Genomic DNA, 57,671 nt, shown 5'->3' with positions numbered 1-57,671 from the left:
CGCCGGCGTCCAAGGCCACCTCCATGACCTTGTCCTCGCTGGTGCCGGGCGCGAACACGAACTGCCCACAATGCTTGAACTGGAAGGCCACCGAGCCTTCGGTGCCCAAATTGCCGCCATGCTTGCTGAAGGCATGACGCACCTCGGCCACCGTGCGCACGCGGTTGTCGGTCATGCAATCGACGATGACGGCTGCACCGCCAATGCCATAGCCCTCGTAGCGGACCTCCTCGTAATGCACGCCTTCGAGGTTGCCCGTGGCCTTGTCGATGTTGCGCTTGATCGTATCGGCCGGCATGTTGGCCGCCTTGGCCTTCTCGACGGCCAAGCGCAAGCGCGGATTGGCCGAGAGGTCGCCGCCCCCTTGACGGGCAGCCACCATGATCTCGCGGATGACACGCGTCCAGATCTTGCCGCGCTTTTCGTCCTGGCGGCTTTTACGATGCTGAATGTTGGCCCATTTGGAATGTCCGGCCATGGTCGGAAAGCTCCTGGCAGGCCGCACCGGCACGCAAAACCACCGGCGCAGCGCTTGGAAAACGGATTTGTTGGATAGACTGCGATTTTACTTGTGCCACCCACACCAGCTGCTGCCATGGCCGACCCTCTCTTGATCGCCCAGCGCGGCGACATCCAATGCCACCTGCTGCCCGCCCTGGCCAACCGCCATGGCCTGATCACCGGAGCCACGGGCACGGGCAAGACCGTCACCCTGCAAACGCTGGCCGAGAATTTCTCCAAAATCGGCGTGCCGGTGTTCATGGCTGACGTCAAAGGCGATCTCACCGGCATCTCGCAGCGCGGCAGCTTGCCCGACAAGGTGGCCAAGGTCCTGGCCGAGCGCGGCCTGAACCCGCCTGAGCCTTGGGCTTGCCCGACCACCCTGTGGGATGTCTTCGGTGAACAGGGTCACCCGGTGCGCGCCACCATCAGCGACATGGGCCCACTGCTGCTGGGCCGCATGCTCGACCTGAACGAAACTCAGCAAGGCGTGCTCACGCTGGTGTTCAAGATCGCCGACGACCACCAATTGCTGCTGCTGGACCTGAAAGACCTGCGGTCCATGCTGCAGTTCGTCGGCGACAACGCCAAGCAGTTCACCACCGACTACGGCCACATCAGCGCCGCCAGCGTGGGGGCCATTCAGCGGGGGTTGCTGCGCATCGAAGAACAAGGCGGTGACCGCTTCTTCGGCGAGCCCATGCTGGACATCGGGGACTTCATGCAAACCGAGGCCGGTCAGGGCGTCGTCAACATCCTGGCGGCCGACCGCTTGATGAACGCACCTCAGCTGTACGCCTCGTTTTTGCTATGGATGCTGTCGGAGCTGTTCGAGACGCTGCCCGAAGTGGGAGACCTCGACAAGCCCAAACTGGTGTTCTTCTTCGACGAAGCGCACCTCTTGTTCAAGGATGCGCCCAAGGCCTTGCTCGAGCGCATCGAGTTGGTGGTACGCCTGGTGCGCTCCAAGGGCGTGGGGGTGTATTTCGTGACTCAAAACCCGCTGGACATCCCCGACAGCGTGCTGGCCCAACTGGGCAATCGGGTACAGCACGCCCTGCGCGCCTTCACCCCGCGCGACCAGAAAGCCGTCAAAGCTGCGGCCAGCACGATGCGCGCCAATCCTTCGCTGGACCTGCAAGCCGCCATCACCGAATTGGCCGTGGGCGAGGCGCTGGTCAGTTTCCTGGATGAAAAAGGACGCCCAGGCGTGACCGAGCGCGTCTACGTGCTGCCGCCAGGCAGCCAGATCGGGCCGATCACGCCCGAGCAACGGCGCGCGCTGTTGCAACGCTCGCTGGTGGCAGGGGTGTACGAGAAGGTCCAAGACCGGGAATCGGCCTACGAGCTGCTCAAAGCACGCGCCCAGGCAGGGGCCGAGCAAGCTGGATCCCGTGCGACCCAGCCCCTGCCGGGTGCCGACGGCGCAGGCATGCTCGGCAACCTGGGCGACGTGCTGTTCGGCTCCACCGGCCCGCGCGGCGGGCGGCGCGAAGGGGTCGTGGATGCCTTGGCCAAGTCGGCCGCTCGCACCATCGGCAGCACCGTGGGCCGAGAAATCATTCGGGGCGTGCTGGGCAGCTTGTTGGGCGGCTCACGCCGAGGCCGCTGATCGGTCATCGAACCCCAACGCGACGCTGGCGCAGGCGCACGGCATGCTGCGCGTGCGGCAACTGCCTGGGCGCAGCCGGCCCGAGAAGCGGGCCGACAGACCAACGCTGCACAGCTCTGCCAGTCGAGGTGAGCGAGAGCACCTCCTCGTCCGCGCCTAGGCCGGCCAGACTTCGATGCCGTTCAATCAGTCGTGGGGGTGGCGCCAATGCTTGCGCGGCTTGCCGTAATACGGATAGGGATAGGCCACCACCGGCGCGGGGTGCACCACCACCGGCGCAGGCCGATACACCACCGCAGGGGCGGGATAGACCACCGCAGGGGCGTGATAGACCACCGGGGGATAGACCACCGCCGGCGGCGGCGCAACATGGTAGATCGGGCGGGCGTTCGACACGGTGGTCGTCACCCCGGGCGAGCTGATGCCGATGGACCAATAAACCTTGTCGGCATAGGCCGGCGCGGCAGCGCCCATGGCGGTTGCCGCAAGGGCCAGGCTGGCAAAGACGGTGCGTCGGTTCATAGCGTTTCTCCTTCGGCCCGACGTAGCGCGGACCTTGCCCCAATTAACGCATCGATCGCCGTCGTGGTGGGCTCGATCCGCCCATTTTTACGTTGCTTTACGTTGCAAGCAAATGCAAACCGCTGGAGTCGGCCCCACATGCCGACCATCGCGGCGTGAACCCCGGGGCCTCGACGAAAGTGTCCACTCACGCTTTACGCCGGAAGCCGCGTCTAGTACCCGATCAGCACCCATCCCAGGATGGCCACCAGCACCAGGCCCACGGCACCGATCCACAGGGCCATCACCTCCCCCCGGGTGTCCGCGAGTTGCTCATCGAAGTCCTGCTCATCCATGGCGCAGCCCCAAGCGTGTGTCCACCCGTGCAGTCTAGGTCGCCTGCACAGGCGGCGCCTCGGCCTAAAGGGGGAGTCGGCCTCCCTCTGAAGGGGGGGAGGCTCGATAGAATGACCGTTCAGTCATCCAGAATCACAGCAGCCTCATGTCGGCCCCTGCTTCCAAAGACGACGCCAAAGTCAGCAACTTCCTGCGCCAAGTGATCGAGCGCGACCTGCTCCAGGGCCGCTACCATGGCCGCCGCTGGGCTGGCAGCCCCGGCGATGGCAGCCACCACGAAAGCGGTGGCATCGACCCGGCGCGGGTGCGCATGCGCTTTCCCCCGGAGCCCAACGGCTATCTGCACGTGGGCCATGCCAAGAGCATCTGGATCAACTTCAGCCTGGCGCAAGACTACGGCGGCGTGTGCCACATGCGCTTCGACGACACCAACCCCGAGAAGGAGGAGCAGGAGTATGTCGATGCCATTCTCGAGGCGGTGCGCTGGCTCGGTTGGAGCTGGGAAGCCCATGGCAGCACCCACCTCTACTACGCCAGCAACTATTTCGACTTCATGTACCGCGCGGCCGAGTACTTGATCGAGACCGGTCACGCCTATGTGGACGAACAAACGCCGGAACAAATGCGTGCTCACCGCGGCACGCTGACCGAGCCGGGCATCGACAGCCCTTACCGCAACCGTCCTGCCGAAGAAAGCCTGGTGCGCTTTCGAGAGATGCGCGCCGGCCGCCACCCCGATGGTGCCATGGTGCTGCGCGCCAAGATCGACATGGCCTCGCCCAACATCAACCTGCGCGACCCGGCGATCTACCGCATCAAGCATGCCACGCACCACAACACCGGTGATGCGTGGTGCATCTACCCGATGTACACCTTCGCACACCCGATCGAGGACGCGCTGGAAAACATCACCCACAGCATCTGCACGCTGGAGTTCGAAGACCAACGCCCCTTCTACGACTGGGTGCTGGAGCGCATCGTGCCCATCCTGCGTGCGCCGCAGTTCGAACGGGCCAAGCAGTTGATCGAGCGCATCGAGCAGCAAGGCGTGGAAGCGGGCAAGGAATTCGCGCTGCACTGCCACAACCACGCCCACAAGCTGGGCGCCAACAGCCAGCCCGAGCGCCAGATGCGCGCCCTGTTCACGACATGGGAACACGACCGCGATGCGGTGCTGCGCGATCTGCCCACATTCTTCTCGTTGCTCAAGACCCAGGCGCACCAGTTCACGCCCTTGCTCGCATCGGCTCTGGAAGCACACCAGATCGAGCCGTTCAACCTGCCGCATCAGTACGAGTTCGCGCGGCTGAACCTCACCTACGTGGTCACCAGCAAGCGCAAGCTCAAGCAATTGGTGGATGAAGGCATCGTCAGCGGCTGGGACGACCCGCGCATGCCCACCATCGTTGGCCTGCGCCGGCGTGGCTACACGCCCGAGGCCATTCGGCTGTTCTGCGAGCGCACCGGCGTCAGCAAGGCCGGCGGTTGGATCGATTACGCCAACCTCGAGATCGCCTTGCGCGACGACCTGGAAGGCAAAGCCCCGCGGGCGATGGCCGTGCTCGACCCTGTCAAGCTCAAGCTGACCAACTGGGCGCTCGTGTTTGGCAGCGCCGAGCACCTCGAGCCCTGCACGGCCCCGGTGCATCCGCAGCGACCGGAACTCGGCCAGCGGCATTTCAGCCTGGGGCCTGAACTGTGGATCGAGCGCGAGGACTTTGCCGAAACCCCACCCAAAGGCTTTTTCCGCCTCTTTCCCGGCAACAAAGTTCGGCTGAAATACGGCTACGTGATCGAGTGCACCGGCTGCGAAAAAGACGACGCGGGCCGCGTGACGGCCGTGCTGGCCTCCGTACTACCCGATACCAAAAGCGGCACGCCTGGGGCCGATGCCGTCAAAGTCAAAGGCACCATCACCTGGGTGGGCGCGCATGAGGCCCTGCAGGCCGAGGTACGCCTGTACGACCGCCTCTTCACCGACCCCCAGCCCGACGCCGGCGGCAAGGACTTCAAAGCCGTGCTGAACCCCGCCAGCCTGAAGGTCGTGACCGCTTATGTGGAGCCGGTGTTGGCCCAGGCGCAGGCCGAAGACCGGTTTCAATTCGAGCGGCATGGCTACTTTGGCGCCGACCGCAAGGACCATGCCGCCGGCCGGCCGGTGTTCAACCGGATCACCGGGCTGAAGGATGGCTGGGGGAAGTGAGCCTCTCGTCCCTTCGGTTCCTTATCGCATCCGTGCCACCCGACGCAGCACCTCCCGGGCTTGCAGTTCGGTGCCCATCGAGCGTTCCAGCGGCTGCAGGCACAGGCCGGCATGCTCGTAGCGCAGGTTTTCATACACCTCGCCGGCGGCTGGGTAGGCATTCAGCACGGCCTTGAGCGCGTCGTCCACGGGCGTGGTCTGCAGCAAATCCTGTAAGCGCCGCACCACGTCGTGGTACTGCCGAGCATCGACGGGTTCGCGGCTGGTGTCCAGCCGCTGCAACAGCCGCGCCATCATCACGAGGCCCAGCAGGCGGGCCGGCACCTGGATGGTCGTGTCGTTCATGGCTGAATGGCAAACACTGTCTCGGTGGCAAAGCTGGGGTCAGAGACCCGGTTTTCAAGACGGTCTGCCCCGATCGCCGGGCATCCCCCCACCGTCGCAAGGCACGACCGAGGGGTGCGCATACTCCCGGCCCACCACGGCGCGGGCATAGAGGTAGTTTTCTCGTGCGCGATCGCTCAAGGCATCCAGGTCCACCCGCCCCTGGGCATCGCAGGGAAAGCACAGCCCGCGCCCGGGATGGAAAAGCGACTGAAAACGCAACTCATAGCGGGTCGCGCAGGCTTGGGGTTCAAGCACGGCTTCCATATGGAACTCCCCGAAAACGGTACGATGAGAACAATCTAGTGGCCACCCTGCGGGACTTCACTGCTTGCATCCCCATACCATGGGTCAGCGCGTTTCCAAGGCACACCTAGGAACTCGTCTGACAGGCACGGGCCCGATTCGTGACACCCCTCACGCAACGCGCGCTCCTCATGACTGTGTACACCGTGCTCCTCATCCTTCATCTGCTGGCCGCCACCTTCTGGGTCGGGGGCATGGCCTGCATGCACTTTGCCGTGAGGCCAACCGCAATCAGCCACCTCGACCCTGCCCAGCGCCTGCCCTTTCTGACGGCCGCCCTGGGGCGCTTTCTCCATGGAGTGGCGGCCGCCATCGCGGTGCTCTTGCTCACGGGGCTGGCGATGGTCTTCGCGCAAGGGGGCTTCGGTGCGGTCCACTGGAGCGTGCATGCGATGGCCACACTTGGGCTGTTGATGATGGCCGTCTTCGGCCACATTCGCTGGGCGGCCTACCCGCGCTTGCAGCAAGCCGTCCGCAGCGGCCAGTGGCAGGCGGCCGCTTCGGTGCTGCAGGCCATCGGGCGTTGGGTGGCCACCAACCTGGGGCTGGGCGTGGCGGTCTACACCCTCGCGACCCTGGGCCGCATGCTGTGAGCCGAGGTCCGGCCCTTGGGCACGCCCACCGAGTCCCTCAGCCCGCCTCAGGCTTGCGTGTCGAGCAAACTGCCCAGCATGCGTTGATGGGTTTGCAACACCAGCGCATTGGCCATGTAGGCATCGCTGGCCGCCCTCTGCCGAAGCATTTCCTGGGCCAGCGAGACGCCAGGTTGCGATGCCGACACGATGGCGGCCTGCACCCCGCCGGCCGGCTGCGTCTCCAACACCACCTGCTGAGGCCGCAAACCCGGCGTCTGAGCATGGGCGATGTTGTGCGCCGCCACGCCCAGCTGGGTCGAGGCGGCTTGCAAACCGGACGAAGCGATCGCAGGCAGACGGCTCATCGGCTCCCCAGCTTAGCGCCACGCATGGCCGGTGGCTGAGCTCGTCTGGCACGCAAGCCGCCGGGGCCGTGGCATCTTTCACGGCCAGGCCGGCTTTGCCATTCAGCGGTTGCCGTCGGGCAGCTCGATCTTGACCTCCAGCACCTCCAGATGGTCCTGCCGTTCGAGGTGCACTTTGATGTCGTCGGGGTTGACCGACACGTACTTGGAGATCACGGCCATCAGCTCGCGCTGCAACTCGGGCAGATAGTCGGGGCTGCGACTGCGCTGGCCGCGCTCATGGGCCAGGATGAGTTGCAGCCGTTCCTTGGCCGTGCTGGCCGAACTGGGCTTCTTGTCGAGAAAGAATGAAAGAAAGCCCATGGGTCATTTACCCCCGAACAAGCGCTTGAAAAAGCTCGGCTTGGCCGCCTCGACGAAGCGCATGGGTCTGTCTTCACCCAAGAACCGAGCCACCACATCCTTGTACGCCTCGGACACATCGCTGCCTTGCATGTGGATGGCCGGCACCCCCTGATTGGAGGCCGTAAGCACCGTCTCGGACTCGGGAATCACCCCGATCAGCGGGATGCGCAAGATCTCATGGATGTCCTCCAAAGACAGCATCTGCCCACCTTCCACGCGGTGCGGGTTGTAGCGGGTGATGAGCAGATGCTCCTTGACCGGCTCGCGCTTGTCGATGGCGCGCTGGGTCTTGGAATTGAGCATGCCCAGGATGCGGTCTGAATCGCGCACCGAGGACACTTCGGGGTTGGTGACCACCAACGCCTCGTCGGCAAAGTGCATGGCCATCAGCGCGCCAGTCTCGATGCCCGCCGGCGAGTCGCAGACGATGTACTCGAAACCCATCTCCTCCAGCTCGGCCAGCACCCGCTGCACACCGTCCTTGGTCAGCGCGTCCTTGTCGCGGGTTTGCGACGCCGCCAGCACATACAAGTGCTCACAATGCTTGTCCTTGATGAGTGCCTGGTGCAGATGGGCTTCTTGGTGGATGACATTGATCAGGTCGTAAACCACCCGACGCTCGCAGCCCATGATGAGGTCCAGGTTGCGCAGCCCCACGTCGAAGTCGATGACGGCGGTCTTGTGGCCCCGCAATGCGAGGCCCGAGGCGAAGCTGGCGCTGGTGGTGGTCTTGCCCACGCCACCCTTGCCGGAAGTCACCACGATGATTTTGGCCATGGAAGGCAGTCCTTGTGTCTGAGAACGATTCGTCGTTGAACGGGGTCACACTGGCTGGAAGATGAGGCGGTCACCTTCCAGCCGGATCTGGGCCGGCTTGCCCAGCACCTCTGCGGGCAACGGCGTCTCGGTGGTGCGGTAGGTGCCGGCGATGGCCACCAGTTCCGGTTCGAGGCAGGTGCTGAAGATGCGCGCATGGATGTTGCCCCGTGCCCCGGCAATCGCCTTGCCGCGCAGCGGGGCGTAGACATGCACATGGCCATCGGCGATGACCTCGGCACCGAAATTCACGGCCGCCAGCACGATCAAGTCCCCGCCCTTGGCATAGACCTGCTGGCCCGAGCGCAGGGGCCGCTCGATCACCATCGTGGGCACCTCCACCGGGACTTCGACGGGCACTTCCACCCTGACCTCGCGCACGACCTCTTGGATCGGCGCGCGGGGCTCGCGCATGCCCGAGGACTCCGGCGCTTCGATCAGCCCCAACGCACGGGCAGCCTCGCGGTCGGCCGCGGTGCCCCCGCGCACGGCCACAGGCTGCATCCGATAGGCCCGCAGCAGCGCCACCAAGGCGGCCAGGTCCAACGGCGGCGCATCGCCAGCCACCGGCCCCAGGTCCACCAGGACCGGCTCCCCATCGAAAGCTCCGGGGCTGGCGCCCAGCTGCGCCTGCAGTGCGGCCTGCAGGACATCCAGGTCACGGGTGCGCAAAGACACGGTTTCCAGGGTCAGCGAAGCGCTGCGCAGTTCGAACGGAGCACACCCGGGTGCCCCGAGGGATGCGGCCATCGGATCGGTGGTGCGCACAGTCATGCCATGGGGGTTTCAAAGGGCCCGAGTTTACCGGCTGGCCCCGAGCCTGCCGACCGGCCGACACATTCAGACACGCCCTGCCCACCGCGCCCACCCCCTCGGGCGCCAACACAAACTCGTTTTTTACTGGCGCCCCGGATCCCGGGTGGTGATCAGCCGTCGCCATTCGGCCAGGCGCTCTTTGAGCCGCTGGCGTTGGTCTGGGCCCAAGCGCAGCATCAGCTTGTGCCCGGCCGACAGCGTCTGCAAGCGCGCATCCTCGTATTCGTACATCACCCAGGGCCGCGCTGGCTGCACCGGCCCCTGCACCTCGGGAAGGCGCACTGCCACCGGCTCGGTCGGCTCGGGGCAGTCCAGCAGATGGTCGACCACCGCGACCATGCGATCGTTGAAGTAGCGCCCGGGATACCCCAGTTCCTCATACGCCGCCTGGAAGCGCCCATAGTGACGCACGTACAGCGCTGCCGCTGCGGTCAGATCGATCGACTCGATGAAGCGCACGAACGGTTCGTAGCGGTCTGCATTGGCGGCCGCAATCACTGTGCGCCCCTGGCGTGACTCCACTTGGAAGCGCCCCGGTGCCGGGGCCACCGGCCACAGACGTGACGGCGCCTGCGGTCGGGCCAGCTGATCGGTGGTGGCCACCACGCGGCGCACGAAATCATCCGTCAGCAGAAATCGCTGCACGGCCTGGCGCCCCAGCAGCCGGTTCAACGCCTTGAGCACCGTCTCCCCCGAGCGGTCATGCGCGTCGGCGTCGGCCGAGGCCGCCACCGCCAGCCGATCCACCGGATGCTGCAGGGTGGGCGCCGCCTCGACCGGCGGGGCGGGCGCCTCGGACGGCCGAACCTGGGAGGCCGGGCTGGCCACGGCCGCTTCGGAGGCCGCAGGCCGCATCTGGCGCTCCCAGACCAGCCAGGCCGCTGCCGCCAGAAACAGGGTCACCAACACACTGATGATGACGGTGGTCGCTTTGGAGGGCATGCCTCGTCGTCCTCGCAGGATGGGTCTCAGGGATCGCGGCCAGACGCGGGTGAGGGCACGAGCCCATCGCCACACGCGCGGCCGTCGCGCCACACCCATCCTCCGGCGCAACCCCATGCTGTCAAGCCACGGCGCATTAACCCGAGGTCTCTTGGGGGCTTGGCGAACCTTCCGCGCGGTTTTTGATCGAATTCTTTGGAGTGACTCTGCAAGGGCACACACACCCGTCTTTATCGTCTCTACACTCCCGTCCCTCATCCCCCGACGACCTGCAAGGAGCTCGGATTGAAAACATTCCTGTTGACCCTCTCGATGGCCCTGGCCGGCCTGAGCCTGGGCTTGGCCCCCTTGGATGCAGATGCGCGCCGCTTCGGCGGTGGCGGATCGGTGGGAATGCAACGACAGGCTCCGCCGCCCCGCCCGGCCGAAGCCGCACCGGCACCTCCAGCGCAGCACAACGGCTCGACCGCCAGCAATCCTGCCCCGTCCAGTGGGGGGGCCGCTGCGGCCGGTCAGCGTTCATGGATGGGGCCAATCGCTGGCCTGGCCGCCGGTCTGGGTTTGGCCGCATTGGCCAGCCACCTCGGCTTCGGTGAGACCTTGGCGCATGCCATGACCTTGGTCCTGATCGCCTTGCTGGCGTTCGTGCTGGTCCGCTGGCTGCTGCGCCGCTCCATGCCCCAACCCACCCAAGGCGGGCTGCAGTATGCCGGTGCCACGGCCGCAGGCAGCGCCACGCCGTCTTGGGCCGGCGCACAGGGCGCCACAGCGGGTGTCGGCTCGTCGGCCGCCCCGGCGGCCGCGCCTGCCGTGACCGGGGCCTCCCCGTGGCCCGCCGATTTCGATCGGGCCGGTTTCGAACGCATTGCCAAGATGCTCTTCATCCGCATGCAGGCCGCGCATGACGCCGGCGAAGTCGAGGATTTGCGCAAGTTCACCACCCCCGAGCTGTTCGCCGCCGTGCAACTGGACCTGCACGAGCGCCGTGGCGCCCCTCAGCGCACCGATGTGCTGCAGCTCGATGCGCAGGTGGTGGACGTCGCGCAAGAAGAGGGGCAGCAAGTGGTCAGTGTGCGCTTCCACGGCCTGATCCGAGAAGCAGCCGATGCCGCGGCCGAGCCTTTCGACGAGCTGTGGCATTTCGTCAAGCCGCTGGATGGTCATCGGGAGTGGGCCATCGCCGGGATCACCCAGAACACCACGCCGCCGGCCCTGCACTGACCCGGCGCCGAACCGCCCCAGGCGGCCCCCATGGGGGCCGCCTTGTTTGTTGTTTGTTGTGTGTGTGTCCCGCCGTGTGCGTCGCACCGCCCCCGTGGCCAAGGCACAATGATGTGTCCCAGGGCACCGTCTGCTCCTTCCAGGTCTGCACGCAGCATCATGTTCCGTTCCTTGGCCCTGCCCTCAGGCACGACCGGCTCGCTCTGGCTGCATAGCATGCCCGGTCGCTTCGAACCCTGGGGCGAGTTTCTGGCCGAAGCCCAGCGCCGACGCCTCGACCGCATCCTGTGCCTGACCAGCCTGGACGAGGTCAGAGCGCTGTCCCCGGCCTATGCCCAAGCCATCGGGCAAGGCAGCCTGCCATGTCGCTGGGAGCAGTTGGTGATGCGCAACTTCGGTCTGCCGCTGGACGAAGCCGAGTTCCGCACCGCGGTGCAACGGGTGGCCAGCGCCGTGGCCCAGGGTGAATCGGTGCTGATCCATTGCGCCGCAGGCATCGGACGCACAGGCACGATGGCGGCCTGTGTGCTCAAACAGCTGGGGTGGCCGACGACCACGGCCTTGCAGCAGGTGATTGCTGCGGGCTCGAACCCGCAAAACGCCCAGCAATCCGGACTGGTCCACTGGTTTTGAATTTTCTTGCCCACGGTAGAGCATGCACCATCTTTACATCATCACCGGCGCTTCGCGCGGGTTGGGCCTGGCCTTGGCGCGCCAACTGCTTGGGCCGGCCCATCGCTTGCTGTGCTTGTCGCGCCGCACCAACGAAGCGCTGGCCGATGAAGCCCGGGCCGCAGGCGCCTCTTGCGAGCAATGGAGCCAGGATCTGGCCGATGCCCGGACCGCGGCCCAACGCCTGAGTGCCTGGTTGAAGGGCCACGACCCCAAGGCCGTGGCCAGTGCGACACTGATCAACAATGCCGGCGTGATCTCACGCGTGGGCCCGTTGGAGGACAGCGAGGCGACCGACCTGGCCCACGCCTTGCGCGTGGGGCTGGAAGCGCCACTGCTACTGACCAGCGCCTTCTTGCGAGCCACGCAGCACTGGAGCGTTCCGCGCAAAGTGCTCAACGTCTCCTCGGGCCTGGGGCGACGGGCGATGGCCGGGAGTGCCGCCTACTGCGCGGCCAAAGCCGGAATGGACCACTTCAGCCGCTGTGTCGCACTTGAACAAGCCCGGCTTCCCCACGGGGCGCGCATCGTGTCGCTGGCCCCCGGGGTCATCGACACGGACATGCAGGAGCAGCTGCGACACAGCGACCCTGCCGGTTTCCCCGACCATGAGCGCTTCGTGCAATTGCAGGCCCAGGGGCTGCTCAGCACCCCCGAAGACGCTGCACGCCGGCTGCTCGAGTACCTGGAGCGGCCAGACTTCGGTCAGCACCCCGTGGCCGACGTGCGCGAGGCCTGATCCCCCTACTGGGGGTGCGCATCTCCCACTCCAGGGGGACGCGTTGGTGCTGGGATCACTGGCATCGTCGGCCTATCATCGACTCGATGGACTCGCCGGTCTGCGATGCAACCTCCACCCCGCTCCCTCGTCTCCGCGATGGTCGATCCCATGGCGCTGTGGCAACGCATCCCTGGCTTGGTGGTGGTGCTCACGCCACAAGGGCGGGGCCTGTTCATCAGTGCAGACTACGCCGCCTCGACCGGCACCGCGCTCGATCTCGACCAAGGCAGCGGCTGGGACGCCGCGTTGGAGCCGGCCTCCCGCTCGACCCTGTGGGAACGGTTGCCTTCGCGCAGCCACTTCGTCGCGCAAGTGGTGCTGCGCTTCGTCGATGGCAGCGACCACTGGATCGAATGGACGGCCCACTGGCAGCCTGAAGGCGGCCATTATCTTTGCCTGCTGCACGACGTGACGACCCTGATGCGCTCGGCGCGCACGCAGGCCGAACAGCTGCGGCTGCTGGCGGACAATGTGCCCTCGGCCTTGGCGTACTACGATGCTCATGACTTCCGCTGCATCTTTGCCAACCGCACCTACGCCGAGGCATTTGGTTGGGATGAGCATTCCATCGTCGGACACACCTTTGCGGAGGTGATCGGCGAGCAGGCCGCCCGCGAGATCGGGCCTTACGTGCAAGCCCTGCTGACCCAGCGGCGCTCGATCAGTTATGAACGCCAAGCCGTGCGTCCGGATGGATCGACGCAATGGATCAAGGTGAACTTGATGCCGCATCTGGACGCCTCGGGGGCACCACAGGCCGCGCTGGTGCTCATCACCGACGTGACGCAACAGCGCCAAGCCGAGCAGGCCTTGCGCGAATCCGAAGAACGCATGGCCCGCTTCATGCACGCCAGCGCCGAAGGCGTGGTCTTCCACAGCAACGGCATCATCGAGGATGTGAACCAGCCGGTGTGCGACCTCACCGGCTACAGCCGCGAGGCATTGATCGGCCGCAACGCGCTGGACTTCGTGCCGCCAGAGCACCATCCCAAAGTCCTGGCGGTTCTGGCCGCCGCACAAGACGCAACCTACGAAAGAGAGATCATCCATCGAGACGGCCATCGCATTGCCGTGGAGTTCATCGGCCGCACGATGATGCGCGACGGCCAGCGGCTGCGCATGTCCATCGTGCGAGACATCCGCGATCGGCACCTGGCGCAGGCCCGCATCCGCCACTTGGCCCACCATGATGCTCTCACCGGTCTGCCCAACCGCATGTCCTTCATGGAACACCTGGACCAACGCATGGACCAGGCGCGCCGCACCGAAGACGCACTGGCTTTGCTGTTCGTCGATTTGGACGATTTCAAGCGTGTGAACGACTCGCTGGGCCATCTCGTGGGCGACAGGCTGCTACAGACGGTCGCGCAGCGCATCACCGCGAGCCTGCGCCACAGCGACCGTGTGGCCCGCTTCGGCGGCGACGAGTTCATGGTGTTGCTGGGCGCAGTGCGCGATCGCGCCGACGTGGAGGACGTGGCACGCAAGCTGCTCGAAGCCATCGAGCAACCCATCGAGGTCGATGCGCTGCGGCTCAGCGTCACCCCATCGATAGGCATCGCGCTCTTTCCCGCGCATGCCCAATCGCCCGGCGAACTGATCAAGCATGCCGACCGTGCCATGTACCAAGCCAAAGCGCATGGACGGGCCACGTTCCGATTCTTCGACCCCGCGCTGGCCAGCGCCGCCCTGGATGCCCTCGAACTGGAAAGTCAATTGTCCCGTGCCCTGGACGAAGACCAGTTCCGACTGCAGTTCCAGCCCCAGGTGCGGGCCGCCGACCGCGCCATCGTGTGCGTGGAAGCCCTGTTGCGCTGGCAACATCCCGACGACCGCCTGCTCGTGCCGGGCGACTTCCTCGCCGTGGCCGAGCAGCAGCGGCTGATGCTGCCCATCGGCCACTGGGTGATGCGTCAGGCCTTGCTCACCACACGGCGCTGGCGCGAACGGGGCCTCACGGATGCACGCATGGCCCTCAACGTGTCGGCCACCCAATTCCAGGCGCCCGGCTTCGTGGACGAGATCGAACGGATACTCGCCGAGGAAGGCGCTGACGGGCAGTGGCTGGAATTCGAGCTGAACGAGCGGCTGCTGATGAACGATGTGCCGCAGGTCAAGCAACGCTTGTCGCGCCTGAAAGCCCTGGGAGCACACATCGTGGTCGACGACTTCGGCACCGGCCATTTTTCCATGCGCCTCTTGCGCGAGCTGCCCGTGGACAAGATCAAGATCGACCGGTCCTTCGTGCGCGACTTGCCGCATGCGGCCGACTCGGCGGCCATCGCCTGCGCCATCATCCAAATGGCTCGCCATTTCGGCCATGGCATCGTCGCCGAAGGCGTGGAAACCCTGGAGCAGCGCAACTTCCTCCTGGCCCGGGGCTGCGAGGTCTTTCAAGGGGAAGTCATCACCCTGCCGCAGCCGGCGGCCACCTTCGAGGCGTGGGTCCGAGCCCAGACGCACCAGCAGCTGCGGCCATGAGCCCTCAAGGCCCCTGGAAGCCACCAGCGCGCAGAGTCACGACCAGCGTATCGCGGTAACCCGGCCCGTCCAGCGGCTGGATGGGGGTGCTCTCATGGATCACGCGCTCGTCGTCCAGCAGCAGCGCCGACCACGGCTCGGTGAGGGTGAAGCGGATGCCATGGCTGCCGTGCGCCTCGAATACGCGGGTTTCGCCCCCCTTGATCCCTGAACGGGCCACCAACACCACCGCGACGAGATCGACACCGTCGCGGTGCGCACCTTCGGGGGTGGGGCGGCCGATGCCATCGGTCGTGTCGATGCGGAATTGATGCACCTCCACGTACCACGGCTGCTCGCCTTTGAGGCCACTGGCGCAGCGCCCCAAGGCATGCATCAGTTGGACGAACGCCGGCGCCTGCAGCAAGCGATCCGACACCGGCTCGAACCAACGCTCCATGCCTCCATGCAAAGCGTTGTATTCCACGGGCTGCCAGTGCGCACGATGGGGCACCATGCGGAGCTGCCCCTCCTCGAGCACCAGGCTGGTATGTCGGCGGCGGCGATAGCGGCCCCCGTCGCGCAAGTAGGCATCCAGCGGCAGGTCGCCCCACAAGGGCGACAGCTCTGCGAATCCGCCCTGGCCCACACCGCAAAAAGCGGCCAGGCCGGGGGCATCGAGGACGGCGAACCCCCGATCCCGCAGGGCATCATCCACCAAGGTGGGTGGGGTCACAGGAGGAGGCAACAACATACGATCGGGCAACAGTCGGACAGGCTCCAGACTGTAGCGCCGCCACCGCCATCCTGCAGACGCTGACGCGTCTCAGCGAACGGCGACGAAGGCGTCACGCGCCCGCCGGCCCTGCTCAGGGTGGTCGGTGAAAAATCCATCGACCCCTTGCGCCAGCAAGGCGTGAACCCATCCGGCCATGTCTCCCGGGGCGTGCGGATCGCCTCCGACATCGAAGTCATCGGGCAGGAACGCATTCTCGGCGCGCACGGTCCAGGCATGCACCCGCAACCCCGCCGCATGGGCATTGCGTACGAGCGGGGTCGGCTCGCCCAAGCGACCCGCAAGCTGCGGAAAAATCAACGAGGTCTGCACCCCGATGCCCTGGGCATAGGTGGCCACGTCGGTCAGCCCAGCCGGCTGAGCGAGTTCACGATAGCCGCGGGCATCGCCGCTGAGGCTGAAGTCGTAGGGTCGCCCACGCGCTGCCAGCAGCTGCACCAGCGGCGCGCCCGTCATTCGGCGCAACCGTCGCAGGGACTCCACCTCGAAGGACTGGATGAACACCGGCGCATCCTCGGCACCATAGCCGTATCGGTCCAACAACGCGACCAAAGGCTCCTCCAGCGGCAGGCCGATGTGGCGAAAGTAGCTCGGGTGCTTGGTTTCGGGATAGACCCCCACGGGCCGGGCGATCGCAGGCCGGTCGATTGCAGGCCGGTTCGATGCGCGGGCCTCATCACGCGCCTGCGATCGTCGCCGCGCATTGACCTGGTCGATCAGATGCAGCACCTCCTCGAAGGTGGGAACCTCGAACTGGTCGTCCCAACGTGTGTTGGCCGCACGCAACTGGGGCATGCGCTCGCGGGCCCGCAAGGTCTTGAGTTCGGCCAGTGTGAAGTCTTCGGTGAACCATCCGGTCTGGCGCCGGCCATCGATGGTCTTGGTCTTGCAGCGATCGGCGAACCGCGCCCGCTCGGCCACGTCGGTGGTGGCCTCGCGCACCTTGCCATCGGCATCGAGGAGGGCCAGCGCATTCTCGTGACGTGCCACCAACACGCCATCTCGGGTGCTCACCAGGTCGACTTCGATGTGATCGGCCCCCTGCTCGATGGCCAGCGCATAAGCTGCCAGCGTGTGCTCAGGCCGCTGACCGCTGGCCCCACGATGGGCGATCACCAGCGGCCGAGCCTGCGACACGGACGGCCCCTCCTCCGAGCGCTCGTCCCGAGGCCGACCCAGCACCGGCCACGGCCCAATCGCAGCGCCGAGCAGGCCCGCCCATCTCAGCCAGCGGCGCCGCTCCAAGCACGGGGTCGGGTTCAGTCGCGCATCAACCGCCATGTCAGAAACGTGCTCAGGCCCGCATTGACCAAACCCAAAGCCCCGACGAGCCCCCGCCCCAGCGATGTCAGCGGCAGGGCCTGTAGCGCCCACACACATAGCGAGGACAACACCCCGAAGATCAGCATCAGCCAAAACATCGGATGCCTGGGCTGGAACCACCGTGAAAGCTTCATGCAGTCAATGATGCAGCAAACGCGCACGATCGGCGCAAGTGGTGTATAGTGCGCAGCAGGTACACGCCAGACCGTCGGTCTTTGAGGTCTTCCCCGTCTTGCCAGGGCTCACCTGCGCAAGTCTCGTTCGAATCCCCGGGTTCCGTCTCTAGAGTGTTTCCTGCAGGTGCTTCGTGCACGCTGTGCATGCCTGCTTTTTTTCATGTCATTTTCAAAGGAACGCTCCATGAGCACCCAAACCGGCACCGTCAAATGGTTCAACGAAAGCAAGGGCTACGGCTTCATCGCCCAGGACAACGGCGGCGCCGATCTGTTCGCCCATTTCCGTGACATCCAAGGCACGGGCTTCAAGACCCTGCAGGAAAACCAGCGCGTCGAATTCGAGGTCAAACAAGGTCAAAAAGGCCTGCAGGCCGCCAATATCCGCCCGCTGTAACGCCCCTCGGGCTTTGCCCCGGACGAGAAAACCGCAGCAGCCGCTGCGGTTTTTTTTCGTCTGTTCCGCCCGCATCGGCCCCCTTGCAAGGCCCTGCTTGACCGCAGTGGCAGGGCTGGTCTCACAATCGCGCATGACCCGCTACACACAGCTTCCGACGCGGCCCTTGCGTATCGGTATCTCGGCGCGCCTGCTCTACCAGGTGCCGCCGGAGTTGGGCTTTCGCAACAAGACCTTGCAGTATCTGGAGCAATCGCTGGCCCACTGGATCATGGAGCATGGTGCCATGGCCTTCATGGTGCCGGCAGTGGCCGAAGACAGCCGCCGAGCCGCCCGTCACTTGTCGGTCGATGAATACGTGGCCGAGCTCGACGGCCTGGTGCTGCAAGGCGGCGCCGATGTCGCCCCCCAAACCTACGGTCAAGAGCCGATCGACCCGCGCTGGAGCGGCGATCCGGTGCGAGACCGGTATGAACTCGCGCTGCTGCGCTCCTTTCTCGACCAAGGCAAACCCGTCATCGGCGTGTGCCGCGGCTGCCAACTGCTCAATGTGGCTTTCGGCGGCACCCTGTACCAGGACCTGCAGACGCAATGCCCCAATACCCACCGTCATGTCGATGCCGAGTTGTATGACCAGTTCGAGCACGACATCACCTTCTTGCAAGGCTCGCAGCTCGCCCAGCTCTACCCAAACGCCACCCAACTGCGCGTCACCAGCATCCACCACCAGGCCGTGGCGCAACTGGGCAAGCAAGTGGTGGTGGAAGCCGTGTCCTCACTGGATGGCGTGGTCGAGGCCATCCGCTGGACCGGCGACGGCTACGCGCGCGGCCTGCAGTGGCACCCTGAGTTCCATCATGGCCGCAACAATCTGATCGACAGCGCCCCGATCATGCTCGACTTCTTGCAAGCGGCTGCCGAGACCGCCATGCGCAAACTCGACGATCCGGCCTGCCCCGACCGCCGACCGCCGCGCGCCCCACTGCGGCTACGCGCCGATCGGCAGGCTGCCACGACGGCCCAGTCGTCTGCGTCGCCTAAGTGACGGCGCGCGACCGCGGGCCGTGGTGTCATTGCTGAGTGGGCCGGCCAACACCGGCTGCGACATGCTCAAAAAGGAACGACCATGACTGCGACCCTCAACCACCAGATTCGCCTGGCCTCACGCCCCGTGGGGCTGCCCACGGATGCCAACTGGCAGTTCACCGAAGAACCCGTCGCCCAGCCAGGTCCCGGCGGCGTGCTCATCAAGACGCTCTATCTCTCGCTGGACCCGGCCATGCGCGGCTGGATGAACGAGGGCAAGTCCTACATCCCGCCGGTGGGCCTTGGGGAGGTGATGCGCGCCGGTGGCGTGGGCCGGGTGATCGCGTCGAACAACCCTGCGTTTGCGGTGGGGGATGCCGTCAGTGGCAGCCTGGGCGTGCAGGAGTATTGCCTGATCCCGGAGTCGGAGATCCGCCGCAGTGGCCTGAGCCGCATCGACTTGCGCCTCGGCAGCTGGACCCAATGGCTCAACGTCCTGGGCATGCCAGGCATGACGGGCTACTTTGGGCTCATGGACATTGGCCAGCCCAAGCCGGGCGACACCCTGGTCGTCTCCGGCGCGGCCGGTGCCGTCGGCCAGACCGTGGGGCAACTCGCCAAGATCAAGGGCTGCCGGGTGGTGGGCATCGCCGGCGGGCCGGCCAAGTGCGAATGGGTGGTGCGCGAACTGGGTTTCGACGCCTGCATCGACTACAAGAACAGTGATGTGCGCGCCGGGCTGAAAGAACATTGTCCCCAGGGAGTGGACATCTATTTCGACAACGTGGGCGGGGACATCCTCGATACCGTGCTCACCCGCATCAACCGCAAAGCTCGCATCGTCATCTGCGGGGCCATCAGCCAGTACAACAACACCACGCCGGTGGCCGGCCCGAAGAACTATCTGTCGTTGTTGGTCAACCGAGCCCGCATGGAAGGCATGGTCGTGTTCGACTATGCCGACCGCTATCCCCAGGCCATCGCCGAGCTGGCCGGCTATCTGCGTGAAGGGCGCATGCATTCCCGAGAAGACGTGGTCCGCGGACTGGAGCACTTTCCGCGCGCGCTGCTCAAGCTGTTCAACGGCGAGAATTTCGGCAAGCTCGTCTTGCAGGTGGCCGACGATACGGCCTGAGGGCAGCCCACACCGTCGGTCAGCATGGGCGCCCCAGCTCAGGGCTTCGGTGAGACGGTCAGCAAGTTGTCCACGCTGCGCACGCCCGGCACCGCAGCAGCCAACTGGGTGGCGCGATCGCGCGCCTCGGGGCTGGGTGCGGTGCCGCTCAGCCTCACGCGCCCGGCCTTCGTGTCCACATCGATGGTCAAGGCACTGAGCTGCGGATCTCGGGCCAGCGCCGCGCTGACCTGGGCCGAGAGGGCCGCATCGTCGAAGGCTTCGGCCGCGCGCTCGACCCGATCACCCACGGCCTGGCCGGCGCGCTCCAAGCCCTGACGGGCTTGCTCGCCCAGTTCACGCACCGAGGACTCGGCCTGGGCGATGGCCGCATCGGCCTGCGATCGCTGGGCCTGTTCCTGCTGCTCCTGGCCGCAGCCGGCCAACGTCAGCACCGCAATGACGGGTGCGACCCACACGGTGGTTTTGTTCATGGCACTTGTCCTTTCGAGTCCTCTGTGCCGCACGAGGCGGCGGATGCCGCCAGATCATCCAGACCCGGCGCTCGAACCGATCGAATCGATGCGGTTGAGACGAACTCTAGGCAGACCGCGGCAGCGCCACTGTCGGCGCACGCCCGAACGACGCTGTCGGCCCGCACCGACAACGGTAACGATTGGGAACGAATGCATCCATGTCCAGACGTTTTTGCCCCCTGATCGATCGTCCGCAGACGAGGAGTGCCCCGTTCTGACAAAATCGAACGATCGTTCGATAATGCTCATTTCTTCACGACGCACAGGTGCCCATGGACGCCCCGACCCCCTTGTCCCGAGTGTTGGCGCAGCGCCGACGTGACGGCGATGCCGTCGTCTTGCCGGTGCTGCCGGACTGGCTGCAAGGCCGCACGGCCTTTGGCGGCCTCATCGCCGTCTATGGCGTGGTCGCCATGCGAGACATCGCCCCCAGCGCGTGGCCGCTGCGCGCCTTGCAGACCAATTTCGTCGCGCCGGTGAATGCCGGCGAGGTCCGAGTCACCGTGGAGCTGCTGCGCACGGGGCGGCATGTCCGGCAGGTGCAAGCGCGGGTATGGCAGGGTGAACAGGTCGCTGCCGTGCTGCTGGGGGTGTTTGGCGCCGGACGGCCGACACAGCTGCCAGCCTTGGACCCGCGCCGCCCCGACGTGGCGCGGCAGCCCGACGAGCTGCCGGCGCGGCCCTATGTGCCGGGCCTGGCTCCCGCATTCACCCAACACCTGGACTTCCGATGGGCCGAAGGCGGCTGGCCGATGTCGGGAACCGACACATGGTCGTCGCGTATCCACCTGCGGTTGCACGAGGCCCGGGACGTCGACGCCGAACTGCTGTCGGTCCTGCTGGCCGATGCCCCGCCCACGCCAGCGATCAGCCGCTTCAACGCGCCCGTTGCGGCCAGTTCGGTGTCGTGGTCACTGGAACTGCAACCCCATGCCCTGCCCGATGCCACCTCGGCGGCAAGTGGCTGGTGGCGCGTGGACAAGGACACACACGCAGGCGCTGAGGGCTACGTCAGCGAAAGCACCCGCTTGTGGTCCCCCGATGGACGGCTGGCCGCGCTGGGCTATCAGGTGGTGGCGGTGTTTGGATGAGCCGATCCGCTGCGCGCCTTGCGCCGGCCGCAGGTGAGCGACGTGCGCAAGGCCCTACCGTCTGGCACGGCCGATCACGGCAGCCAGCGGATGTCGCACTGACGCCACTGGGCATCCGCGCCTCATGAGGCAGGCGCGGCACGCGCGCGCTCCTCCTCGCGCAGCCGCAGCACCCGCCGCTGCACCTTGCCGGTGGTGGTCATCGGCAGCGCATCGATGAACTCGATCTCCTTGGGATATTCATAAGGAGCCAGCCGGGCGCGCACGTGCTGCTGGAGCGACTCGACCAGCGCCGCATCCCCCACATGCCCCGGCGCCAGCACCACATAAGCCTTGACCACCGCACCGCGTTCGGGATCGGGCTTGGGCACCACTGCGGCATTGGCCACCGCCGGGTGCTTGACCAGGCAATTCTCGATTTCACTGGGCCCGATGCGATAGCCCGCGGCCTTGAAGACATCGTCGCTGCGCCCCTGATACCAGAGGTAGCCGTCCTCATCCATCACCGCGGTGTCGCCCGTGCGGCACCAGGAGTCGTTCGGATCGCCGGTGAACTTGGCGCGCGTGGCCTCCTCGTTCTTCCAGTAACCAAGGAAGAAGATGGGATCGAGCTGCCCGTGGACATCCCGACGGTGCACGGCCACCTCACCCGGCACGCCCGGCGGACACTCACGGCCTTCGTCATCGATCACCGCCACCCGATGGCCCGGATACGGCCGCCCCATGCTGCCCGGCTTGGCAGGCCACCCCGGATGAACCCGCCCCGCCGTGTCCAGGAACTCCCCGCAGTTGCCGACCACGTAGTTGATTTCGGTCTGACCGAACATCTCGTTGATCGTCACGCCCAACTGCTCTCGTCCATAGGCAAACACCGCATCCCCCACCGCCTCCCCCGCACTCATGATGGCGCGCAGCTTCAGCCGGTAGCACTTCCGCGGCTGCGGCACGGCCTTCATCATCGCCTTCAAGGCCGTGGGAAACAGAAACGTGTTGGTCACGCCGTGACGTTCCATCAACTCGAAGGCCTTCTCGGGACTGAAGCGGCCCTGATAGGCCACGATGGGCCGGCCGAAGTACAGCGTGGGCAGCAGCGCATCCATCAAGCCGCCGGTCCAGGCCCAGTCCGCCGGCGACCAGAACACGTCGCCCTTGCGGGGAAACCAATTCTGGCTCGCCACGAAACCCGGCAGGTTGCCAATCAGCGCCCGGTGCGGGATCAGCGCGCCCTTGGGCGGGCCCGTGGTGCCGCTGGTGTAGATCAGCACGGCCGGGTCGTCCGCTCGCGTGGCCCGCGCCACGTAAAGCGCAGACTCGCGCGCCAAGGCGGCTTCCCAGTCGAGGTCGCCCAGGCCACTGGCCTCCCCCACGGCAACCACGTGTCGCAGCGCTGGGCACTGGGCGCGCGCTTGGCGCAAATTGGCGATCGAGGTCTCATCGGCTATGGCCACCACCGCCTCGCTGTGCGCGAGTCGATAGGCCAAGGCTTCCGGCCCAAAGAGCATGGACAGCGGCATGGCCACCGCCCCCATCTGGTACACCGCCATGTGCGCGATCGCGGTCTCCAGCCGTTGCGGCATGACCAGCGCCACACGGTCGCCCGGCTGCACGCCCAACCTCTCCAACGCATGCGACAGCCGGTTGGCTTGCGCATGGAGCTCGGCAAAATTCAGCGTCCTGCGCCGGCCGGCTTCATGCTCGTAGACGATCGCGGTGCGCTGCCCTGCCGCCTGTGCCCAGCGATGGCAACAAACCTCAGCGATGTTGAAGAACTCCGGCACCCGCCAGCCAAACGCAGCATGCAACGCCGCGTGAGCATCCCAAGCCATCCCCTGCTCCACCTCCTCCCGAATTGAAACTCGGGTGACCGATTCTGTGGGCAGAGTCCAGCGTGATGCAATGAGGAATGCCTCCCCCTTTGGCCGCAGGCCTCGCGCCACGGCGGCCGCCCCGCTCGGTGAATCGGTGACGGGACGACACAGACGACCGTGTAACAACCGGACAAGCACACGAGCTGGGCGCGCTAGGCATTCATGCGAGAATTCACCATCCGAGCAAACCCTCATGTGGACCTTGACCTGAGCGCTCATCGTCGATTTCGTCGTCGCGCATGCCCAGCCACGCCATGGCCCAGCCCGATTTGCGCGAGTCTGCCCCGTTGAGACGATGCCGCGCTGCGTCTGCGCGGACCCGCAGCAAAGCCCAATGCAGCCTGCGCGGCATGTCGGTTCTCGTTGCTTATCGACTCGATATGACGAAGAGCCCCTGCCGGCCAGCCCATTCGCGCCGGCGATGCCCCAGTGACAGTGTTGCTTTCCACACGAAACGACATGGAGCCGATATGACCCCCAATCTGACCTACCGCCGAAAAAATCTCGTCATTTTGCGTGCTGGGGACGATTCACTCCATGATGGTTGGATCGCACAGCCCGAGCGAGATTTCGACCTCTTCATCAGCTATTACGGCACGACCCCGGGCCGGCACCAGGCCAGTGCGGACTACTATGAAACCCGCCGCGGACCCAAGTGGCCCTGTATCGGTGAACTGTTGGAACAAAACCCCGACCTCGTGAATCGCTATGACGCGTTTTGGTTTCCAGACGACGACATCGCTGCGACGACGGACACTCTCAACCGGATGTTCGCGCTTTTTCATGGATTCGGGCTGTCCTTGGCTCAACCCGCTTTGACGCGCGACTCCTACTACACGTGGGACACCTTGCTGCAACAACCCGACTACCTGTTGCGCTTCTGTCGGTTTGTGGAAGTGATGGTCCCGATCTTCGATCGGGCCGCGCTGAAGGCTTGCATGCACACCTTTTCCGAAAGCCGCTCGGGTTGGGGGCTGGACTGGGTATGGCCTGAGCTTTGTGGCAAGGGACGCCCCGACAGCATCGCGGTGATCGATGCCACGCCGGTGCGGCACACGCGGCCACTGGGCGGCAACCTCTATAAAAACAACCCAGACTTGGACCCGCGTGCAGACGAGCGCCGAATCCTCGAAAAATATCAGCTCACCGAACATCGGTACTTTAGCAAATATGCCTTCGCCGCAGGCGCGATCGCCAAGGTCCGTCTGCCGTGGCATCAGCGCTTTTGGTTGCAGCTCCGACGGCTGAATGCGAAGCGGCGCCTGCATCGCCAAACGAAAAAATGAGCGCGACGCCATCCACCAAGTGTCACGGTCGATGCGCTTAGTCAGATCAGACGGTCTTGATTCCCCACCCCCAGGAGTCCCGGAGCTTGAAACACCATGTTCTCATCGTTGGCGCCGGATTCGCCGGCGCCAGTGTCGCCCGCGTGCTGGCCGAAGCAGGCCATCGCTGCCATATCATCGACAAGCGTTCTCACATCGGTGGCAATGCCTATGACCACGTGGACGGGGCCGGCGTCCTGATCCATCCCTATGGCCCGCACATCTTTCACACCAACAGCAAGCGTGTGTTCGAGTTTCTCTCACGCTTCACCGATTGGCGTTTTTATGAACACCGAGTGTTGGCCCAAGTGAACGGAAAGCTGTATCCGATTCCGATCAATCGGACGACGCTCAACCAGCTGTATGGCCTGAACCTGACCGAAGAGCAGGCCAAAGAGTATTTGGAAAAGGTGCGTGAACCTCGCGACACCATTCGCACCAGTGAGGACGTGGTGCTCAACAGCGTGGGCAAAGACCTGTGCGAGAAGTTTTTCCGGGGCTACACCCGTAAACAGTGGGGACTGGACTTGTCCGAACTGTCTGCGGGCGTGGCGGCTCGGATCCCCACCCGCACGAATGACGACGACCGCTACTTCACCGACACCTATCAATTCATGCCCGCCCAGGGGTATGGCCAGATGTTCCGACGCATGTTGGATCATCCGTTGATCTCGATCGAACTGGAGACGGACTTCGCCCAGGTGCGGGATCGTTTCTCAGGCGCCCACGTGGTCTACACCGGCCCCATCGACGCCTATTTCAACCATTGCTATGGCAAGCTGCCTTACCGCAGCCTGCGCTTCGAGCATGAGCATTTGCCCGACGTGCCGCAGTTTCAAGCCGTGGGCACTGTCAATTACCCCAACGACCATGCCTACACTCGCATCACCGAGTTCAAACACCTGACCGGACAAACGCACACCGGCACATCGATCGTGCGGGAGTATCCTCAGGCCGAAGGGGATCCTTACTATCCGATCCCGCGCCCGGAGAACGAAGCTTTGTATAAAAAATACGCCGAGTTGGCCGACAAAGAAGAAACCGTGACGTTCATCGGCCGTCTGGCTCAGTACCGCTACTACAACATGGATCAGGTGGTGGCCGCTGCTCTGAAGGCCGCCGAGGATCTGCTTGCTCGTTGGAATCAGGAATGAGCCTCAAAGTCACCGCCAGACGTTTGCTGGAGTACATTCGTCCGCACAAGGCGGGTGTCATTCTCGGCATCATCTGCTTCTTCTCGTCAGCCGCCATCGAGCCGCTCGTGCCGGCATTGCTGAAGGTGTTGCTCGACAGCGGATTCAAAGCCGACATTGGCTTTCCCCTGTGGATGGTGCCACTGGTGGTGATCGGCCTGTTCGCCGTGCGTGGCGGGCTTGCGTTTTGTGGCACCTATCTCTTCAACTGGTCCACCTCACAAGCGGTGCTGAAGTTGCGCACCGACTTGCTGGCCGCGGTGATGCGAGCCGATGCCAGCCTGTACAGCCAGATGAGCCCCGGGGTGATGGCCACCCGGGTCATCAATGACCCCCAAAGCGCCACCCAATCGCTGGCCGGCGCATTGACCACGCTGCTGCGTGACGGCACGACGCTGGTGGCCTTGCTGGGCTATCTTTTTTACCTCAATTGGCAATTGACGCTGGTGTCGCTGCTGACGATGCCGGTGTTGGCCTATGTCGTCAAAACGGTCCAGCGCAGGGTGCTCCAGGTTGGAGGCCGCGCCTATGACACGCAGTTGAAGTTGGTCGGCATCGTGGACGACATCAGCCGCGCATGGCGCGTGGTGCGCACCTTCGATGCCGAGGAATTCGAACGCCGCCGCTTCAGCGAGGAAGCCACCCGCCTGCGCCGGTTGGTGCTGAAGAACGTCGCAGCGGCCTCGTCGATGACCCCGCTGACACAGGTGGTCGCCAGCACGGGAGTCGCGTTGATTTTGACGCTGGCACTGATCCAGGCCAACCGGGGTGAGGCGTCCGTCGGGGAGTTCGTGGCCTTCATCACGGCGCTTCTGATGACCATCTCTCCGATGCGTCATCTGACCGACGTGACCCAGCCGATCATCGGTGGATTGATCGGTGCACGCGCCTGTTTCGGTCTCATGGACACCCCTCCAGAACCCGATCCGGGGACGAAACTGATCGACACGAACACCTGCAAAGGGCATATCGAATTCCGCGACGTGAGCGTGCGCTACCCAGGCAGCGAGCAGTTGGCGTTGAACCGATTGAGCCTGGAGGTGCCTCCGGGGAAAACCGTGGCCTTGGTGGGCCCTTCCGGATCGGGCAAGTCCACCGTGATCAATGCGATGCTGGGCTTCGTGGCGCCTGCCGAAGGGCGGATCACCTTGGACGGCATCGATGTGCAAGACGTCCGCAAAGTGTCCTTGCGCCGCCAGTTTGCCGTGGTTTCGCAAGACATCGTGCTCTTCGACGGCCCGATCGCCGACAACGTGGCCTACGCCCAGCCGAAGGATCCCGCACGCATCGAAGCCGCTTTGCGGGCTGCCAATCTCTGGGACTTCGTTCAGGCGCAACCCGAAGGGCTCCAGGCCACGATTGGCACCAACGGCAGCAAGCTGTCCGGCGGACAGCGTCAACGTTTGGCCATTGCCCGAGCGCTGTACAAAAACGCCCGCATCTGGGTCTTCGACGAAGCCACTTCGGCGCTGGATACCGAGTCGGAACGCATCGTCCAGCAGTCCATCGAACAGTGGCACGGCGAAAAGACCTTGATCTTGATCGCCCACCGGCTCAGCACGGTGCGCAATGCAGACATCATTTATGTGTTGGCCGAGGGTCGGGTGCTCGAATCCGGACGGCATGATGACTTGATGCAGCGCAACGGGTTGTACGCCAGCATGGTGCGCGCCCAAGCTTTGGAGTGAGTGGGGTCATGGTCCCGGCCGATGGCAGCCATCCCTATGTCGTGCGCCGGCCATCGGAGTCGACCTTCCTCACCATCCGGGGCCTGCGCTATCACGTGCGCCGCTGGGGCTCGCCCGAGTGGGTGAGGCCAGAATCCCCGGCGCTGGTGATGCTGCATGGTTGGATGGACGTGGGAGCCTCCTTCCAGTTCGTGGTCGATGCGATGGTCTCGCCGCGCTACGTGCTCGCCCCCGACTGGCGTGGCTTCGGGCTCAGTCAGGCCGCTTCGTCCGACAGCTACTGGTTTGCCGACTACCTGGGCGATCTGGACGCCCTGCTCGACGAGCTGTTGCCCGGACAGCAGGTGGACCTGCTGGGCCACAGCATGGGGGGCAATGTGGCCATGCTCTATGCGGGGATTCGCCCGCAACGCATCCGCCGGCTCGTCAACCTCGAAGGCTTCGGCCTGCCCGCCAGCCAGCCCGACCACGCGCCCAAGCACTATGCCGCCTGGCTGGATGAGCTGAAGATGCCGCAGAGCTTGCACCCCTACCCCAGCCTGGAGGCCGTGGCCCAGCGCCTGCGTCGCAACAATCCATTGCTGCGCCCGGAATTGGCCGCCTGGCTGGCCCCGCACTGGGCGCGCCAGCGCGACGATGGTTGGTGGGAGATCCTCGCCGACCCGGCGCACAAACGACGTCATGCGGTGCTCTACCGCAAGGAAGAAGCCCTGGCCTGCTGGACCGCCATCACGGCGCCAGTGTTGTGGGTGGAAGGCGACCGCACCGACATGGCCCGCTGGTGGGGGCAGCGCTATTCGCGCGCCGAGTTCGAGGAGCGGCTCCAGGTGGTCAGGCAGCTGCAGCGCCGCGTGCTTTCGCCGGCCGGCCACATGCTGCATCACGACCAACCCGAGGCGCTGGCGGCCCATCTCGAGGCCTTCCTGCGCTGAGCCCATGCGAAAATGCTTCTTTTCGCAGTACATGCTGCGCGGCGAGATTTTGGCCGCCGCCCACGAACAAGGACAGCATCATGGAAGCAGAACGCATCAACCTCATCGGCACCACGTTGGAAGACCTGCGCGAGCGCACCAGCGAGCTACGGAGGTATCTTTGACTGGGACCAAAAGTCCATCCGCCTGAGCGAGGTCAACGCCGCCCTGGAAGACCCGGCCGTCTGGAACGATCCCAAGCGGGCTCAGGAATTGGGTCGAGAGAAGAAGTCGCTGGAAGCCGTGGTTGACACGATCGCCCGGCTGGAGCGCGAGCTGGCCGACAACCTCGAGCTCTACGAAATGAGTCGCGCCGAGAACGACCTCGATGGCTTGCAGGCCATCGAGGCCGAAGCGGCGGCACTGGCCCGCGAGGTCGAGCAGCTGGAGTTCCGGCGCATGTTCAGCAACCCGGCCGACCCGAACAACTGCTTCATCGACATCCAGGCCGGCGCCGGCGGCACGGAAGCCTGCGACTGGGCCAGCATGTTGCTGCGCCAGTATTTGCGCTACTGTGAGCGCAAGGGTTTCAAGGCCGAGGTGTTGGAGGAGTCTCCCGGGGATGTGGCGGGCATCAAGAGCGCCACGATCAAGGTGGAGGGGGACTATGCTTTTGGCTACCTGCGCACCGAAACCGGCGTGCACCGATTGGTGCGCAAAAGCCCGTTCGATTCATCCGGCGGTCGCCACACGTCCTTTGCCAGCGTGTTCGTCTACCCCGAGGTGGACGATTCGATCGAGGTCGAGATCAACCCTGCCGACGTGCGCACCGACACCTTCCGAGCCAGCGGCGCCGGGGGGCAGCACATCAACAAAACCGATTCGGCCGTGCGCCTGACACACATTCCCACCGGAATCGTGGTGCAGTGCCAGACCAGTCGCAGCCAACACAGCAACCGCGAAGAGGCCTGGCGCATGCTGCGCGCGCGCTTGTACGAACACGAGATGCGCAAGCGCATGGCCGAGCAGCAAAAGCTCGAAGACAGCAAGACCGACGTGGGCTGGGGGCACCAGATCCGCTCCTACGTGCTCGACCAAAGCCGCATCAAGGATTTGCGCACCAACGTGGAAATCTCCAACACCCAGAAAGTGCTCGATGGCGACCTGGATGCGTTCATCGAGGCCAGCCTCAAGCAAGGCATCTAAGGAGCCGGACCATGCGCGAAGGCAGCTCCCCCCTGATCCGGCGCGAGGATTACACCGCGCCGGCTTATTGGATCCGCAACGTCGACCTCAGCTTCGATCTCGACCCGGCCAAGACGCTGGTGGTCAACCGGATGCACATCGAACGCAATGCCGCGGCCGCCCCAGGCCAGCCGCTGCGGCTGGATGGCGAGGATCTCAACCTGACCCGGGTGTTGGTCAATGGTGAGTCGGTGTCCTTCCGTGTCGAGCAGCAGCAACTGGTGATCGAGAACCTGCCTGAGGAGCCGTTCACGCTGGAGGTGCGCACCACCTGCGCCCCCGAGAAGAACACTCAGCTGTCGGGCCTATACACCTCGGGTGGTGGCTTTTTCACTCAGTGCGAGGCCGAGGGCTTCCGCCGCATCACCTACTACCTCGACCGCCCGGACGTGATGGCCACCTTCAACGTCACGATCAAGGCCGATGCCGAGAAGTACCCGGTGCTGCTGTCCAACGGCAACCTCGTCGAGCAAGGCCGGCTCGAGGGCGGCAAGCACTATGCGAAGTGGGTGGACCCCCATCCCAAGCCCAGCTACCTGTTTGCGCTGGTGGCCGCCAAGCTCGTGTGCCGTGAACAACGGATCCGTTCCCGCTCGGGTCGCGAGCATTTGTTGCAGGTGTATGTGCGCGCCGGCGATCTAGACAAGACCGAGCACGCGATGAACTCGCTCATCGCGGCGGTGGCCTGGGATGAAGCCCGCTTTGGCCTGTCGCTCGACCTCGACCGCTTCATGATCGTGGCCGTGAGCGACTTCAACATGGGGGCCATGGAAAACAAGGGCCTCAACATCTTCAACACCAAGTACGTGCTGGCCAACCCGGCCACGGCCACCGATGCGGATTACGCCGGCATCGAAAGCGTGGTGGGACATGAATACTTCCACAACTGGACGGGCAACCGCATCACCTGCCGGGATTGGTTCCAACTCTCGCTCAAAGAGGGCCTGACCGTCTTTCGCGACCAAGAGTTCAGCCAGGACTTGGTGGCGCACAGCCCCAGCGCCCGGGCCGTCAAGCGCATCGAGGATGTGCGCACCTTGCGCCAACACCAGTTCCCCGAGGATGCGGGCCCGATGGCCCACCCGGTGCGACCCGACAGTTATGTCGAGATCAATAACTTCTACACCGCCACGGTCTATGACAAAGGCGCCGAGGTGGTGCGCATGATGCAAACCCTGGTCGGGCGCGAGGGGTTCGCGCGGGGAATGACGCTGTACGTCCAGCGCCATGACGGCCAGGCCGTCACCTGCGACGACTTCGCGCAGGCCATTGCCGATGCCAACCCCGGCAGCATGCTGGCAACGCACCTGGAGGCGTTCAAGCGCTGGTACAGCCAGGCTGGCACGCCCCGCCTGCGCGCACGTGGTCGTTACGACCCCGATGCCCGCACCTACACGCTGGAGCTGTCCCAGCAGGGTCTGCCCTCACCTGGGCAGCCGGACAAGCAACCCTGGGTGATCCCCGTGAGCATGGGTTTGATCGGCCCTGGCGGTGAGCCCTTGCCGCTGCAGCTGGCCGGCGAAGACGCCCCGGTGGGGACCGAGCGTGTGCTCGTGCTGCACCAAGCGCGCCAGCTGTTCGAGTTCGTGGGCGTGGACGCCGCACCGGTGCCGTCGTTGCTGCGTGGATTTTCCGCGCCCGTGCTGTTGGACGACGGACTCAGCGATGCCGATTTGCTGCATCTGCTGAACCATGATGCGGATGCCTTCAACCGCTGGGAAGCTGGCCAACGCCTGGCAATGAACCGGATGTTGGGCGCCATTCGCAGCGGTCAGATGCTGCATCTGGATGCGGCCTTCATCGAAGCGATGCGTGGTGTGCTGCGCCACCCCGGGCTCGATGCCGCCTTCAAGGAACTGGTGCTGACGCTGCCCAGCGAAGGCTATCTGGCCGAACAGCTCGACGAAGTCGATCCGCAGCGCATCCACGCCGTGCGCGAAGCGGCCCGGCTGCAACTGGCTCTGGCGCTGCAGCGTGATTGGGAATGGGCTTACGAGACCCATCAGGTGCGCGGCGGCTACAGCCCCGATCCGGTGTCGGCCGGACGTCGCGCCTTGGCCAATCTGGCGCTGGCCCATCTTTGCCTGGCCGCGGCCCAGACGGGCGATCCGGTGTGGCCGGGGCGGACCTATCAGCGCTTCAAGGATGCCACCAACATGACCGACCGCCTGGGCGCGCTCAATGCCCTGGTCAACAGCCATGCCGAATTGGCCCCGGCGGCGCTGGAACGCTTCCACGCGATGTTCCGCCACGAAGCGCTGGTGATCGACAAATGGTTCGCACTGCAAGCCTCGGCCAGCGAGAAGGACGGCCGCGTCTTCGCACGCTGCCGGGCCTTGTTGTCGCATCCGGACTTCTCGCTGCGCAATCCCAACCGGGCGCGCAGCCTGATCACTGCGCTGTGCTTCATGAACCCGGCCGCCTTCCATCGCACCGATGCGGCCGGCTATGTGTTCTGGGCCGACCGTGTGCTGGAGCTCGATCCCATCAACCCACAACTGGCCGCTCGCGTGGCCCGGGCCATGGATCGTTGGAAGCAGTTGGCCGAACCCTATCGCAGCGCCGCGCGCGAGGCCATCGCCCGCGTGGCGGCCAAAGCCGAGTTGAGCAAAGACGTGCGCGAAATCGTCACCCGCGCCCTGGCCGATTGATGGCAAGACACCTCGAGGACACGACATGGGCAAGAGAATCAGCCTGACTCAATACCTGATCGAGCAGCAGCGCATGCATGGCCACATCCCAGCCCAGCTGCGCCTGCTCATCGAGGTCGTGGCGCGAGCCTGCAAGCGCATCGCCATCAGCGTCAACAAAGGGGCGCTGGGCGACGTGCTGGGCAGCGCCGGCACCGAGAACGTGCAGGGCGAAGTGCAGAAAAAGCTCGATGTGATCTGCAACGAGGTGCTGATCGAAGCCAATGAATGGGGCGGTCACCTGGCGGCCATGGCCTCGGAGGAAATGGACGGCATTTACGTGGTGCCGAATCGATTTCCGCAAGGGGAGTACCTGTTGCTGTTCGATCCGCTGGATGGATCGTCCAACATCGACGTCAACGTGAGCATCGGCACCATTTTCTCGGTGCTGAAGAAGCCGGATGACCATGCCGGCGTGAGCGAGCAAGACTTCTTGCAGCCAGGCTCCAAGCAGGCCGCCGCCGGCTACTGCATCTACGGTCCGCAGACCACGCTGGTGCTCACCGTGGGCGATGGCGTGGCCATGTTCACCCTCGATCGCGAGCAGGGCTCTTGGGTGCTCACCCAGGACGGGGTGACGATCCCGGAGGACACCAAGGAATTCGCGATCAACATGAGCAACATGCGCCACTGGGCCCCACCGGTGAGGCGTTACATCGACGAATGCCTGGCCGGCAAGGACGGCCCGCGTGGCAAGGACTTCAACATGCGCTGGGTGGCCTCGATGGTGGCCGACGTGCACCGCATCCTCACCCGCGGCGGCATTTTCATGTACCCCTGGGACAAGCGCGAGCCCGACAAGCCCGGCAAGCTGCGCCTGATGTACGAGGCCAACCCGATGAGCTTCATCGTCGAGCAAGCCGGCGGGGCCGCCACCAATGGGCAGCAGCGCATCCTGGACATCCAGCCCAGCAAGCTGCACGAGCGCGTCAGCGTGATCCTGGGGTCGAAGAACGAGGTCGAGCGTGTGACCGCCTACCATCGGGAAGCCGGCGGCGCTTGACCTGCAGTCTGCGATTCTTGCTAGAATTGCGTTCTTTGCTGCCGGTGTAGCTCAGTTGGTAGAGCAGCGCATTCGTAATGCGAAGGTCACCAGTTCGAATCCGGTCACCGGCACCAAATCGGCTTACAACATCGCCATCCCCAAGAGCCCTTCGTCGAACCGGGGCCCGACGTGAGATCGGGCCCCGGTTCTTTTTGGGGCCTGCGTTGATGGGGCCCGTGTTGATGGGGCCACATCAGAGTGGCCCCCACGACAGGCACGCCCGATGCACGAGCCCCCTCTGGTCACCCTTGACGGCGCGGCTGCGTGCCAAAGACCTCGGCGGGCCCGCTGTCTTCGGGCAGGCGGGTGGCCAGCACCTTGTCGATGCGCTTGCCATCCATATCGACCACTTCGAAGCGCCAGCCTCCCCATTGCACCGTGTCGGTGACCTGCGGCAGGCGCCCGAGCAGCAGCATCACCATGCCGGCCAGGGTGTTGTAGCGGCCGCGGTCCTCTTCGGGCAGGTCTTTCAAGCCCAATCGGTCTTTCAGTTCCGGCACCGGAATGAGGCCATCGATCAACCATGAGCCGTCCTCGCGCGGGACCGCCCAGGCCTCGTCCGGCTCGGCGGTGTGGAATTCCCCGGTGATGGCCTCCAGCACGTCTTGCAAGGTGATCACGCCTTGGACCTCACCGTACTCGTCGACCACGAACACCATTTGCATGCTCGAGGCCCGAAAGCTCTCGAGCAGCTCCATCCCCGTGAGCGTTTCTGGCACGAACACCGGCGCTTGCAGGTTTTCGGTCAGGCGGATCTCCCGCCCCTGGGCCATCTGCTGCAGCAACTGCCGGGCGGTGACCACGCCCAGCACGTCGTCCAACCCACCGCGGCACACGGGATAGCGGGAATGCTCGGCCTGGGCGATGGTGGCCAGGGCCTGCTCCACCGGCGCCTGGGCATCGAGCCAAACGATGTCACCGCGCGGGATCATCATCGAGCTGATCGGTCGCTCGTCGAGGCGGAAGACATTGCGCACCATTTGATGCTCGTGCGCTTCGATGACGCCGGCATCGACGCCTTCTTCCAAACTGGCAGCGATCTCCTCCTCGGTGACGCCGCGGTGGGGTTGGTCGGTGATGCCCAGCAAGCGCAGCACCGTGGCCGTGGCCCAGGACAACAGCACCACGAAGGGACGCGCGGCCAATGACAACCACTCCATCGGGCGGGCCACCAAACGTGCCACGGTCTCGGGGTACATTTGTCCCAGGCGCTTGGGCACCAGCTCGCCGAAGATGATGGTCAAGAAGGTGATGATGACCACCACGATGCCCGTGGACACCACGCTGGCCACCGTGGCCTGCAGGTTCCACACATGCATCATCCATTCGGCCAAGGGCGCGGCGAAGGCCGCCTCACCGACGATGCCGTTGAGGATGCCGATCGAGGTGATGCCGATCTGTACCGTGGAGAGAAACTTGGTGGGGTTGTCGTGCAGCGCCATGGCGGCCGAGGCCCCTGCCGCGCCGTTTTCCACCAGCACTTGGAGGCGGGCTTTGCGTGCGGCGGTCAACGCCATTTCCGACATCGCAAATGCACCGTTGAGCACGATGAGGAAGATCAGTATCGCAACGTCCATGCAGCGCCCCGCGCCTCGCCGGCGCGGGGAAAGTGGTCTATTCGGACGGGCAAGCGTAGCAGAATCGCAGCCATGATCTATCTCATCGGAGACTTGCAAGGCTGTTGCGACGCACTGGATCGCCTGCTGGCCGAGCTCGGGTTTTCCCCCTCACGCGACCAGTTGTACCTGCTGGGCGATTTGGTCAACCGGGGTCCGTCTTCGTTGCAGGTGCTGCAGCGCCTGGTGTCTTTCGGCGACTCGGCCACTTGTATGCTGGGCAATCACGACTTGCATTTGCTGGCCGTCGCGCATGGCGTGCGTCGGCCCCATCGCAGCGACACGCTGGCGCCGATCCTGGATTCGGCACAGCGCGAGCAGTGGATCGAGTGGCTGCGCCAGCAGCGCCTGGCCGTGCAGGCGCACGGCTGGTTGATGGTGCACGCCGGTGTGGTGCCTCAGTGGGACGCGGCCCAAACCCTGAGACTGGCCGCCGAAGTCGAAACGCATCTGCGCAGTGAGGCCCTGGGCGAATTCCTACAAGTGATGTACGGCAACGAACCCGCGTGCTGGCAAGACGATTTGCAGGGGCATGATCGCTTGCGCTTCGTGGTCAACACCCTGACACGCATTCGCTATTGCAGCGCCGAGGGTTGTTTGGAGTTCACCACGAAAGAGGGTTTGGAGGCCGCGCCGGCGGGCTACTATCCGTGGTTCGAGGTACCGGGCCGACGCACGGCCGGCACGCCCGTGGCTTTTGGCCATTGGTCGACCTTGGGGCTGATCAATCGACCGGACTTGCTGGCCATCGACACCGGTTGTGTGTGGGGCGGATGCTTGACCGCCGTGCGCATCGACGGGGGGCGGCGCGAGGTGACCCAAGTCGCATGCGCCCAAGCCCAAGTACCGGGCCGCTGAGGTTCACGCAGCGCTCGACGCCGCCTGCGGGGCCTGCACCGGACGCAAGGACTGGGTCAATTCCTGCAAGGCCGCCTCGTCCAGCGTCTCGCGCGCCAGCAACTCGCGAGCCCCGCGCTCGAGCACATCGCGGTGCGAGCGCAGCAGCTCCAAGGCACGATCGAAAGCGCGCGTGACGATCTCGCGCACGGCTTCATCGATGCGGTGCTGGGTGTCCGGGCTGATGTGCCGCGCCGGCTGCAGCGCGCCGGGCACCTCCAGGAACCGCGTGGGCTGGGCGTCATAGGCCACATGCCCCAGGCCCTCGACCATGCCGTAGCGCGTGACCATGTCGCGCGCGATGTCGGTCACGCGCGCCAAATCGTCGGCCGCACCGGTGGACCAGTGATCGAACACCAGTTTTTCGGCCGCCCGCCCCCCGAGCAACACCATCAGCTTGTGTTCGAGCTCTTCTCGCGTCATCAGGAAACGGTCCTCGGTGGGGCGTTGGATGGTGTAGCCCAGCGCGCCGATGCCACGCGGGATGATCGAGACCTTGTGCACGGTGTCGGTCCCGGGCAGGGACAGCGCCACCAGCGCATGGCCCATTTCGTGGTAGGCGACGATCTCGCGCTCGCGTGGGTTGAGCACGCGATTTTTCTTTTCCAAGCCAGCGACGATGCGCTCGATGGCCACGGTGAAGTCCTGCAGCTCCACCTCGGCAGCACCCCGCCGGGTGGCGGCCAAAGCCGCCTCGTTGCACAGATTGGCCAAGTCCGCCCCGGAAAAGCCGGTGGTCAGCGCGGCGATTTGCTCCAGGTCCGTCTGTGGCGACAGGCGGATCTTCTTGACGTGCACCTTCAGAATCTGCACACGGCCGGCCTTGTCCGGTCGGTCCACCAGCACCTGGCGGTCGAAGCGCCCGGCTCGCAGCAACGCGGGATCGAGAATCTCGGGGCGGTTGGTCGCAGCCAAGAGCACGAGGCCGGAGGTGGAGTCAAAGCCGTCGAGCTCGACCAGCAGCTGGTTGAGCGTCTGCTCACGCTCGTCATGCCCGCCGACGGCGCCGGCCGCCCCCCGGGCTCGGCCCAGGGCATCGAGCTCATCGATGAAGATGATGGCCGGCGCCTTCGCACGGGCCTGCTCGAACAGGTCGCGCACGCGTGCTGCGCCCACACCGACGAACATTTCGACGAACTCAGAGCCCGAAATGCTGAAGAAGGGCACCCCGGCTTCACCGGCCACGGCCTTGGCCAGCAAGGTCTTGCCTGTGCCCGGTGGGCCCACCAGCAGCACGCCTTTGGGGCTGCGCGCACCCAGCCGGCCCTGCCCTTGCGGGTCTTTCAAGAAGGCGACGATTTCCTGCAGCTCGGCCTTGGCCTCATCCACCCCGGCCACATCGGCAAAGGTCACGCCCGTGTCTTTTTCGACGTAGATCTTCGCGCGGCTTTTGCCGATGCTCATGAAGCCGCCCATGCCCTGCTTTTCGGCGAAGCGGCGCACCAGGAAGAACCACACGCCGAAGAACACCAAGGCCGGCACGACCCAGGACAGCAAATCGCGCAAGAAGGTGCTCTCGACCACCCGGGTGTAAGGCACGCCATATTGCGACAAGCGCTCGGCCAGCGCGGGCTCGACCCGGTTGGCCACGATGACGCTCGTGCCGCGCGGCTCGGGGTTCTTGAGCTTGCCCGTCAGCGTGGTTTCACCGACCACCACCTCGGCCACGCGGCCTTCGGCCAGCGCACGCTCGAATTCGCTGTAGGGCACCGGCTCGACCAAGCGCTGGCTTTGCCACAGGTTTTGCAGCGACAAAAGCGCCAGCAGCGCCAGCAACCAGTAGCCCACATTCCAGCGGGTTTGCGCATCGGGGGATTTCATCGCCATGGTCTGCTCCTCACGAAGGACGGCTCGTCAACCCACGAAACGGGCCAGCTGACTGCGCAGCGCCTCGATTTCTTCATGCATGTCCGCCACCAGGGCCGCCAACTCCGGCACGGCATCGAAATGCCGCTCCAGATGCACCATGTAGCGCACACGGCGCAGCGCGGCTGCATCAAAACGCCAGGCCGATTCGCCATCGGCACTGCACGGCGCGATCAAGCCAGCGCGCACCCGCTCCAGCACCCATTCGGGGCTGACCAGGGCACAACGGCACAGGGCCTGCAGGTCGAGCAAGGTCTGATCGCCTGCGAGGGTCGAAACCAAGCGGGTCATGAGCGGGCACCTCCAGACTCGGCATCGGCCGCCGCCTGCCGACGCGCATCGAACTGCGGCAAAGCGGCCGCCATTTGCTCATACAGCTCTCGCGCCTTCGGGTGGTGGGCGCTGGGCAGGATCACGCGCACGATCAACTCGAGATCGCCGGGCGGTTGACTGGGCAACCCCTGGCCCCGGACGGTGAGGTGCTGACCGCTTTGCGCGCCGGCAGGCACCCGCACCCGCAAGGTCTGTCCCCCGGGCAGGCTCAAGGGCACCACCGCGCCAAGCGCCGCTTCCCACGGAGCCACGGGCAGCTCGGTGATCAGGGTGTTGCCATCCAGGCGGAAGCGCGGGTCGGGACGGAACTGCACTTCCAGGTACAAGTCGCCCGGCGCCGCTGCCCCGGGCCCGGCCCCGCCTTGGCCGGCCAGCCGGATCAACTGCCCTGGCCGCACGCCGCGCGGAATCTGCACCTGCAAGGTGCGGGTCGTCAAGCGCACGCGGCCGTCGGCATCGACCTGGGGGCTGCGCAGGGTGATTTCCTTCTGGGCGCCCAGCCAGGCATCGGCCAAATCGAGCACGATGCGGGCATGGTGATCCTCGCCCCGGCCGACCGAGGCCCGCGCGCCGGCAGCCCGGCTGCGCGCGCCCATGCGACCGAACAACTCGGCAAAGAAGTCGCTGACATCGTGCAGATCGACTTCTTCGAAGCTGTCGGGGCTGAATTCGAAGCCCGCATCCCAATCGGGCGGCGGGGTGAAGGGCTCACCAGCACGGCGGCCCGCGCCCACGGCATCATAGGCGGCGCGCCGCTGCGGGTCGGACAGCACGGCATAAGCTTCATTGACTTCGCTCATGCGTGTCGCGGCATCCGGCTCGCGGCTGACGTCCGGATGGTATTTGCGTGCCAGGCGCCGGTAGGCCTGCTTGATTTGATCGGCCGTGGCATCGCGTGGCACGCCCAGGACCCGGTAGTAATCTTTGAACTGCGCCATCGGCATGACTCCCGAATGCCTGTCAAGTGACGGCAACCCGCTGCCGTTTCAAGCCCCCGCGGCCGGCTGCGGCGCCATGAGGCAGGTAAACTTCGGACTTTGGCATCATCGTCGGCGCAAGACGATGACAGGGGCTTGACGGGGATCAAGTCCCGCAGGGACTTGGGGCGGTGCCCATATCGCGCAGCGATGTGAGCGCCGACCAAAACCGGCAATTCATTGAAGATACAGCGAATTTTGGAAGCGTGGCAGAGTGGTCGATTGCACCGGTCTTGGTCAAGTCCCGCAGGGACTTGGGGCGGTGCCCATATCGCGCAGCGATGTGAGCGCCGACCAAAGCCGGCACTTCAGTGAAGATTCAGTGAATTTTGGAAGCGTGGCAGAGTGGTCGATTGCACCGGTCTTGAAAACCGGCAACCCGCAAGGGTTCGTGAGTTCGAATCTCACCGCTTCCGCCAAAGCTAGCCGCTCAGCCGCCAGCGCGCATGGCTGGGCCGTCTGGGCCGCATCTCAAGCCACGCAGGTGCGGTTCTTGCCCGTGCGCTTGGCCTCGTAAAGCGCCTCGTCCGCGCGGTCCAGGGCTTCTTCGAGACGCTCGCCCGGGCGAAAGACGGTCACCCCCGCCGAGAAGGTGACGAACACCTGACGTTGGTCATGCATGAAGAAATTGGCCGACAGTGTGCGCTGCAGCCGCGTGAGCACGACACGAGCTTCCTCGGCGGTGGTTTGCGGCAGCAACACGACGAATTCCTCGCCGCCATACCGCGCCACGGTGTCCATGGGCCGCAGCGCCTGCTTGACATGTGCTGCCAGAAACTTGAGCGCTTCATCGCCGGTTTGGTGGCCCAGGGTGTCGTTGAGCTTTTTGAAGTTGTCGATGTCGAGCAAGCCGATGGCGAGTTCGCCGCCTTGCCGCTGTAGGCGTGCCTGCTCGACCTCGAAGGCTTGGATGAGCCCGCGGCGGTTGGCGACCTCGGTCAGCGGGTCGGTGGAGACCTCGGCCGACAGACGCTGCAACTCGGCCTCCAGTTCACGCACGCGCTGCTGCAAGGCCTCGGCCTGAGCGTGTTCGCTGCGCAACTGTTCGTGCGTGTCGTGCACCGCGGTCTGCACGTTGCGGGTGTCTTCGACCAGCTCTTTGACGACGCTGGCCAAGCTTTCCAGGGTGTCGGCCTGTTCGATGACCTGCACGTAGCGGTCCATGCGGTCCTGGAAGCGCCCGGTGTGGGCCCCGAGCTCACCAATGCGCTGGACCATGCTGTTGATGAGCTGTTTGATCATGTCGCGCGAACGCGCGCGCTCGGCTTTGATCTCGCCTTGGCGACTGCGAGCGGCATGCAGCAGGTGGCTGACCGAACGCACGCTGCGCGCGGTGAGCCCCGCGCGCAGATGCTCGCGCATCAAAGCGGCTTGCCCTTGTACCCAGCTGCCGTCTTCGGCCAGCTCGCCCAGGCTGGCACTGAGTTCGTCACACAGGCCTCGCAGCTGGTCGGTGAGGTGGGCGCGATGACTCAGCAAGCGCTTGGCATCAGCAGCCCAGCCGCGCCAGTCTTCGGCCAGGTCTTCGTCGGGCTGGGTCGCCAAGGGGGCCAACAGATCGGCCAGCCGGGCGCGCAGGCGCATGCAGCGCGGGTCGTCTTCGGGCAGGGCCTCGGTGATGGCCTGCGCCAGATCGGCCACGACCTCGCCCCAAGACCGGTCCAGGCCCTGCGCGGGCTGCGGCAAGCCGGCCAGCAGGGGGTCGTCCAGGGGCGCCGGCTGGGTCGGCGTCGCTGCGCCGCCGGCCAGTGCATCGGCCAGCACCGGGTCGTCGGCCAGCACCGGGGACTCCGCAGGCGCATCGCTGTCCCAGGTCGCCACGAGGTGCTGCAGGCGCTGCCGCAGGCGCGCCGGATCGCCACGGCTGGCGGCCAGCACCCGTTGCAAGCTTTCTTTCTTGCGGGCGCTGGTCCACAGCCGGCCGCCACGCTCCACGCCTTTGACCAGGCGCTGGATCAGGCTGGCCCAGACCTGGGCATCGCCACCGGCACCTTCCGGAACATCGGCCAGCCAGCGTTCGGCCTGCTCATGGCGACCGCGGGCCAGGGCCTCCAGCAGCGGGGCAGGATCGGCGTGTAGGCGCTGGGCCAGCTGCTCGATGAGGCGCTGCACCGCCGGCGGCAGGACCAAGGCGTCGGGGGATTCTCCGGCTTCGGCGCGGTAGGCTCGCAGGTAGTTTTCGGGGGTGGGCTCCAGCCGGTTCAGCGCCAGGCGACGCAGGGCCGCTTTGGCGATTTGGGCCGGTGTCTGGACCGATCCCAGCGGGGCCGGCTGGGTGGCGCCTGCAGGAGAACGCGAATCGGGAGAAGACGGCAAGGAGCTCATGGACGGCAGGCTTTACGAGGCCACCCGGGTCGACCCGGACCGGCCAGCGGCCGCCTCGGAGGACTCGAGCGGCTGCATCCAGACCGCCCGGCGCGGCAGCACGGTCTGACGCAACCATTGTTCGAGCTCGGCCGCCGGCAAAGGGCGACTGAAGAGAAAACCCTGCATGGTGCTGCAGCCCAGGCGGCTGATGACTTCCATCTGGAGCCTGTTTTCGACGCCTTCGGCGATCACCCGCAAGTCCAGGGAGCGGGCCAGCGCGATGATGGCGGTGACCACCGCGGCGCTTTCGGCACGCACGCCCAGCTCGCGCACGAAAGATCGGTCGATCTTGAGTTCGCCGATGGGCAGTGTGGTGAGGTAGGCCAGCGAGGAATAGCCGGTGCCGAAGTCGTCGATGGAGATCTCCAGGCCGAGCTGGTTGAGCCGGCGCAACGATGGCATGACGTTTTGCAGGTCTTTCATCAGCCCGGTCTCGGTGATCTCGAGTTGCACGCAGTTGGGGCTGGCTTGGTGTTCTTGCAACGAGGTCTGGATGTTCTCGACCAGGTCGGTGCGCAAAAACATGCGGCTGGGCAGGTTGACGGCCACGGGCAGGTCCATGCCGAGCGCTTGGCGCCAGCAGCGCGTCTGGCGAATGGCTTCTTGCAAGGCCCAGTAACTCATCGGGACGATGAGACCGGTCTCCTCGGCCAGGGGGATGAAGTCCGCCGGTGAGATGAGTCGATCGCCGCGCTGCCAGCGCATCAGCGCTTCCACGCCGATCAGCGTGCCCGCCGCCACATCGACCTTGGGCTGGTAGTGCAGCACCAGCTCGCCACGCTCGAGGGCTTTGTGCAAGGCCGACTCGAGTTCCAGCTTGGCCCGGCCCATGCCTGCCAGCTGCGGTGAATACAGGCTGCACGCATTGCGGCCTTGGTTCTTGGCGGCATACATGGCCACGTCGGCGTTGCGTTGCAGGTCGGCCACCGTGGTGCCATCGCGAGGGAACAAGGCCACGCCGACGCTGGCCGTGACGAAGCATTCCTGGCCGCCCACCAGCACCGGCTCACGCAAGGCCTCGAGGATGCGATGGGCCACGCGCTCGGCGTCGCCCTGGCTGCCCACCTCGGGCAGCAGGGCGACGAACTCGTCGCCACCCAGGCGGCCCACCGCCTCCAGCGTGCGGTGGGCACGCGAACCCAGGGCGTCCAGCGGGGCGTCGATGACCTGGTCGGAATGGCGCACGCACGCGCGCAGCCGCCGTGCCACTTCCACCAGCAGATCGTCCCCCGCGGCATGGCCCAGGGTGTCGTTGATGATCTTGAAGCGGTCGAGGTCGATCAGCAGGAAGCCGACTTGGTGGTGCAACTGCTTGGCATGCTCGATCGCACGTTCGGCCCGCCAGATGATCTGGCGGCGGTTGGGCAGGCCGGTGAGCGAGTCGAAGTTGGCCAGATGCTTGATCTTGTCCTCGGCGATGCGGCGGTCGGTGACGTCCTGGACGATGCCGTTGTAGAGGCTGAGGTTGCCGTGGTCGTCGAACTCGGGTTCGGCCTCGACGTGGACGATGCGCTGGCGGCCATCGGCAAGGTTGACGGGCACGTCGGTGCACAGCACGGTGTTGTGGCGCAAGACCTCGCGCAGGATGGCCAGGAAGCCCTTGCGCTCGTCGGCCGGGATCATGTGCAGCACCTCGCGCATGCTCAGCGCATCGCCCGGGCCCATGCCAAACACCCGCAGCCCTTCGAGCGAGAAGCTCAGGGTGCCCTTGTCCACGTGCCAGTCGAAGCTGCCCATGCGGGCCAGGTCTTGAGCACGGGCGAGCTGGGCCTTGCTGCGCTCCAGGGCCTGGCGCGTGCGGGCCGAGCGCAGCAGATAGCGCAGGCGACCGGCCAGCAGGCTCCATTGGTTCGACTTGACGAAGAAGTCGGTGGCACCGGCCTCGTAGGCGCGCGTGATGGAGGCGTCGTCGTCCAGCCCGGTGAGCATGAGCACCGGGATGGCATGGAAGCCCGGAGTGGCTCGCAGTTCCCGGCAGGTCTCAAAACCGTCCATGCCAGGCATGATGGCGTCGAGCACGATGACGTCGGGCGACCAGTCGGCCAGCATGCGCAGAGCCTTTTCGCCGCTGGAGGCCTCGGTGACGGCAAAGCCGCGCTCGCGCAGGGCGATCGAGGTCAGCAGGAGGTTGACCTCGTCGTCGTCGACCAGGAGCACCTGAGGCTGCTCCAGATCGACATCGTCAGCGAACGGGGAAGATCTCATGGCATGGATCAGGCTTGGTGCAAATAGGCCCTCAGGCTGGCAAGCACACGGTCGGATTCCTCACGCACGGCGGCGATTCGTTCCTCCAGCGGTTCGGCACTGCCGCCTCGGATCAAGGTCTCGATCTCGGCGCAGTGGGCCGACAGCTTCAGGGCCCCCACACTGGCGCACGAGGATTTCAGTGTGTGGGCCGTCAGTCGGATTGTCGCCAGATCTTGCGCTTGGTGGGCTTCCACCATTTGGGGGATGAGGCGCTGCAGCGAGGCTTCGAAGGTGCGAAACAATCGGTCCAGCAGTTGATTGTCGCCCTTCGGATCGAGCTCGCGCAGGCGCTGCACGGCCTGGGGGTCGAAAACATCGGGATCCGGAGTGCGCATCGAAATCTCCACGGCTGGGGCGACAAGGGGCGGAGTCGGGGGGGCGGTTTCGACACCAGCCAGCGGCTCGGCTTCGGGCAGCCAGCGCGCCAGCACGGCCAGCAGCTGGTTCTGACGGAAGGGTTTGGACAGATAGTCGTTGAACCCCTGGTCCAAGAATCGCTCCTGGTCGCCGCCCAGCGCATTGGCCGTGACGGCCACCACCGGGACGTGCGGCGGCGTGAGGAACGCAAATCGCCCGCCGGGCCCCTTGCGGAACCATCGCAGCGTGTCCACGCCGTCCATGCCGGGCATCTGGATGTCCATGAGCACGAGGTCGAAGCGATGTTCGCACAAGGCGCGCAAGCCTTCCAGCCCCGAGGCCGCCAGGTGGACTTGGCAGCCCAGGCGACGCAGCATTTGCTGGATGACCTCTTGGTTGACGGGGTTGTCCTCGACGACGAGCACGCGGTGCGGGAAGCAAGCCTCGGGCGCGCGAGAACGGGCCGGGGTGGCCGACACGCCAAGAATCGCTTGGCGCAGCTCGACCTTGCGCACCGGCTTGGTCAAGAAGCGCTGAAAGCCGGCTTCGTGCGCCAAGCGCGCGTCATCGGGCGAGGACATCGATGACAGCAGGATGAGTTTGGTGCCGGTGCCGGCCGGGTGCTGGCGCAATGAGCGGGCGAATTGCACCCCGTCGAGGCCGGGCATTTGCATGTCCACCAGCGCCAGGTCGAAGCGCCGGCCGGCGCGGTGCTCGTGCTCGACGAGGTCCAGCCCGGCCTGGCCGCTTGCCGCCGCGCTCACCTGCAAGCCCCAGGCGCTCAACATCTGTTCGAGCACCTCGCGGTTGGTCTCGTGATCCTCGACGACGAGCACCCGCAGTTTGGGCATGTCCAGCGCATCGAGCTCGGCGGCCGCGTTCGAAAACGGCGAAACGCCCACGGGCACGCGGACGCGGAAGGTCGAGCCGCGGCCGGGTTCACTGTGCACGTCGATGTGTCCGCCCATCAGCTCGACGAGCTGACGGGAAATCGCCAGGCCCAGCCCGGTGCCACCGTAGCGCTTGGTGGTGCTGCTGTTGGCCTGGGTGAACGGACTGAACAAGCGCGGCAGCACCTCGGGCTCGATGCCGATGCCCGTGTCGCGCACGAGGAATTCCAGCTCCACGCGCCGCTGGTCGGCAGCCCCGTTGGATGCGCCCTGCGGCGTCTCATGGCACCGCACCTCCACCACCACTTCGCCCGACTCGGTGAATTTGATCGCGTTGGCCACGAGATTGGTGAGCACCTGACGCAGCCGCAGGGGATCGCCATGGACCAGCGGGGGCACGCCCGGGGCCTCACGGAAGCTGAGCTCCAGACGCTTGTCGTGGGCGCGCGGGGCCAGCAGCTCCAAGGTGTCCTCCACCACCGAACGCAGCACGAAATCCGAGGTGGCCAACTCCATCTTGCCCGCTTCGATGCGGGAGAAATCCAGAATGTCGTTGATGATTTCGAGCAGGTTCTCGCCGGAGCGATAGACCGCTTGGGCGAAGCGACGCTGCTTGTCCGTCAGCGCAGTGCCCAGCAGCAATTCCGTCATGCCCAGGATGCCGTTCATCGGCGTGCGGATCTCATGGCTCATGTTGGCCATGAACTGGCTCTTGGCCTGGCTGGCGGCCTCGGCCAGATCGCGCGCGCGCTGCAAATCGGCCTCGCGCTCGTGCTCTGCGGTGACATCGGTGCTGATGCCGTAGACGCGAATGCTGCCATCGGCGCGGCGCTGGCTGCGGGTGCGGGTTCGCAGCCAGCGCAGGCCCCGTTCGGGGTGGCGCACGCGGTGCACCACATCGGTGGGCTGCAGCGCTTCTTCCATGTGGCGGCACCGTGCCAGCAGCGCTCGGTCCTCCTCGGGAACATGGGCCCAGGCACGGCCGGGATCGCTCACCACTTCCTGCGGCGTCAGCCCCCAAAAAGGGTAGACCCGGGGGCTGAGATACTCGAAGTGGCTGCGGTCCGGGGTGGTGATGAAGACATGGTCTTCCAGGGTGTCGACCAATTCCCGGAAGCGCGCTTCGGATTCCAGCAACGCCTGCTCGGCCTTGCGCCGGTCGGTCACGTCGCGCGCGACCACCAACAGCGCATGGGGCGTGCCGTCGTCGCGCCGCAGCGTGATGTAGCGCACATCGACATGGCGCTGGCCGCGCCGATGGGTGGACCACAGGATCTCTTCCTCGATCCACATCCCGTGACCGGCCAAGGCTCGCTGCACCGAGGGCCGCAATATCGCCGCGAGCTGGCGACCATAGGCGTCCTCCGGGGGGCGGCCGATCAAATCTTCCCGCCGCAGCCCGAACTCCCGTTCGGCCTGCCGGTTCACTTGGATCAGACGCAAGTCCAGCGGATCTATCACGAACAGGCTGACGGGCAAGTGCTCGATGAGGTCGTCGAGCCAGCGCCGTTCACGCTCGATTTGCTCGGTGCGGCGCTGCAAGCCGACGGTGGCGGCCTCCACACGTGCCATCAGCCCGAGCTGGCGGCACGCCAGCCTCAGCAAGGTGCCATCGGCAGCTTCATCCGTGAGGCGCGCGCCGCGCAGCTCGAGCAAGCCGGCGGGCGCCTGGTCATCCCAAACGGGCACCCAGATGCGGTCTGCGTCTTGGCTCCACCACGGGGCTTGGCGGGCGATCGCGCAGCCGCCCTGCCGGTCGTCGTGGCGCACGGTAGTGATGGCGTCCAGATCGACATGGTGGCGGGCTGGGTGGGCGTCTTCGCTCCAGGGGTAGATCAGTCCGCACTGACCGTTCCAGTCGTCCACACGCCACACGGCCCAGTCTCGGGCCTGGAACAACGCGGCCAGGCGGCAGCCCACCGCGCGAAGCGCCGCGCCCAGCCCGGGGGCGTCGAGCACGGCGTCCACCACGGCCCGCTCCCGAGCCCCGCGGTCGAGCGCAGCCTCGGCCGCAAGGGATTCAGCCGGCAAGGGGGAAGGGGCAGACATCATCATGTGGTTACGACATCCTGCCGCACCACGGCGGTGCGGGGTCCTCGTCTGGTCTTCGGCGCCGCTGGCGGGAACTTGAGCCGGTCTCGGCGTGTGTGCGGTGCGGCGCGTTCGCGCAAGATCATGGGGCTTGTGAGGCATCTGCAAGCCAAGCCCGACGGGGAAAAACGAGAAAGAGTTGGCAAACACGCGTCCTTACAATGCGTCGCATGAGCGAAAGGCCCGCAGCCCCTGCCCCCAGCCTCGACCGCCCCACGGGGGGTGGCTCCTCGTCCCTTGCAGGGGCTCATCTGCTGGTGGCCGCCGGGCTGGGCGCAGCGCTGACGCTGGCCTGGCTGGCCTTGAGCGTGCTGGGGGCGGCCTGGATGCGCTCGTCCTGGGCCGAGGGATGGCAAGCCGTGGCCGGCTCCGACGTGTTGCTGCTGGTGTTTGCCTTGGGCCTGGTGCTGCTCGGCGGGGTGTCGTGGTGGTTCATTCGGCGAGACGACGCGGCTCGTCAGGCGCAGGCGCTGGCCCGCACCCAGGTTCGGGAGCTGCTCGAACTGCTGCCGTTTTGGTATTGGGAAACCGATGCCCAGCATTGTCTGACCCTCCTGCGCCCGCCGCCGCAAGCGGCGGCCTCGGACTGGCATTTCGAGCAGCGCCTGGGCCGTCCGCTGTGGGAGGACTTCGGCAGCGACGCCGGCTCGTGGCAGGCCCACCGCCGCATGCTCGATGGGCAACGCCCCTTTCACGAGCTTCCCACCCACCGACGCGAGGCCGACGGGCACATCAGCCTGTGGCTGCTGAGCGGCCGCCCCCGCTTCGACGCCCAAGGGCGATTCGTGGGCTACCAGGGCACGGCGCGCAATGTGTCGGCCCGGGTGGAGCTGCAGTTCGACCGGCAAATCGGCCTCAAACTGCTCGATGCCGTGCCCAGCGCAGTGGTGCTGGCCGAAGCCGTGGCAGACGAGCCAAGCACCTACCGGATACGCTACTGCAACGAGCGGGCTGCACGCTGCATCGGGCAATCGGCGGCATTGCTGATCGGGCGCGAGGTGGTGCAAGTCGCCCGCGAGGCGCGCACCTGGCCGCTGAGGCCCTTGTTGCAGGCCTTGGGGCAGGAGGCGCCACAGGCCGACGCCGCGCCTGCCCCGTCCCCGGATCGCCGCTGGGAGATGCGCGTGGAGTCCTTCACATTCGAACATGGGGGCTCGCAGCGCAAGGCCCTGCTGCTGGTATGCACCGAGGCCCAGCCCACGGCCGACGAGGCCACCCAGGCCGAACGGCTGGCCGTGCAGCGCGAGCTGGAGTCGTTCAGCTACACGGTGTCGCACGATTTGCGTGCGCCCATCCGCGTGATCGAAGGTTTCACGAAGATCCTGAAAGAGGATTACGCCCGGGCGCTGGATCGCATCGGTCATGATCACCTGGACCGGGTGCTGGGTGCGGCGGCTCGCATGAACGGCATGATCGATGCGTTGCTGGCGCTGTCGCAACTGACGGCCAAGCCCATGGTGACGCAACCGGTGAACCTCAGTCAGCTGGCGCATTACATCGTCGAAGATCTGCGCCGCCAGGCGCCGCAGCGGCGCGTGGAGGTATCGATCCAGGAGGGTCTCAGCGTGCAGGGCGACCCGACCCTGATGCGCGTGGTGTTGGAGAATTTGCTGGGCAATGCGTGGAAGTATTCGATGCACACCGAGCAGGCCCGCATCGAATTCGGCGCCGTGGAGCAAGACGGGCGCTGGATTTACCACGTGAAGGACAATGGCGCGGGCTTCGACATGCGCTTTGCCGACCGTCTGTTCGGCGTGTTCCAACGCCTGCACAGCGCCACTGACTATCCCGGCACCGGCGTGGGGCTGGCCACGGTGCAGCGCATCATCCGTCGCCACGGCGGGCAGATTTGGGCCGAATCGGAAGTGGGCGCCGGTGCGCGGTTTTATTTCACGTTGGGCGAGGTTCGCCCCAGCGGCCCCCTCAGCCCGGGGCGCTGAGGACTTCCAAGGCCTCGACGAAGCGGCGGGCCTGCTCCTCCAGGCTCAAGCCGTCTTGTCGTGCTTGGCGGCGCAGTCGCTCCAGGGCCTGCCGGCGGTCCAGCGAGAAGCGATGCATGGCAATGCCCACGGCCAGCGCGACGAGTTGCTGCAGGATCTCGTCGTCCCCCGAGCCGCCAGGATCGTTGGCCGGCCGCATGGTCTCACCCTGCCGCGACTGCTGATGCGCGAAGGCGGCTTCCACCGCCGGCACGATCTGGCGAATGTCCAAGGGTTTGACGAGGTAGGCCACGGCCCCCAGCGCCTTGACCTTCTCCAGGGTGGCTTCGTCGGAGAAGGCCGACAGGAACATGAACGGCGTGTGCAGCGAAGTGCGCAGGTATTCGGCCACGTCGAAGCCGCTCTTGCCCTCCATGCGGATGTCGAGCAAGGCAAGCCCGGGTCGATGCTGACGGGCGAGCAAAATGGCATCGTCGCCGTTGTCGGCATCGATGACTTCATACCCGGCCTGAGACAGTCCATGGGTGAGCGTGGCCAACACCAGCCGGTCATCGTCCACCACGAGGATCTTGCCTTTGTTCTTCACGCTGCGCCTCGCCACCTGCATCGGACTCCGGGAAGCAGGGCCCCCGGCGTTTGCATGGTTGTGTATTGTCGTCCAATTCCGGCCGGGGATCACTCGGGTTGCCGCGTGGCGCCGGGAGGCACGATGCGCACCGTGGCGCGCACGCCGTCTTCTGCGTCGGACTGCAATGCGAAGCGGGCGCTGCGCCGCGGCAACAGCGCGCGAATGAGGCCCAGCCCCGACACGCCGGCGGGCACCTGCTCGAGCGTGAAGCCTTCAGGCAGCCGGCCGCGGTTGCACACCGTGATGCTGACCGCGTCGGGCTCGCCTTCGAGCATACAGCGCACCTCGCCTCCGGGGCTGTGTTTGACGGCGTTGGTCAGCAATTCGTTGACGCACAGCGCAATCGGGATGGATTCGGCCTCGGGCAAGACCCACTCGCCGATGCCGGTGCCCTGCTCCTGCAAGACGATGACACGGTCGAAGGTGCGCTGCACGGAGCCGGTGATGGCCTGCACCACCTTGCGCAGTCGCAGCGGGCCGCTGGCGCCCACTTGCAGGCCATAGACATGCGCAATGGCCTGCACTTGGCCAGCCACCTCGCTGATCGGGCCGGCCATCTCGGGCTTGCGCTGCGCGATCTGCTGCAGCAAACCGGCCACCCCTTGCAGGTTGTTCTTGATGCGGTGATGCACCTCTTTGACGAGCAATTCACGTTGGGCAATGGCCGCCTCCAGACGGGCCTGCTCGGCAGCGCGCTGCTCGGTCACGTTGGTGGCCACCAGCAGGAGCTGGTCTGGCGGCTCACCCGGCTGAGCCAAGGGCATGAAGCGCGCATCCCATACCGTGGGCTGCCCCTTCACGCGCACTCGGTACTCTTTGTGCGTGACCCCCTCGGCACGCAAGGCCTCCAGCATGTCGGCACGAAACTGCGCCGCCTCGGTCGGGCCGTAGATCTCTTCAGGGGTGCTGCCGACCAATTCCTCGATGGGCCGCCCGGCGATGTCGGCGGCCGTCTGGTTGATCTGCAAGATCTTCAGGGTGCGTGCGTCGCGCAGGGTGATGGCCAAAGGCGCCAGCTCGATGATGCGCTGCAGCGAAGCCCGTGCCTGGGCGATGCGACGTTCCGCCTGGCGGCGCTGGTCGATGTCCAGCAACGCGAAGGTCAGCTCCCGCCCGCCCAAGGCATGTGCACCGGTGAGCACCGCATTGCCCACCACCCAGAAGCGGCGGCCGTCCCGTGCGGCGACCTCGCATTCGAAGTTGTGGATCTGTCCTTCGTCCAATCGCGACAGCAAGGCCTGGTCACGGAAAGGATGGGCCGGATCCTCCGGCGCCACGACGCTCATGGGCTGCCCCAGGAAATCGGCCAGCTCTCCGCCGAACATTCGGCGCGCCGAGCGGTTCATCCACTCGATGCCATGCGACCCCACGGTGACGATGCCGACGAACACCGAGTCGAGAATGGCCCGCGTGCGCTCGGCCTGGGTCACCAAGGCCTGCTCGGCGCGATGGCGGGCATCGACGTTGACATAAGAGGCGATGACCCCGCCTTCGGGCCGGCCGGGTTCGACCAGGCGCTTGCTCACCTGCACCCATTGCAGCCGCCCATCTTTGCGGCACAGCACGCGCTCGCCGGTCCAGTGCCCTCCCTCGGCCAAAGCGCGAGCCTCGGCCTGCTCCCGCTGCGGTGGGTCCCACTGTGCATCGAAGAGCTCGGCTTCGGTGCGTTGCTCGAGCTCTTCCAGGGGATAGCCACTGAGCAGGCTGAAGCCTTCGTTGGCCCGCTGCACCCGACCGTGGCGCAGGAACACGATGCCCACGTCGGACAGGCTGAACATCAGCTCGCGGTCGCGCACCACGGCTTCAAGCTCCATTTGCTGGGTCTTGAGCCGGGTGATGTCCGATAGCACCGCGATCGATTCGAGTTCAGGGCCGGGGCTGTCCATGCGGCGCATCGACAGGGCACACCAGCGGGCCTCGCGCCCAGGCAGGCGGATCTGGATTTCGGTTTCGAACTGGCCCACCGACGCCAGCGTGTTCAAGGCTTCGAGCGCCAAGTCTTGATCCAAGCCGGCGTCGCGCAGCAGCTCTCCCAGGCGGGGGTCGACCGCGGTGTGCCCCTCCAGGCCGAGCAGGGTCTCGAACTGCCGGTTGTAGCGCAGCAAGGTCTGTCCACGCAGATAGGCGATGCCGGCGGAGGTGCTTTCGAGGATGGTGGTGAGCTCGCGCAGCAAGCGGTCGTTGCGCTGCTGGGCCTGGTGCTGCTCGGTCACGTCCAGCGTGATCACCGAGGTGCTGCGCTTGCCTGAGCTGAGCACCCGGGGCTCCACGCGCGTGAGCAGCCAGCGCAGCCCCAGCTCCGGATGGACGATGGCATAGCGCGCCTCGGCCCGCTCGCCGTGGCGCAGCGCGTGTTGCACCCGATCGAACTCGGCCAAGGTGTCGGAGCGCACGAGTTCTCGGCTGATGGCCTTGAGCTGGCTGGAGGGCAGCACCTCACCGGCGGCGGCCGCCCCGACCGGGTGGAAGAGGCCTCGCTGGTCATCGAACAACGCCAGTCCCGCATGGGCCGTCTCCACCAGAGCGCCGAGCTGGGATTGTGCCCGGTCGAGCTCGTCCTCGGCGGTGCGGTCTTCGATGACCGACATGAAACGCCGCTGTCCTTGATGGCTGTCGAGGCAGCGCACCACGGCGCGCAGCGAGCGCTCCGCGCCATCGGGATGTTCGACCCACCCATGTCGCAGCAGCGGTGCGCTGCCCGGATGCAGCGCGGCCAGTGGCCCACCGCTGTACCAGCCCAGCAGCTCTCTGAGGCTCTGATGCACCTGCGTGAGCGAGCCCGGCAATTCCCCCACGAGTTGGACCAGCGCCGGGTTGCTGCGCACGATGAGCCCATCCTCATCGAAAAGCAGCATGCCCACCGGCGACAGGTCGAACCAGTGGCCGAGCTCGGCGGCCGAGCGCTCGGCCATCTCGCGTGCGAGCACTTCACTGGTGCAGTCCTGCAGCACCGAAAAGCGCCAAGGCGCACTGCCAGCCAGGCCACGAATCACATGGGTGACGGCCCGGTACCAGCGCGTCTGGCCTTTGGCATCGATCAAACGATGCTGGGCGAAAGCGGGAGCATCGGCGCCCTCCTCCAGCGCCAGGTCGAGTTGCTGACGCGCTTCGAGTTGCGCCTCACGATCCTGCGGGTGCAACAGCACGACCGGATCGAGACCGATGAGGTACTCCCGTGCGAAGCCGGTGTAGTCGATGAAGGCCTGGTTCACATCGGCCATGCGCAGCTGCGCGTCTTGCACGATGACTGGAAAGGGAGACCCCCAAAACATGCGCCGCAGTTCGCGCAGCGCTTCGGGCTCGGACGGCGCGCCCACGGGCGCCTCGGGCGCCTGGGCCGGGCTCAGGCGCAGCCACCAGCGGCGCCCAGGCTGCTGCGCCAGGGTCAAGCGCCAGGGGCGTCGGCCAGGGCCCATGACCCGCGGCCCGAGCATCCAGGCCTGGGGCACCTCCACCGGCGCCGCACGCCCCGCGTGCCTGAGCTGCGCCAGCACCCACTGCACGGCGGACAATCCCAGCGCACCCACCAGGGTGTGCACCATGGCCCCAGGGGCCGTGCGCAAGTGCTCCCGTGCAGCGCGATTGGCGAACTCGATGCGGCCGGCATCGTCCAGCCACAAGCTGGGATCGGGCTGATCCTCGAAGTCGGGGGCCTGATCGGACGGCGACTCGGCGTTGACGGCACTCATCGAGTTGGCGGGCGAGGCGGGCACGGGATGACACAGGCCCTCAGGGACTGACGCAGCACGTGGGCCGTGCGCGACCGGGCCCGACGACCGTCAGGGGCGTTTGTGGGCCTCAGTGTAGACCAGCCCCGGGGCTGCGCAAACCCGGGGCCGGCCACGCCCCCCGGAACGTCACTCGAGCTGGTTGGCCATGGTCAGCGTGGCCAGTACCGCGCGGTTGACTTCCTGCAGGCTCAGCAGCAAAGGGTCGGCGCATTCTTGGATGACCGGGGCCGTCTCGGTCTCGACGGCGCGGGCCAGTTCCAGGTAGGGATGGTGCGGCCCTTCGCCCTCGACCAAGGCCTGGTAGACGCGCTCGGGCACCGGGATGGTCTGGAGCAGATCGCTGAATGGCTTCTGGAAGATCTTGTCCAGCAGCGAGAACACGCCGCAAATGAACACCTCGCCACGAATCTCTTCGTCGCCCATGTGAGCCACGAGCTGCTCCATGAAGATGCCCCGGCGCACCGAGGCATACATGACCGGACGCATGTTAGCGTCCTTGCTGGCCGTCGCCAGCAGCAGGGCCAGCCAGCGCTTGAGGCGCTTGTAGCCCAGCAGCATGATGGCATGACGGAAGGAGCCGATCTCCACGGACAGGCCAAAGGCCGGGGAGTTGATGTAGCGCATGAGCTGGTAGGCCAGCGAGGGGTCTCGCTTGAGCACGGCTTCCAGTTTGTCGATGTCTTCGCCGGCGTCGACGCGGCGGATCAGCTCGACGAGCACCGCCATGTCCGGCTGGCCGGCTCGGCCGCCGGAGGATGCCGCCGCACTGGTCACCTCCTCGATGGGCCAGCCCAGGATGGCCAGCGCCCCACGTGCGAAGCTGCTTTCCATCTCGGCCACGGTACGCACGTTGCTCTGGATGAAGCCCATGTGGCGCGCCATGCCGGACTCGACCTGGCCTGGCATCTCGTTCTTGCGGCGATCATCGGCCAGATCGACGATGGAATGCTTGAAACACGGCAGGAGCTCGCGCGGCAGCAATGAAGGTGGGCGGCCATGCAGCAGCAGGACGTTGCCGCGGGCGTGAAGCTGGGCGATGACCTGCGTATTGGCCGGATCGCAAGCGATGAACGATGGAATCTCGATCATGACCGACGACTGCGGCCGCGCGCGCAGCAGGTCGTTGAGCAAGGTCTCGCTCATCACGTTGAGCGAGACCGGCTGTCCGCCTTCGGGCCAGACCTCGGCGATGGCCGCCAGCAGCTGGTCGGCTTTGAGCACTTCCTGGGTGCGCAGTGACGAGACGGTCAGACGGGTGGCCACGATCTTGCGATGGCGGTCCACCATCGGGGAATAGCTCAGCGCGATGTTGCGCAGCACGTCGTTGTCCATGGGCAGCGATGTTCGAGGCGGAAGGTGGAGGGATTCAGCCCAAGTACTGGAACAGGCTCATGCGTTGGACCATGCTGTAGGTCTTGAGCACCGCATCGTAGCCGGTTTGCTTGTTCTGGAACTCGGAAATGGCCTGCACCATGTCCAAATCTTCCGCATTCGAGCGATCTGTTTGCGCGTTGAGCTTGAGAGCCGACAGGCGGTCTTCGACACCATCGATGCGATGCAGGGTGTCGCCCACGGCACTGCGCACGCTTTGCAGGCGCGCCAGCACCGAGTCGAGATTGCGCAGTCCATCGTTGGTGGTCTGTATGACATCGGTGGGCGCGGCGCTGTCCGAACGCAAGCCTTCGATCGCGCGGTCCAGCGCATCGAAGACGCTCAACGTCGGGGTGCTGGGCATGATGCGAAATTCATCGCCGTCGGCAGGCGTGCCCGTGATGGTGAACGCAATCCCGTCGATCGAGATGGCCGAGCCCGACTGGTAGGTGCCGCTGCTGGGCGCACCGACGGCAGTGCCGGTGTTCGGATCGCGCGGCTGGATGGTGTAGGTGGTGGTGCCGCCGGTGACGCTGAAGGTCACGTCATAGCGCAGGTCTTGCACCAAGGCCGGGTCGGTGACGCGACCGGCATCGATCCAGGCCGCACCGCTGACGTTGACGCGTTGCGTCTCGAACACACCGTTGCCGGTGGCCGCACTCATCCATGCCGCCTGTCCATCGACCGTGGCCGGCAACACTTCGCCGGAGGCCACGGAGACCACACCGCCCACCCCGGTGAATTGCACACCGCTGGGCGAGCTGACGAAGGGGGCTCCGGCTGCCCCCTGGCCGGCAAAGAGATAGTTCCCGGCACCGTCCTGTTGGTTGGCGATGGACAACAATTGGTCGCGAATCTGCTGCAGTTGCGCGGCCAGCCCTTTGCGTTCGGCGGCGGTATAGCTGCCGTTGCCGGCGGCCACCAGGGTTTCGCGTGCCGTCTGCACCAGGTTCACGGCATTGCCCAAGGCGCTCTCGGCCAGGGTCATGGCCGTGCGGCTGGCCTCGACGGCGCGCTGCGAGACGGTCGAGCGATCGATCGCGGCTGCGGCACGCTCGGCACGCGCTGCGGCGGTGGGATCGTCGCCGGCCCGCAGCACGCGCTTGCCGCTGGTCAAGCGCACTTGGGTCTCGGTGAGATCGACCTGCCGGTCTTGTAGATTCTGGATCGCGACTTGGTAGGCGGTGGCGGTGGCAATGCGCATGAGGTCGTCTCCGAGAGATCAGGGCAGCTCAGCGGCCGGCCGTCTGCAAGATGGTGTCAAAGACTTGCTGGGCCACCTGCAGCACCTTGGCCGCCGCTTGGTAGGCCTGCTGGAACTGGATGAGCCGTGCGGCCTCTTCATCGAGATTGACGCCCGAGAGCTCGTCGCGTGCCACCTGGGCCTCGCGGGCGATGGTCTTGGACATCTCGGCCGAGGACTGGGCTCCTTGTACGCGGATGCCCACGTCGGCCAGCACGCTGGCATAGGCGTCGGTCAGGGTCTCGCCACCGACCATGGGTTCGTCGCGCAAGGCCAGCAAGGCCAGCGCGTTGCCGTTGTTGCTGGCCAGCGCACCGGCAGTCACTGCGGTGGAGCGGACCTCGATCACGTCGCCGGCCTGAGGCACCCCAGTGACGCTCAGCTCCCAACCGTTGATGCGTATGGGCTCACCAGGCACGAGGGTGGTGCTGGGCGTTCCACTGACCGTCCCGACGATATTGAAGGTCGTGGGCGAGGTGAAGACGATTTGCAGCGGCTGCCCCAGGTTGGGATCGGCCTGTTTGGGCAACAAGGTGCTCACGCCCATGGTACCTTGGTTGGCCGGGCTGACCGCAGCCACCACCGGGGCGGCTGCCGCAATGCCGTTCGGATCGGTCAAGGCCGCACGCAGGTCCGTGGCGGCAAAGCGCACCGGCTGGATCAGGAATCGATCGCCGTCGGCAGGCGTGCCTGCCGGCACGCTGAGGGTGATGCCCGCCACTTGCGTGCCCGGCGTGTAGGGCGACCACGCCCCATCGGGCAGGCGGCGCAGCTGCCAGGCCCCGCCCTGAAAACGCAGCTCATGGTCAGCCGCCTCCAAGGCCGTGGCCTCGGTGATGGCCACCGTGACCTGCGCCGTGCCGGTGTTGCTGGCATGCGGCAAGCTGCGCGGTGAACCGGTGCTCAGCAAGGGCCCGCCGACGTTGCCATTGAGGTCGTAGCCCAGGGCCTGTTGTTCGTTCAGCCGGGCCGCAAGCACCGCGGCCATGCGCCCCACTTGGTTGATCGCTGCGGGCAGGTCTTGATTCTGCATGCGCAGCATGCCCGCCAGCGTGCCGCCGCCCAGGCTGCTTTCGACCAGCGGCCGGTCCACCCCGGCCTCACGCAGGCCCAGCCGGCCGATGCTGTTGTCGTAGGGGTCCGGCACCAGGGTGAGCGGCAGTGCGTCATTGCCCAGCACCAGGCGCTGCCCGCCCGCAATGAACAGACCCACCGTGCCATCGGACGCCGGGATTTGCGTGACTTGAATGAACTGGCTGATTTCGGTGATGAGCTGGTCGCGCTGATCGAGCAAGTCGTTGGGTTGATGACCCAGCCCCTTGACGCGCGCGATCTGCTGGTTCAGGTCGGCCACGCGCTGGGTCAATTCGTTGACGGTGGCAATGGAAGTCTTGAGATCCTGCGTGAGGCCCTGTTGCAGCGCGGTCAATTCGCCGGCGGCCGAGCGGTAGCGTGAGGCCAGTGATTCCAAGCGCGACAACACCACTTGACGCGCCGAAGCATCCGACGGATTGCTGGCCACGTCGACGAAGGCATTGAGCAACTGTCCGGCTGCAAAGCCCAGGCCGGACTCGCCCAGGCGGAACACCTTCTCCATGCGCTGCAGGTAATCCAAGCGCGTGGCGTCGCCAGCGGCCACGGCCGCGGTGTTGGCCACCTCGGCACTGAGGAAGGCATTGTGAGCCCGCTCGACGGTGGTGATCTTCACCCCCTTGCCGAAAAATCCAGCCCCGGTGAACTGGCCGCCGGCCGTCTCCAGCTGCACCGTCTGGCGCGAAT

General features: G+C 65.8%; 47 protein-coding genes and 2 tRNA genes (2 of these 49 only partly in view). 22 read left to right on the top strand and 27 right to left on the bottom strand.

Annotation, left to right across the window (positions count from 1 at the left end; all coding sequences use genetic code 11):
• Positions 1–478: the 5' portion of a YebC/PmpR family DNA-binding transcriptional regulator gene (locus tag F615_RS0100515; RefSeq protein WP_019559214.1), read on the bottom strand. The gene continues 248 nt to the left of window position 1, outside the view; 478 of the gene's 726 nt are visible here — the first part of the coding sequence; the start codon lies at positions 476–478; the stop codon falls past the left edge of the window.
• Between the two features lie 117 nt (positions 479–595).
• Here F615_RS0100515 and F615_RS0100510 point away from each other — a divergent pair, with 117 nt between their 5' ends.
• Positions 596–2,113, top strand: coding sequence for a helicase HerA-like domain-containing protein (locus F615_RS0100510; RefSeq protein ID WP_019559213.1), 1,518 nt, complete (start codon positions 596–598; stop codon positions 2,111–2,113).
• Positions 2,114–2,299: 186 nt separating this feature from the next.
• Here the strand turns inward: F615_RS0100510 and F615_RS17470 are convergent, their stop codons facing one another.
• Together F615_RS17470 and F615_RS20635 are read right to left on the bottom strand one after the other, a co-directional pair.
• Positions 2,300–2,635 (bottom strand): hypothetical protein, encoded by a 336-nt coding sequence (locus tag F615_RS17470; RefSeq protein ID WP_019559212.1) that lies wholly within the window; start codon positions 2,633–2,635, stop codon positions 2,300–2,302.
• Between the two features lie 212 nt (positions 2,636–2,847).
• The gene (locus F615_RS20635) at positions 2,848–2,970 is read right to left on the bottom strand and encodes a hypothetical protein (protein WP_019559211.1); all 123 of its coding nucleotides are present in this window, start codon (positions 2,968–2,970) and stop codon (positions 2,848–2,850) included.
• 146 nt (positions 2,971–3,116) lie between these two features.
• Between F615_RS20635 and F615_RS0100495 the strand changes: the two genes are divergently transcribed.
• Positions 3,117–5,174, top strand: coding sequence for a glutamine--tRNA ligase (locus F615_RS0100495; RefSeq protein ID WP_019559210.1), 2,058 nt, complete (start codon positions 3,117–3,119; stop codon positions 5,172–5,174).
• 21 nt (positions 5,175–5,195) lie between these two features.
• On the opposite strand, the gene F615_RS0100490 is transcribed toward F615_RS0100495, so the two are convergent.
• Together F615_RS0100490 and F615_RS0100485 are read right to left on the bottom strand one after the other, a co-directional pair.
• A complete protein-coding gene (locus F615_RS0100490; RefSeq protein ID WP_019559209.1) occupies positions 5,196–5,519 on the bottom strand; it encodes a hypothetical protein in 324 nt (107 codons plus the stop codon).
• 54 nt (positions 5,520–5,573) lie between these two features.
• Positions 5,574–5,825: a hypothetical protein gene (locus F615_RS0100485; protein ID WP_019559208.1), complete on the bottom strand. Its 252-nt coding sequence runs from the start codon at positions 5,823–5,825 to the stop codon at positions 5,574–5,576.
• A 170-nt stretch (positions 5,826–5,995) separates the two neighbouring features.
• Between F615_RS0100485 and F615_RS17465 the strand changes: the two genes are divergently transcribed.
• Entirely contained in the window at positions 5,996–6,457 is a 462-nt protein-coding gene (locus F615_RS17465; protein ID WP_019559207.1) for a CopD family protein, read from the top strand.
• Between the two features lie 47 nt (positions 6,458–6,504).
• On the opposite strand, the gene F615_RS0100475 is transcribed toward F615_RS17465, so the two are convergent.
• The 5 genes from F615_RS0100475 to F615_RS0100455 all read right to left on the bottom strand — a co-directional run bounded on the left by F615_RS0100475 (position 6,505) and on the right by F615_RS0100455 (position 9,783).
• Positions 6,505–6,804 carry a flagellar basal body rod C-terminal domain-containing protein gene (locus F615_RS0100475; RefSeq protein WP_019559206.1) on the bottom strand — a complete coding sequence of 100 codons (300 nt, stop codon included), beginning with the start codon at positions 6,802–6,804 and terminating at the stop codon, positions 6,505–6,507.
• A gap of 102 nt (positions 6,805–6,906) precedes the next feature.
• Entirely contained in the window at positions 6,907–7,167 is a 261-nt protein-coding gene (gene minE, locus F615_RS0100470) for a cell division topological specificity factor MinE (protein ID WP_019559205.1), read from the bottom strand.
• A gap of 3 nt (positions 7,168–7,170) precedes the next feature.
• Positions 7,171–7,986 carry a septum site-determining protein MinD gene (gene minD, locus F615_RS0100465; RefSeq protein WP_019559204.1) on the bottom strand — a complete coding sequence of 272 codons (816 nt, stop codon included), beginning with the start codon at positions 7,984–7,986 and terminating at the stop codon, positions 7,171–7,173.
• A 45-nt stretch (positions 7,987–8,031) separates the two neighbouring features.
• The gene (gene minC, locus F615_RS0100460; RefSeq protein WP_019559203.1) at positions 8,032–8,799 is read right to left on the bottom strand and encodes a septum site-determining protein MinC; all 768 of its coding nucleotides are present in this window, start codon (positions 8,797–8,799) and stop codon (positions 8,032–8,034) included.
• Between the two features lie 123 nt (positions 8,800–8,922).
• Positions 8,923–9,783: a DUF3014 domain-containing protein gene (locus tag F615_RS0100455; protein WP_019559202.1), complete on the bottom strand. Its 861-nt coding sequence runs from the start codon at positions 9,781–9,783 to the stop codon at positions 8,923–8,925.
• Between the two features lie 285 nt (positions 9,784–10,068).
• Between F615_RS0100455 and F615_RS0100450 the strand changes: the two genes are divergently transcribed.
• The 4 genes from F615_RS0100450 to F615_RS0100435 all read left to right on the top strand — a co-directional run bounded on the left by F615_RS0100450 (position 10,069) and on the right by F615_RS0100435 (position 14,938).
• The gene (locus F615_RS0100450; RefSeq protein ID WP_026329884.1) at positions 10,069–11,004 is read left to right on the top strand and encodes a Tim44 domain-containing protein; all 936 of its coding nucleotides are present in this window, start codon (positions 10,069–10,071) and stop codon (positions 11,002–11,004) included.
• 159 nt (positions 11,005–11,163) lie between these two features.
• Positions 11,164–11,637 (top strand): protein-tyrosine phosphatase family protein, encoded by a 474-nt coding sequence (locus F615_RS0100445; RefSeq protein ID WP_019559200.1) that lies wholly within the window; start codon positions 11,164–11,166, stop codon positions 11,635–11,637.
• A gap of 22 nt (positions 11,638–11,659) precedes the next feature.
• On the top strand, positions 11,660–12,415 hold the full coding sequence (locus F615_RS0100440; protein WP_019559199.1) for an SDR family NAD(P)-dependent oxidoreductase: 756 nt from the start codon (positions 11,660–11,662) through the stop codon (positions 12,413–12,415).
• 105 nt (positions 12,416–12,520) lie between these two features.
• Positions 12,521–14,938 carry a putative bifunctional diguanylate cyclase/phosphodiesterase gene (locus tag F615_RS0100435; RefSeq protein WP_156824487.1) on the top strand — a complete coding sequence of 806 codons (2,418 nt, stop codon included), beginning with the start codon at positions 12,521–12,523 and terminating at the stop codon, positions 14,936–14,938.
• 4 nt (positions 14,939–14,942) lie between these two features.
• Here the strand turns inward: F615_RS0100435 and F615_RS0100430 are convergent, their stop codons facing one another.
• The 3 genes from F615_RS0100430 to F615_RS19565 all read right to left on the bottom strand — a co-directional run bounded on the left by F615_RS0100430 (position 14,943) and on the right by F615_RS19565 (position 17,170).
• Positions 14,943–15,671 carry a 2OG-Fe dioxygenase family protein gene (locus F615_RS0100430; RefSeq protein ID WP_019559197.1) on the bottom strand — a complete coding sequence of 243 codons (729 nt, stop codon included), beginning with the start codon at positions 15,669–15,671 and terminating at the stop codon, positions 14,943–14,945.
• 72 nt (positions 15,672–15,743) lie between these two features.
• Complete coding sequence (locus tag F615_RS0100425; RefSeq protein WP_019559196.1) at positions 15,744–16,850, bottom strand: glycerophosphodiester phosphodiesterase; 1,107 nt, start codon at positions 16,848–16,850, stop codon at positions 15,744–15,746.
• A gap of 122 nt (positions 16,851–16,972) precedes the next feature.
• Positions 16,973–17,170, bottom strand: a complete 198-nt coding sequence (locus F615_RS19565) for a hypothetical protein (RefSeq protein WP_083932354.1) — start codon at positions 17,168–17,170, stop codon at positions 16,973–16,975.
• 226 nt (positions 17,171–17,396) lie between these two features.
• Here F615_RS19565 and cspE point away from each other — a divergent pair, with 226 nt between their 5' ends.
• The 3 genes from cspE to F615_RS0100405 all read left to right on the top strand — a co-directional run bounded on the left by cspE (position 17,397) and on the right by F615_RS0100405 (position 19,767).
• The gene (gene cspE, locus F615_RS0100415) at positions 17,397–17,606 is read left to right on the top strand and encodes a transcription antiterminator/RNA stability regulator CspE (RefSeq protein ID WP_019559194.1); all 210 of its coding nucleotides are present in this window, start codon (positions 17,397–17,399) and stop codon (positions 17,604–17,606) included.
• Between the two features lie 133 nt (positions 17,607–17,739).
• Positions 17,740–18,651 carry a gamma-glutamyl-gamma-aminobutyrate hydrolase family protein gene (locus tag F615_RS0100410; protein ID WP_019559193.1) on the top strand — a complete coding sequence of 304 codons (912 nt, stop codon included), beginning with the start codon at positions 17,740–17,742 and terminating at the stop codon, positions 18,649–18,651.
• Between the two features lie 81 nt (positions 18,652–18,732).
• Positions 18,733–19,767 (top strand): NADP-dependent oxidoreductase, encoded by a 1,035-nt coding sequence (locus tag F615_RS0100405; RefSeq protein ID WP_019559192.1) that lies wholly within the window; start codon positions 18,733–18,735, stop codon positions 19,765–19,767.
• Between the two features lie 38 nt (positions 19,768–19,805).
• Here F615_RS0100405 and F615_RS0100400 read toward each other — a convergent pair whose 3' ends face one another.
• Entirely contained in the window at positions 19,806–20,240 is a 435-nt protein-coding gene (locus tag F615_RS0100400) for a BON domain-containing protein (protein WP_019559191.1), read from the bottom strand.
• Between the two features lie 314 nt (positions 20,241–20,554).
• On the opposite strand from F615_RS0100400, the gene F615_RS0100395 reads away from it, so the two are divergent.
• Complete coding sequence (locus tag F615_RS0100395) at positions 20,555–21,373, top strand: acyl-CoA thioesterase (protein WP_019559190.1); 819 nt, start codon at positions 20,555–20,557, stop codon at positions 21,371–21,373.
• 122 nt (positions 21,374–21,495) lie between these two features.
• Here F615_RS0100395 and F615_RS0100390 read toward each other — a convergent pair whose 3' ends face one another.
• Entirely contained in the window at positions 21,496–23,199 is a 1,704-nt protein-coding gene (locus tag F615_RS0100390) for an acetate--CoA ligase (protein WP_019559189.1), read from the bottom strand.
• A gap of 512 nt (positions 23,200–23,711) precedes the next feature.
• Here F615_RS0100390 and F615_RS0100380 point away from each other — a divergent pair.
• The 8 genes from F615_RS0100380 (at position 23,712) to F615_RS0100340 (ending at position 33,412) form a co-directional block, all read left to right on the top strand.
• Complete coding sequence (locus F615_RS0100380) at positions 23,712–24,527, top strand: DUF707 domain-containing protein (RefSeq protein ID WP_019559187.1); 816 nt, start codon at positions 23,712–23,714, stop codon at positions 24,525–24,527.
• Positions 24,528–24,613: 86 nt separating this feature from the next.
• On the top strand, positions 24,614–25,720 hold the full coding sequence (gene glf / locus F615_RS0100375) for a UDP-galactopyranose mutase (protein ID WP_019559186.1): 1,107 nt from the start codon (positions 24,614–24,616) through the stop codon (positions 25,718–25,720).
• The gene (msbA, locus tag F615_RS0100370) at positions 25,717–27,447 is read left to right on the top strand and encodes a lipid A export permease/ATP-binding protein MsbA (protein WP_019559185.1); all 1,731 of its coding nucleotides are present in this window, start codon (positions 25,717–25,719) and stop codon (positions 27,445–27,447) included. Before glf ends, msbA begins: the two co-directional genes overlap by 4 nt.
• Before the next feature lie 8 nt (positions 27,448–27,455).
• Positions 27,456–28,379: an alpha/beta fold hydrolase gene (locus tag F615_RS0100365; protein ID WP_019559184.1), complete on the top strand. Its 924-nt coding sequence runs from the start codon at positions 27,456–27,458 to the stop codon at positions 28,377–28,379.
• Positions 28,380–28,459: 80 nt separating this feature from the next.
• Positions 28,460–29,564, top strand: a protein-coding gene (prfB, locus tag F615_RS0100355) for a peptide chain release factor 2 (protein WP_156824485.1) whose coding sequence is annotated in 2 segments (ribosomal slippage) — positions 28,460–28,540 and positions 28,542–29,564 — 1,104 coding nt in all. Because the reading frame shifts where the segments join, the coding sequence is not laid out codon by codon here.
• A gap of 11 nt (positions 29,565–29,575) precedes the next feature.
• On the top strand, positions 29,576–32,254 hold the full coding sequence (gene pepN, locus F615_RS0100350) for an aminopeptidase N (RefSeq protein WP_019559182.1): 2,679 nt from the start codon (positions 29,576–29,578) through the stop codon (positions 32,252–32,254).
• A 25-nt stretch (positions 32,255–32,279) separates the two neighbouring features.
• A complete protein-coding gene (locus F615_RS0100345) occupies positions 32,280–33,296 on the top strand; it encodes a class 1 fructose-bisphosphatase (protein ID WP_019559181.1) in 1,017 nt (338 codons plus the stop codon).
• A 40-nt stretch (positions 33,297–33,336) separates the two neighbouring features.
• Positions 33,337–33,412: transfer RNA gene (locus F615_RS0100340), tRNA-Thr, on the top strand.
• A gap of 168 nt (positions 33,413–33,580) precedes the next feature.
• Here F615_RS0100340 and F615_RS0100335 read toward each other — a convergent pair.
• Positions 33,581–34,915 carry a hemolysin family protein gene (locus F615_RS0100335; protein WP_019559180.1) on the bottom strand — a complete coding sequence of 445 codons (1,335 nt, stop codon included), beginning with the start codon at positions 34,913–34,915 and terminating at the stop codon, positions 33,581–33,583.
• A 72-nt stretch (positions 34,916–34,987) separates the two neighbouring features.
• On the opposite strand from F615_RS0100335, the gene F615_RS0100330 reads away from it, so the two are divergent.
• Entirely contained in the window at positions 34,988–35,812 is an 825-nt protein-coding gene (locus F615_RS0100330) for a symmetrical bis(5'-nucleosyl)-tetraphosphatase (protein WP_019559179.1), read from the top strand.
• 3 nt (positions 35,813–35,815) lie between these two features.
• Here the strand turns inward: F615_RS0100330 and ftsH are convergent, their stop codons facing one another.
• The 3 genes from ftsH to F615_RS0100315 are packed head-to-tail and all read right to left on the bottom strand — an operon-like array spanning position 35,816 to position 38,994.
• Entirely contained in the window at positions 35,816–37,678 is a 1,863-nt protein-coding gene (ftsH, locus tag F615_RS0100325) for an ATP-dependent zinc metalloprotease FtsH (protein ID WP_019559178.1), read from the bottom strand.
• A gap of 27 nt (positions 37,679–37,705) precedes the next feature.
• Positions 37,706–38,008, bottom strand: a complete 303-nt coding sequence (locus F615_RS0100320; protein ID WP_019559177.1) for a chaperone modulator CbpM — start codon at positions 38,006–38,008, stop codon at positions 37,706–37,708.
• Positions 38,005–38,994: a DnaJ C-terminal domain-containing protein gene (locus F615_RS0100315; RefSeq protein WP_019559176.1), complete on the bottom strand. Its 990-nt coding sequence runs from the start codon at positions 38,992–38,994 to the stop codon at positions 38,005–38,007. The genes F615_RS0100320 and F615_RS0100315 overlap by 4 nt, the downstream gene beginning before the upstream one ends.
• A 364-nt stretch (positions 38,995–39,358) precedes the next feature.
• On the opposite strand from F615_RS0100315, the gene F615_RS0100310 reads away from it, so the two are divergent.
• A tRNA-Ser gene (locus F615_RS0100310) sits at positions 39,359–39,446 on the top strand.
• Between the two features lie 52 nt (positions 39,447–39,498).
• Here F615_RS0100310 and F615_RS0100305 read toward each other — a convergent pair.
• Genes F615_RS0100305 through F615_RS19275 form a run of 3 tightly spaced genes read right to left on the bottom strand, consistent with a single transcriptional unit; the run spans position 39,499 to position 46,943 of the window.
• Positions 39,499–41,352, bottom strand: a complete 1,854-nt coding sequence (locus F615_RS0100305) for a GGDEF domain-containing protein (protein ID WP_019559175.1) — start codon at positions 41,350–41,352, stop codon at positions 39,499–39,501.
• 12 nt (positions 41,353–41,364) lie between these two features.
• The gene (locus tag F615_RS17460; protein ID WP_019559174.1) at positions 41,365–43,599 is read right to left on the bottom strand and encodes a putative bifunctional diguanylate cyclase/phosphodiesterase; all 2,235 of its coding nucleotides are present in this window, start codon (positions 43,597–43,599) and stop codon (positions 41,365–41,367) included.
• An 8-nt stretch (positions 43,600–43,607) separates the two neighbouring features.
• Positions 43,608–46,943: a response regulator gene (locus F615_RS19275; RefSeq protein ID WP_019559173.1), complete on the bottom strand. Its 3,336-nt coding sequence runs from the start codon at positions 46,941–46,943 to the stop codon at positions 43,608–43,610.
• A 206-nt stretch (positions 46,944–47,149) separates the two neighbouring features.
• On the opposite strand from F615_RS19275, the gene F615_RS19270 reads away from it, so the two are divergent.
• Positions 47,150–48,919, top strand: a complete 1,770-nt coding sequence (locus F615_RS19270; protein ID WP_169452405.1) for a sensor histidine kinase — start codon at positions 47,150–47,152, stop codon at positions 48,917–48,919.
• On the opposite strand, the gene F615_RS0100285 is transcribed toward F615_RS19270, so the two are convergent.
• From F615_RS0100285 to flgK, 5 genes are all read right to left on the bottom strand, one after another.
• Positions 48,903–49,505, bottom strand: a complete 603-nt coding sequence (locus F615_RS0100285; protein ID WP_232300984.1) for a response regulator — start codon at positions 49,503–49,505, stop codon at positions 48,903–48,905. The genes F615_RS19270 and F615_RS0100285 overlap by 17 nt on opposite strands.
• An 89-nt stretch (positions 49,506–49,594) precedes the next feature.
• The gene (locus tag F615_RS0100280; protein WP_033370775.1) at positions 49,595–53,236 is read right to left on the bottom strand and encodes a PAS domain-containing sensor histidine kinase; all 3,642 of its coding nucleotides are present in this window, start codon (positions 53,234–53,236) and stop codon (positions 49,595–49,597) included.
• A gap of 168 nt (positions 53,237–53,404) precedes the next feature.
• Entirely contained in the window at positions 53,405–54,610 is a 1,206-nt protein-coding gene (locus F615_RS0100275) for an EAL and HDOD domain-containing protein (protein WP_019559169.1), read from the bottom strand.
• 34 nt (positions 54,611–54,644) lie between these two features.
• Positions 54,645–55,853, bottom strand: coding sequence for a flagellar hook-associated protein FlgL (gene flgL / locus F615_RS0100270; RefSeq protein WP_019559168.1), 1,209 nt, complete (start codon positions 55,851–55,853; stop codon positions 54,645–54,647).
• A 28-nt stretch (positions 55,854–55,881) separates the two neighbouring features.
• On the bottom strand, positions 55,882–57,671 hold the 3' portion of the coding sequence (gene flgK, locus F615_RS0100265; protein ID WP_019559167.1) for a flagellar hook-associated protein FlgK. The gene runs 100 nt beyond the window's last position; 1,790 of the gene's 1,890 nt are visible here — the last part of the coding sequence; the start codon falls outside the window, past its right edge — the gene reads right to left on this strand; it ends in the stop codon at positions 55,882–55,884.

Source organism: Caldimonas manganoxidans ATCC BAA-369 (assembly GCF_000381125.1).
Taxonomy (GTDB): Bacteria; Pseudomonadota; Gammaproteobacteria; order Burkholderiales; family Burkholderiaceae_C; genus Caldimonas; species Caldimonas manganoxidans.
Note: the sequence above shows the minus strand (reverse complement) of the source record. Positions and strands in the feature narration are given on the sequence as shown.

Bases quoted from the DNA above. Each gene is read 5' to 3' on its own strand.
- F615_RS0100395 (WP_019559190.1), top strand. From the start codon at position 20,555: ATGGACGCCCCGACCCCCTTGTCCCGAGTGTTGGCGCAGCGCCGACGT.
- minD (WP_019559204.1), bottom strand. From the start codon at position 7,986: ATGGCCAAAATCATCGTGGTGACTTCCGGCAAGGGTGGCGTGGGCAAG.
- F615_RS17465 (WP_019559207.1), top strand. From the start codon at position 5,996: ATGACTGTGTACACCGTGCTCCTCATCCTTCATCTGCTGGCCGCCACC.
- pepN (WP_019559182.1), top strand. From the start codon at position 29,576: ATGCGCGAAGGCAGCTCCCCCCTGATCCGGCGCGAGGATTACACCGCG.
- F615_RS0100275 (WP_019559169.1), bottom strand. From the start codon at position 54,610: ATGGACAACGACGTGCTGCGCAACATCGCGCTGAGCTATTCCCCGATG.
- F615_RS0100305 (WP_019559175.1), bottom strand. From the start codon at position 41,352: ATGAGCTCCTTGCCGTCTTCTCCCGATTCGCGTTCTCCTGCAGGCGCC.
- F615_RS20635 (WP_019559211.1), bottom strand. From the start codon at position 2,970: ATGGATGAGCAGGACTTCGATGAGCAACTCGCGGACACCCGGGGGGAG.
- F615_RS0100320 (WP_019559177.1), bottom strand. From the start codon at position 38,008: ATGACCCGCTTGGTTTCGACCCTCGCAGGCGATCAGACCTTGCTCGAC.
- ftsH (WP_019559178.1), bottom strand. From the start codon at position 37,678: ATGGCGATGAAATCCCCCGATGCGCAAACCCGCTGGAATGTGGGCTAC.
- F615_RS0100405 (WP_019559192.1), top strand. From the start codon at position 18,733: ATGACTGCGACCCTCAACCACCAGATTCGCCTGGCCTCACGCCCCGTG.
- F615_RS19275 (WP_019559173.1), bottom strand. From the start codon at position 46,943: ATGATGATGTCTGCCCCTTCCCCCTTGCCGGCTGAATCCCTTGCGGCC.
- F615_RS0100380 (WP_019559187.1), top strand. From the start codon at position 23,712: ATGACCCCCAATCTGACCTACCGCCGAAAAAATCTCGTCATTTTGCGT.
- cspE (WP_019559194.1), top strand. From the start codon at position 17,397: ATGAGCACCCAAACCGGCACCGTCAAATGGTTCAACGAAAGCAAGGGC.
- F615_RS17460 (WP_019559174.1), bottom strand. From the start codon at position 43,599: ATGAGATCTTCCCCGTTCGCTGACGATGTCGATCTGGAGCAGCCTCAG.
- F615_RS0100475 (WP_019559206.1), bottom strand. From the start codon at position 6,804: ATGAGCCGTCTGCCTGCGATCGCTTCGTCCGGTTTGCAAGCCGCCTCG.
- F615_RS0100430 (WP_019559197.1), bottom strand. From the start codon at position 15,671: ATGTTGTTGCCTCCTCCTGTGACCCCACCCACCTTGGTGGATGATGCC.
- F615_RS0100445 (WP_019559200.1), top strand. From the start codon at position 11,164: ATGTTCCGTTCCTTGGCCCTGCCCTCAGGCACGACCGGCTCGCTCTGG.
- F615_RS0100440 (WP_019559199.1), top strand. From the start codon at position 11,660: ATGCACCATCTTTACATCATCACCGGCGCTTCGCGCGGGTTGGGCCTG.
- F615_RS0100315 (WP_019559176.1), bottom strand. From the start codon at position 38,994: ATGCCGATGGCGCAGTTCAAAGATTACTACCGGGTCCTGGGCGTGCCA.
- flgL (WP_019559168.1), bottom strand. From the start codon at position 55,853: ATGCGCATTGCCACCGCCACCGCCTACCAAGTCGCGATCCAGAATCTA.
- F615_RS19270 (WP_169452405.1), top strand. From the start codon at position 47,150: ATGAGCGAAAGGCCCGCAGCCCCTGCCCCCAGCCTCGACCGCCCCACG.
- F615_RS0100435 (WP_156824487.1), top strand. From the start codon at position 12,521: ATGCAACCTCCACCCCGCTCCCTCGTCTCCGCGATGGTCGATCCCATG.
- F615_RS0100335 (WP_019559180.1), bottom strand. From the start codon at position 34,915: ATGGACGTTGCGATACTGATCTTCCTCATCGTGCTCAACGGTGCATTT.
- minE (WP_019559205.1), bottom strand. From the start codon at position 7,167: ATGGGCTTTCTTTCATTCTTTCTCGACAAGAAGCCCAGTTCGGCCAGC.
- F615_RS0100495 (WP_019559210.1), top strand. From the start codon at position 3,117: ATGTCGGCCCCTGCTTCCAAAGACGACGCCAAAGTCAGCAACTTCCTG.
- F615_RS0100280 (WP_033370775.1), bottom strand. From the start codon at position 53,236: ATGAGTGCCGTCAACGCCGAGTCGCCGTCCGATCAGGCCCCCGACTTC.
- minC (WP_019559203.1), bottom strand. From the start codon at position 8,799: ATGACTGTGCGCACCACCGATCCGATGGCCGCATCCCTCGGGGCACCC.
- F615_RS0100400 (WP_019559191.1), bottom strand. From the start codon at position 20,240: ATGAACAAAACCACCGTGTGGGTCGCACCCGTCATTGCGGTGCTGACG.
- F615_RS19565 (WP_083932354.1), bottom strand. From the start codon at position 17,170: ATGAAGCTTTCACGGTGGTTCCAGCCCAGGCATCCGATGTTTTGGCTG.
- msbA (WP_019559185.1), top strand. From the start codon at position 25,717: ATGAGCCTCAAAGTCACCGCCAGACGTTTGCTGGAGTACATTCGTCCG.
- F615_RS17470 (WP_019559212.1), bottom strand. From the start codon at position 2,635: ATGAACCGACGCACCGTCTTTGCCAGCCTGGCCCTTGCGGCAACCGCC.
- F615_RS0100490 (WP_019559209.1), bottom strand. From the start codon at position 5,519: ATGAACGACACGACCATCCAGGTGCCGGCCCGCCTGCTGGGCCTCGTG.
- F615_RS0100510 (WP_019559213.1), top strand. From the start codon at position 596: ATGGCCGACCCTCTCTTGATCGCCCAGCGCGGCGACATCCAATGCCAC.
- F615_RS0100365 (WP_019559184.1), top strand. From the start codon at position 27,456: ATGGTCCCGGCCGATGGCAGCCATCCCTATGTCGTGCGCCGGCCATCG.
- F615_RS0100410 (WP_019559193.1), top strand. From the start codon at position 17,740: ATGACCCGCTACACACAGCTTCCGACGCGGCCCTTGCGTATCGGTATC.
- F615_RS0100485 (WP_019559208.1), bottom strand. From the start codon at position 5,825: ATGGAAGCCGTGCTTGAACCCCAAGCCTGCGCGACCCGCTATGAGTTG.
- F615_RS0100455 (WP_019559202.1), bottom strand. From the start codon at position 9,783: ATGCCCTCCAAAGCGACCACCGTCATCATCAGTGTGTTGGTGACCCTG.
- F615_RS0100345 (WP_019559181.1), top strand. From the start codon at position 32,280: ATGGGCAAGAGAATCAGCCTGACTCAATACCTGATCGAGCAGCAGCGC.
- F615_RS0100330 (WP_019559179.1), top strand. From the start codon at position 34,988: ATGATCTATCTCATCGGAGACTTGCAAGGCTGTTGCGACGCACTGGAT.
- F615_RS0100390 (WP_019559189.1), bottom strand. From the start codon at position 23,199: ATGGCTTGGGATGCTCACGCGGCGTTGCATGCTGCGTTTGGCTGGCGG.